General features: G+C 68.5%; 55 protein-coding genes and 1 riboswitch (2 of these 56 only partly in view). Of the genes, 22 read left to right on the top strand and 33 right to left on the bottom strand.

Annotated features, from left to right (window positions below; genetic code table 11):
• On the bottom strand, window positions 1-409 hold the start of the coding sequence (gene glp / locus ACZ1DY_RS38010; RefSeq protein WP_192743570.1) for a molybdotransferase-like divisome protein Glp. 863 nt of this gene lie to the left of the window's left edge; the window shows 409 of its 1,272 coding nt (coding positions 1-409); its start codon is at window positions 407-409; the stop codon falls past the left edge of the window.
• A 218-nt stretch (window positions 410-627) separates the two neighbouring features.
• Between glp and ACZ1DY_RS38005 the strand changes: the two genes are divergently transcribed.
• Window positions 628-1,200, top strand: a complete 573-nt coding sequence (locus tag ACZ1DY_RS38005; RefSeq protein WP_465485765.1) for a 5-formyltetrahydrofolate cyclo-ligase — start codon at window positions 628-630, stop codon at window positions 1,198-1,200.
• Between the two features lie 31 nt (window positions 1,201-1,231).
• Complete coding sequence (locus tag ACZ1DY_RS38000; RefSeq protein ID WP_465482531.1) at window positions 1,232-2,605, top strand: UTP--glucose-1-phosphate uridylyltransferase; 1,374 nt, start codon at window positions 1,232-1,234, stop codon at window positions 2,603-2,605.
• On the opposite strand, the gene ACZ1DY_RS37995 is transcribed toward ACZ1DY_RS38000, so the two are convergent.
• The 6 genes from ACZ1DY_RS37995 to ACZ1DY_RS37970 form a co-directional block, all read right to left on the bottom strand.
• Window positions 2,602-3,324 carry a class I SAM-dependent methyltransferase gene (locus ACZ1DY_RS37995; protein ID WP_465482530.1) on the bottom strand — a complete coding sequence of 241 codons (723 nt, stop codon included), beginning with the start codon at window positions 3,322-3,324 and terminating at the stop codon, window positions 2,602-2,604. The two genes, ACZ1DY_RS38000 and ACZ1DY_RS37995, sit on opposite strands and share 4 nt — an antisense overlap.
• A complete protein-coding gene (locus ACZ1DY_RS37990) occupies window positions 3,317-5,491 on the bottom strand; it encodes an MMPL family transporter (protein WP_465482529.1) in 2,175 nt (724 codons plus the stop codon). Before ACZ1DY_RS37990 ends, ACZ1DY_RS37995 begins: the two co-directional genes overlap by 8 nt.
• A 110-nt stretch (window positions 5,492-5,601) precedes the next feature.
• Entirely contained in the window at window positions 5,602-5,871 is a 270-nt protein-coding gene (locus tag ACZ1DY_RS37985; RefSeq protein ID WP_465482528.1) for a hypothetical protein, read from the bottom strand.
• Window positions 5,868-6,209, bottom strand: a complete 342-nt coding sequence (locus tag ACZ1DY_RS37980; RefSeq protein ID WP_465482527.1) for an ArsR/SmtB family transcription factor — start codon at window positions 6,207-6,209, stop codon at window positions 5,868-5,870. The genes ACZ1DY_RS37985 and ACZ1DY_RS37980 overlap by 4 nt, the downstream gene beginning before the upstream one ends.
• A 28-nt stretch (window positions 6,210-6,237) precedes the next feature.
• Complete coding sequence (locus ACZ1DY_RS37975) at window positions 6,238-6,990, bottom strand: Long-chain-fatty-acid--CoA ligase (RefSeq protein ID WP_465482526.1); 753 nt, start codon at window positions 6,988-6,990, stop codon at window positions 6,238-6,240.
• A gap of 84 nt (window positions 6,991-7,074) precedes the next feature.
• Window positions 7,075-7,809: a DUF2786 domain-containing protein gene (locus ACZ1DY_RS37970; protein ID WP_125782440.1), complete on the bottom strand. Its 735-nt coding sequence runs from the start codon at window positions 7,807-7,809 to the stop codon at window positions 7,075-7,077.
• A 95-nt stretch (window positions 7,810-7,904) separates the two neighbouring features.
• Here ACZ1DY_RS37970 and ACZ1DY_RS37965 point away from each other — a divergent pair, with 95 nt between their 5' ends.
• Window positions 7,905-9,338 carry a phytoene desaturase family protein gene (locus ACZ1DY_RS37965; RefSeq protein ID WP_465482525.1) on the top strand — a complete coding sequence of 478 codons (1,434 nt, stop codon included), beginning with the start codon at window positions 7,905-7,907 and terminating at the stop codon, window positions 9,336-9,338.
• Here ACZ1DY_RS37965 and ACZ1DY_RS37960 read toward each other — a convergent pair.
• The 3 genes from ACZ1DY_RS37960 to ACZ1DY_RS37950 form a co-directional block, all read right to left on the bottom strand.
• Entirely contained in the window at window positions 9,326-9,883 is a 558-nt protein-coding gene (locus ACZ1DY_RS37960) for a TetR/AcrR family transcriptional regulator (protein ID WP_465482524.1), read from the bottom strand. The two genes, ACZ1DY_RS37965 and ACZ1DY_RS37960, sit on opposite strands and share 13 nt — an antisense overlap.
• Window positions 9,862-10,662 (bottom strand): SGNH/GDSL hydrolase family protein, encoded by an 801-nt coding sequence (locus ACZ1DY_RS37955; protein ID WP_465482523.1) that lies wholly within the window; start codon window positions 10,660-10,662, stop codon window positions 9,862-9,864. The genes ACZ1DY_RS37960 and ACZ1DY_RS37955 overlap by 22 nt, the downstream gene beginning before the upstream one ends.
• Before the next feature lie 365 nt (window positions 10,663-11,027).
• Window positions 11,028-11,510, bottom strand: coding sequence for a hypothetical protein (locus ACZ1DY_RS37950; RefSeq protein WP_257484250.1), 483 nt, complete (start codon window positions 11,508-11,510; stop codon window positions 11,028-11,030).
• Window positions 11,511-11,774: 264 nt separating this feature from the next.
• On the opposite strand from ACZ1DY_RS37950, the gene ACZ1DY_RS37945 reads away from it, so the two are divergent.
• Window positions 11,775-12,362, top strand: coding sequence for a DinB family protein (locus ACZ1DY_RS37945; protein WP_465482522.1), 588 nt, complete (start codon window positions 11,775-11,777; stop codon window positions 12,360-12,362).
• On the opposite strand, the gene ACZ1DY_RS37940 is transcribed toward ACZ1DY_RS37945, so the two are convergent.
• Complete coding sequence (locus tag ACZ1DY_RS37940) at window positions 12,325-13,815, bottom strand: GAF domain-containing protein (RefSeq protein ID WP_465482521.1); 1,491 nt, start codon at window positions 13,813-13,815, stop codon at window positions 12,325-12,327. The genes ACZ1DY_RS37945 and ACZ1DY_RS37940 overlap by 38 nt on opposite strands.
• Before the next feature lie 105 nt (window positions 13,816-13,920).
• Here ACZ1DY_RS37940 and exaC point away from each other — a divergent pair, with 105 nt between their 5' ends.
• Window positions 13,921-15,444 carry an acetaldehyde dehydrogenase ExaC gene (exaC, locus tag ACZ1DY_RS37935; protein ID WP_037340578.1) on the top strand — a complete coding sequence of 508 codons (1,524 nt, stop codon included), beginning with the start codon at window positions 13,921-13,923 and terminating at the stop codon, window positions 15,442-15,444.
• Window positions 15,444-15,827 (top strand): DUF779 domain-containing protein, encoded by a 384-nt coding sequence (locus ACZ1DY_RS37930; protein WP_465482520.1) that lies wholly within the window; start codon window positions 15,444-15,446, stop codon window positions 15,825-15,827. The genes exaC and ACZ1DY_RS37930 overlap by 1 nt, the downstream gene beginning before the upstream one ends.
• On the opposite strand, the gene ACZ1DY_RS37925 is transcribed toward ACZ1DY_RS37930, so the two are convergent.
• Entirely contained in the window at window positions 15,781-16,353 is a 573-nt protein-coding gene (locus tag ACZ1DY_RS37925) for a TIGR03086 family metal-binding protein (RefSeq protein ID WP_465482519.1), read from the bottom strand. The genes ACZ1DY_RS37930 and ACZ1DY_RS37925 overlap by 47 nt on opposite strands.
• 40 nt (window positions 16,354-16,393) lie before the next feature.
• On the opposite strand from ACZ1DY_RS37925, the gene ACZ1DY_RS37920 reads away from it, so the two are divergent.
• On the top strand, window positions 16,394-17,089 hold the full coding sequence (locus ACZ1DY_RS37920) for an MOSC domain-containing protein (RefSeq protein ID WP_465482518.1): 696 nt from the start codon (window positions 16,394-16,396) through the stop codon (window positions 17,087-17,089).
• Entirely contained in the window at window positions 17,079-17,690 is a 612-nt protein-coding gene (locus tag ACZ1DY_RS37915; RefSeq protein ID WP_465482517.1) for a TetR/AcrR family transcriptional regulator, read from the top strand. Before ACZ1DY_RS37920 ends, ACZ1DY_RS37915 begins: the two co-directional genes overlap by 11 nt.
• Window positions 17,691-17,739: 49 nt before the next feature.
• Here ACZ1DY_RS37915 and ACZ1DY_RS37910 read toward each other — a convergent pair whose 3' ends face one another.
• On the bottom strand, window positions 17,740-19,320 hold the full coding sequence (locus ACZ1DY_RS37910; RefSeq protein ID WP_126736891.1) for a beta-N-acetylhexosaminidase: 1,581 nt from the start codon (window positions 19,318-19,320) through the stop codon (window positions 17,740-17,742).
• Window positions 19,321-19,429: 109 nt separating this feature from the next.
• Complete coding sequence (locus tag ACZ1DY_RS37905) at window positions 19,430-21,301, bottom strand: propionyl-CoA synthetase (protein ID WP_465482516.1); 1,872 nt, start codon at window positions 21,299-21,301, stop codon at window positions 19,430-19,432.
• Between the two features lie 185 nt (window positions 21,302-21,486).
• Between ACZ1DY_RS37905 and ACZ1DY_RS37900 the strand changes: the two genes are divergently transcribed.
• Window positions 21,487-23,268, top strand: a complete 1,782-nt coding sequence (locus tag ACZ1DY_RS37900) for a serine/threonine-protein kinase (protein ID WP_257484307.1) — start codon at window positions 21,487-21,489, stop codon at window positions 23,266-23,268.
• An 80-nt stretch (window positions 23,269-23,348) separates the two neighbouring features.
• Here ACZ1DY_RS37900 and ACZ1DY_RS37895 read toward each other — a convergent pair whose 3' ends face one another.
• The gene (locus tag ACZ1DY_RS37895; RefSeq protein ID WP_465482515.1) at window positions 23,349-23,717 is read right to left on the bottom strand and encodes a hypothetical protein; all 369 of its coding nucleotides are present in this window, start codon (window positions 23,715-23,717) and stop codon (window positions 23,349-23,351) included.
• On the opposite strand from ACZ1DY_RS37895, the gene ACZ1DY_RS37890 reads away from it, so the two are divergent.
• Window positions 23,701-23,940, top strand: a complete 240-nt coding sequence (locus tag ACZ1DY_RS37890; RefSeq protein ID WP_465482514.1) for a hypothetical protein — start codon at window positions 23,701-23,703, stop codon at window positions 23,938-23,940. The two genes, ACZ1DY_RS37895 and ACZ1DY_RS37890, sit on opposite strands and share 17 nt — an antisense overlap.
• Before the next feature lie 37 nt (window positions 23,941-23,977).
• Here ACZ1DY_RS37890 and ACZ1DY_RS37885 read toward each other — a convergent pair whose 3' ends face one another.
• Together ACZ1DY_RS37885 and ACZ1DY_RS37880 are read right to left on the bottom strand one after the other, a co-directional pair.
• Window positions 23,978-25,021 carry a DUF3558 domain-containing protein gene (locus ACZ1DY_RS37885; protein ID WP_465482513.1) on the bottom strand — a complete coding sequence of 348 codons (1,044 nt, stop codon included), beginning with the start codon at window positions 25,019-25,021 and terminating at the stop codon, window positions 23,978-23,980.
• An 84-nt stretch (window positions 25,022-25,105) separates the two neighbouring features.
• The gene (locus tag ACZ1DY_RS37880) at window positions 25,106-26,677 is read right to left on the bottom strand and encodes a dolichyl-phosphate-mannose--protein mannosyltransferase (protein ID WP_257484311.1); all 1,572 of its coding nucleotides are present in this window, start codon (window positions 26,675-26,677) and stop codon (window positions 25,106-25,108) included.
• Window positions 26,678-26,745: 68 nt separating this feature from the next.
• Between ACZ1DY_RS37880 and rsmI the strand changes: the two genes are divergently transcribed.
• Window positions 26,746-27,582 carry a 16S rRNA (cytidine(1402)-2'-O)-methyltransferase gene (gene rsmI / locus ACZ1DY_RS37875; protein ID WP_257484312.1) on the top strand — a complete coding sequence of 279 codons (837 nt, stop codon included), beginning with the start codon at window positions 26,746-26,748 and terminating at the stop codon, window positions 27,580-27,582.
• On the opposite strand, the gene ACZ1DY_RS37870 is transcribed toward rsmI, so the two are convergent.
• Window positions 27,579-28,055 (bottom strand): QsdR family transcriptional regulator, encoded by a 477-nt coding sequence (locus ACZ1DY_RS37870; RefSeq protein WP_465482512.1) that lies wholly within the window; start codon window positions 28,053-28,055, stop codon window positions 27,579-27,581. The genes rsmI and ACZ1DY_RS37870 overlap by 4 nt on opposite strands.
• Window positions 28,056-28,232: 177 nt before the next feature.
• Between ACZ1DY_RS37870 and ACZ1DY_RS37865 the strand changes: the two genes are divergently transcribed.
• On the top strand, window positions 28,233-29,192 hold the full coding sequence (locus ACZ1DY_RS37865; protein WP_257484314.1) for a quinone oxidoreductase family protein: 960 nt from the start codon (window positions 28,233-28,235) through the stop codon (window positions 29,190-29,192).
• A gap of 10 nt (window positions 29,193-29,202) precedes the next feature.
• On the opposite strand, the gene ACZ1DY_RS37860 is transcribed toward ACZ1DY_RS37865, so the two are convergent.
• The 5 genes from ACZ1DY_RS37860 to ACZ1DY_RS37840 all read right to left on the bottom strand — a co-directional run bounded on the left by ACZ1DY_RS37860 (window position 29,203) and on the right by ACZ1DY_RS37840 (window position 33,742).
• Window positions 29,203-30,480, bottom strand: a complete 1,278-nt coding sequence (locus ACZ1DY_RS37860; protein ID WP_465482511.1) for an aminodeoxychorismate synthase component I — start codon at window positions 30,478-30,480, stop codon at window positions 29,203-29,205.
• Between the two features lie 109 nt (window positions 30,481-30,589).
• Complete coding sequence (locus ACZ1DY_RS37855) at window positions 30,590-31,210, bottom strand: glycoside hydrolase family 25 protein (RefSeq protein ID WP_257484316.1); 621 nt, start codon at window positions 31,208-31,210, stop codon at window positions 30,590-30,592.
• 86 nt (window positions 31,211-31,296) lie between these two features.
• Window positions 31,297-32,061, bottom strand: a complete 765-nt coding sequence (locus ACZ1DY_RS37850; protein ID WP_126736485.1) for an ABC transporter permease — start codon at window positions 32,059-32,061, stop codon at window positions 31,297-31,299.
• Window positions 32,051-33,061: an ATP-binding cassette domain-containing protein gene (locus tag ACZ1DY_RS37845; protein ID WP_465482510.1), complete on the bottom strand. Its 1,011-nt coding sequence runs from the start codon at window positions 33,059-33,061 to the stop codon at window positions 32,051-32,053. Before ACZ1DY_RS37845 ends, ACZ1DY_RS37850 begins: the two co-directional genes overlap by 11 nt.
• An 87-nt stretch (window positions 33,062-33,148) precedes the next feature.
• Complete coding sequence (locus ACZ1DY_RS37840) at window positions 33,149-33,742, bottom strand: PadR family transcriptional regulator (RefSeq protein WP_465482509.1); 594 nt, start codon at window positions 33,740-33,742, stop codon at window positions 33,149-33,151.
• A gap of 62 nt (window positions 33,743-33,804) precedes the next feature.
• On the opposite strand from ACZ1DY_RS37840, the gene metG reads away from it, so the two are divergent.
• The 3 genes from metG (at window position 33,805) to ACZ1DY_RS37825 (ending at window position 38,235) form a co-directional block, all read left to right on the top strand.
• Window positions 33,805-35,598 carry a methionine--tRNA ligase gene (gene metG, locus ACZ1DY_RS37835; RefSeq protein ID WP_257484319.1) on the top strand — a complete coding sequence of 598 codons (1,794 nt, stop codon included), beginning with the start codon at window positions 33,805-33,807 and terminating at the stop codon, window positions 35,596-35,598.
• Window positions 35,599-35,605: 7 nt separating this feature from the next.
• Window positions 35,606-36,442, top strand: coding sequence for a TatD family hydrolase (locus tag ACZ1DY_RS37830; RefSeq protein ID WP_465482508.1), 837 nt, complete (start codon window positions 35,606-35,608; stop codon window positions 36,440-36,442).
• 413 nt (window positions 36,443-36,855) lie between these two features.
• Window positions 36,856-38,235 (top strand): transglycosylase family protein, encoded by a 1,380-nt coding sequence (locus tag ACZ1DY_RS37825; protein ID WP_465485764.1) that lies wholly within the window; start codon window positions 36,856-36,858, stop codon window positions 38,233-38,235.
• Window positions 38,236-38,293: 58 nt separating this feature from the next.
• Here ACZ1DY_RS37825 and ACZ1DY_RS37820 read toward each other — a convergent pair whose 3' ends face one another.
• Both ACZ1DY_RS37820 and ACZ1DY_RS37815 read right to left on the bottom strand, forming a co-directional pair.
• Window positions 38,294-39,301, bottom strand: coding sequence for a DUF222 domain-containing protein (locus tag ACZ1DY_RS37820; protein WP_465482507.1), 1,008 nt, complete (start codon window positions 39,299-39,301; stop codon window positions 38,294-38,296).
• A gap of 146 nt (window positions 39,302-39,447) precedes the next feature.
• Entirely contained in the window at window positions 39,448-40,032 is a 585-nt protein-coding gene (locus ACZ1DY_RS37815) for a GNAT family N-acetyltransferase (protein ID WP_465482506.1), read from the bottom strand.
• A gap of 40 nt (window positions 40,033-40,072) precedes the next feature.
• On the opposite strand from ACZ1DY_RS37815, the gene rsmA reads away from it, so the two are divergent.
• From rsmA to ACZ1DY_RS37790, 5 genes are all read left to right on the top strand, one after another.
• Window positions 40,073-40,909 (top strand): 16S rRNA (adenine(1518)-N(6)/adenine(1519)-N(6))-dimethyltransferase RsmA, encoded by an 837-nt coding sequence (rsmA, locus tag ACZ1DY_RS37810; RefSeq protein ID WP_257484322.1) that lies wholly within the window; start codon window positions 40,073-40,075, stop codon window positions 40,907-40,909.
• 222 nt (window positions 40,910-41,131) lie between these two features.
• A riboswitch (SAM riboswitch) is annotated at window positions 41,132-41,222 on the top strand.
• A 212-nt stretch (window positions 41,223-41,434) separates the two neighbouring features.
• Entirely contained in the window at window positions 41,435-42,445 is a 1,011-nt protein-coding gene (locus ACZ1DY_RS37805) for a methionine ABC transporter ATP-binding protein (RefSeq protein WP_192743540.1), read from the top strand.
• Between the two features lie 120 nt (window positions 42,446-42,565).
• Complete coding sequence (locus ACZ1DY_RS37800) at window positions 42,566-43,531, top strand: 4-(cytidine 5'-diphospho)-2-C-methyl-D-erythritol kinase (RefSeq protein ID WP_007028772.1); 966 nt, start codon at window positions 42,566-42,568, stop codon at window positions 43,529-43,531.
• A gap of 67 nt (window positions 43,532-43,598) precedes the next feature.
• The gene (locus ACZ1DY_RS37795; protein WP_465482505.1) at window positions 43,599-45,371 is read left to right on the top strand and encodes an ABC-F family ATP-binding cassette domain-containing protein; all 1,773 of its coding nucleotides are present in this window, start codon (window positions 43,599-43,601) and stop codon (window positions 45,369-45,371) included.
• A 51-nt stretch (window positions 45,372-45,422) separates the two neighbouring features.
• On the top strand, window positions 45,423-47,114 hold the full coding sequence (locus ACZ1DY_RS37790; RefSeq protein ID WP_465482504.1) for a fatty acyl-AMP ligase: 1,692 nt from the start codon (window positions 45,423-45,425) through the stop codon (window positions 47,112-47,114).
• Between the two features lie 61 nt (window positions 47,115-47,175).
• Here ACZ1DY_RS37790 and ACZ1DY_RS37785 read toward each other — a convergent pair whose 3' ends face one another.
• The 4 genes from ACZ1DY_RS37785 to ACZ1DY_RS37770 form a co-directional block, all read right to left on the bottom strand.
• Window positions 47,176-47,505, bottom strand: a complete 330-nt coding sequence (locus tag ACZ1DY_RS37785; RefSeq protein ID WP_126736475.1) for a DivIVA domain-containing protein — start codon at window positions 47,503-47,505, stop codon at window positions 47,176-47,178.
• Complete coding sequence (locus tag ACZ1DY_RS37780) at window positions 47,505-47,864, bottom strand: DivIVA domain-containing protein (RefSeq protein ID WP_465482503.1); 360 nt, start codon at window positions 47,862-47,864, stop codon at window positions 47,505-47,507. The genes ACZ1DY_RS37785 and ACZ1DY_RS37780 overlap by 1 nt, the downstream gene beginning before the upstream one ends.
• Window positions 47,865-48,023: 159 nt before the next feature.
• A complete protein-coding gene (gene pth / locus ACZ1DY_RS37775) occupies window positions 48,024-48,620 on the bottom strand; it encodes an aminoacyl-tRNA hydrolase (RefSeq protein WP_465482502.1) in 597 nt (198 codons plus the stop codon).
• A 10-nt stretch (window positions 48,621-48,630) separates the two neighbouring features.
• Complete coding sequence (locus tag ACZ1DY_RS37770) at window positions 48,631-49,236, bottom strand: 50S ribosomal protein L25/general stress protein Ctc (protein WP_192743535.1); 606 nt, start codon at window positions 49,234-49,236, stop codon at window positions 48,631-48,633.
• A 340-nt stretch (window positions 49,237-49,576) separates the two neighbouring features.
• Here ACZ1DY_RS37770 and ACZ1DY_RS37765 point away from each other — a divergent pair, with 340 nt between their 5' ends.
• Entirely contained in the window at window positions 49,577-50,698 is a 1,122-nt protein-coding gene (locus ACZ1DY_RS37765) for a hypothetical protein (RefSeq protein ID WP_465482501.1), read from the top strand.
• A gap of 95 nt (window positions 50,699-50,793) precedes the next feature.
• Entirely contained in the window at window positions 50,794-51,411 is a 618-nt protein-coding gene (locus ACZ1DY_RS37760) for an NAD(P)-dependent oxidoreductase (RefSeq protein ID WP_126736470.1), read from the top strand.
• Here ACZ1DY_RS37760 and ACZ1DY_RS37755 read toward each other — a convergent pair.
• From ACZ1DY_RS37755 to ACZ1DY_RS37740, 4 genes are all read right to left on the bottom strand, one after another.
• Window positions 51,405-52,280, bottom strand: a complete 876-nt coding sequence (locus ACZ1DY_RS37755; protein WP_257484330.1) for a TIGR03621 family F420-dependent LLM class oxidoreductase — start codon at window positions 52,278-52,280, stop codon at window positions 51,405-51,407. The genes ACZ1DY_RS37760 and ACZ1DY_RS37755 overlap by 7 nt on opposite strands.
• A 129-nt stretch (window positions 52,281-52,409) precedes the next feature.
• A complete protein-coding gene (locus ACZ1DY_RS37750; RefSeq protein ID WP_007028782.1) occupies window positions 52,410-53,390 on the bottom strand; it encodes a ribose-phosphate diphosphokinase in 981 nt (326 codons plus the stop codon).
• Entirely contained in the window at window positions 53,387-54,874 is a 1,488-nt protein-coding gene (gene glmU, locus ACZ1DY_RS37745; RefSeq protein WP_465482500.1) for a bifunctional UDP-N-acetylglucosamine diphosphorylase/glucosamine-1-phosphate N-acetyltransferase GlmU, read from the bottom strand. The genes ACZ1DY_RS37750 and glmU overlap by 4 nt, the downstream gene beginning before the upstream one ends.
• Before the next feature lie 44 nt (window positions 54,875-54,918).
• A protein-coding gene (locus ACZ1DY_RS37740; RefSeq protein ID WP_126736467.1) for a GGDEF domain-containing protein crosses the window boundary here: on the bottom strand, window positions 54,919-55,466 show its 3' portion. Its footprint extends 1,201 nt past the window's final position; 548 of the gene's 1,749 nt are visible here — the last part of the coding sequence; the start codon falls outside the window, past its right edge; it ends in the stop codon at window positions 54,919-54,921.

The raw sequence follows: 55,466 nt of genomic DNA, 5'->3' as shown, positions 1-55,466 counted from the left end.
CCTTGGCCTGGTGGCCGTCGGTGTAGGCGGTCGGGACGACGGCGTCGGCGAGCGTGGGCAGCGGCGCGCCGGTGTCGACCCGCACGGCCTGGCCGGGCTGCAACCGCCGCGGCTGGCGGGAACCGGCGGCGATCTCGCCGACCACCGGCAGCTGCACGGGCTCCTGGCCCGCGGCGCGGACGTCGACGCTTCGTACCGCGTAGCCGTCGACGGCGGCCTGGTCGAAACCGGGCAGCGCGTGTTCGGCGACGACCTCTTCGGCGCACAGGAGGCCTTGGGCCTCGGAGATGGCGACCCGGACCGGGCGCGGGCGCACCGCGGCGTCCAGGGTCAGCGCGATCTGGTCCTCGACGGAACGGAACTGTCCCGCGTCTTCGGTCTCGGCCGCTTCGGCGATGGGCTCCGTCATGACTGGGGGATCTCGATCCGTTCGTTCGACCAGGCACGCGATGAAGGCCCGTCGGTGAACTGAAGTTCACCACCGTTACCAGGAGTGATGCGGTCCGAAGCCGCGGAAATCGCCCGATCGGGCAAGCTCCTCGTGGTCCGTGCCGCCGGGGTGGTCGCTGCGCCTGTCATAGGCGTGAAGCCTAACCTGACCATGTGGGCGAGCCCGGCAATGAACACCTGAGCAAAGCGGAGTGGCGTTCCCGGATAACCGCCGAACGACGTTCGCAGGTGTCGGAAGTGCGCGCGCGGGAGGCGGTGGCGCTCGCCGCCGCGGCCGCCCGGCTGCCGGGCGAGGTCGTGTGCGCCTACGTCCCCTTCGGCACCGAACCGGGGTCGACGGCGCTGCTTGATCAACTTCTCGACCAGGGGAAACGTGTGCTGCTGCCGATCGTCCCCGGCACGCCGGGGCCGCTGGAGTGGGCCGCGTTCGAGGGCCCGTCGAGTCTCGCGCCCGGCAGGTTGCGGGGGCTGCTCGAACCGACCGGGCGCCGCCTCGGTCCCGACACGCTGGGGACGGCCGATCTGGTGCTGATCCCCGCGCTCGCCGTCGACGACGAAGGGGTCCGGCTCGGCAGGGGTGCCGGGTACTACGACCGGTCGCTCGCCTTCGCCGCGCCGGACGCCGCGCTGATCGCCGTCGTCCGGGACGCCGAACTCGTGCGCGCGTTGCCCGCGGAACCGCATGACGTCCGCATGACCGGGGTACTGACCCCGGAGCAGGGCCTGGCTCCGCGCCCGGTAATAGACTGATAACCCGACGCAGTGGTTCAGAAAGGGCACAATGAGCTCTGACGCGCACCTGTCCGATCAGTTCGCCGAAACGCTGTCGAAAATGCGTTCCGCGGGGGCCCACGCCATGGAGCTGGCGGCCCTGCGGCGGCGCCTCGAGCAGTTGTCCGAACCCGGCGCCGGCCAATTGCCGGGCGACGAACTCGAACCACTCGAGGACATCAGCAAGCTCGTCGACCTGCCTGAGCCGGACGCCGAAGAAGGGCGCCGCGTCCTGGACCGCACCGCGGTTCTGAAGCTCAACGGCGGGCTCGGCACGAGCATGGGGCTCACCGGGCCGAAGTCGCTGCTGGAGATCAAGCCGGGCAAGACGTTCCTCGACGTCATCGCCATGCAGGTGCTCTCCATCCGCGAGAAGTACAACGCGCGGCTTCCGCTGATCCTGATGAATTCGGCGGGCACCCGCGGACCTTCGCTGGAGTTGCTGAAGAAGTACCCCGACCTCGCCGACGACGTCGTCCCGGCCGACTTCCTGCAGGGCCGCGAGCCGAAGATCACCGCCGACGGCAGGCCCGCCGAATGGCCGTCGAACCCGGAACTCGAGTGGTGCCCGCCGGGGCACGGCGACATCTACATCGCGCTCGCGGTGAGCGGGATGCTCGAAACGCTGCTGGCGGAGGGCGTCCGCTGGTGTTTCGTGTCCAACGCCGACAACCTCGGCGCGCTGCCGGACGCGCGGATCGCCGCGTGGATGGCGAAGGAGAGCATCCCGTTCGCGATGGAGACGGTGCTCGGCACCGCGGCCGACCGCAAGGGCGGGCACCTCGCGCGGCGCGCGGGCCGCATCGTCCTGCGTGAATCCGCGCAGGTCCCCGACGGCGACGACTCGTTCGGCGATGTCGGCAAATGGCGCTTCTACAACACCAACAACATCTGGATCGACCTCGAACGCCTGAAAGCCCTGCAGGACGCCGACCCGGCCGCGCCGCAACTGCCGCTGATCGTGAACCGGAAGACCGTCGATCCGGCCGACGCGGCCAGCACGCCGGTGATCCAGCTCGAAACGGCGATGGGCGCGGCGATCGGCTCCGTCGAGGGCGCGCGGGCCATCGAAATCCCGCGGACCCGGTTCGCGCCGGTCAAGACCACCGACGACCTGCTCGTCGTCCGGTCCGACGCGTACGTTCTCGACGAGAGCGGGGAGATGATCCCGGAGTTCACCACCACCCCGCCGGTCGTTTCGCTGAGCAAGGAGTTCTACAAGCTCCTGCCGGACTTCGACGCGCGTATCCCTTCGGCGCCTTCGCTCAAGGAGTGCACGAGCCTCGCCGTGGACGGTGACGTCACCTTCGGGAAGAACGTCGTCGTCCGCGGCGACGTGAAGATCACCGGGCCGAAGACCGTTCCGGACGGTGAAGTCCTCTAGTCCCGCTGGGCGATGAACACGTACTCGCGTCCTGGACGATCCGGGGCGTCCCGGACGTCCAGGACGCGAAAACCGTGCTCCGCCAGCAAGGCTTCCAGTTCGTCGCGTTCGCGGAACCACAGCGTCGAGTCCGAGGTGACGACCTCGCCGTCGGAGAACCGGTAGCTGTACCGGAACGACACGAACGGGAGGTTCACCTCGGTGACCTCACGCCACTGCTCGACCTCGCCGACACCGGGGACGTCGATGACCTCGTGCGCGGTGTCGGCGGCCCAGTCCTCCCAGGCGCGGCGACCGGGGCGCCGGATCTCGAAGACCAGGTGACCGCCCGGCGCCAGCGCGGTGCGGATACCTTCGAGCGTCCGGCGCCATTCGTCGTCGGTCAGGAAGACCTGGGCCACGTTGCCGGTCATCACCGCGAGATCGGCCCCGACGGCACCCGCCGCTTTCGCGTCGCCGTGGATCCAGGTGATCTTCCCTTCCGGGTCTTTGGCCTTCGCGACCTCCAACGACGCCTTCGCGGGATCGACACCGACGACCTCGATCCCTCGCGCGGCGAGGAGAACGGCCAGGCAGCCGGTGCCGCAGCCGACGTCGAGCACCCTCTTCGCCCCGAGTTCGCCGATGATGCCGAGGTAGTGCTCCAGATCGTCGCGAGCGCCGTCGAAGGCGTCGTAGACCGGTGCGAGCCGGGCGTGGGCGAAGAGCGCGTCAGGCATTCGGCGACGATAGTTCCGGGACGCGTTCGCGGGCCACGGATTTACGGTCGCGCCGCCAGGCCCGTTCGCCCAGCGCCGCCAGGAAGGCGGGCAGCAGCACACCGCGGATCAGAGTGGCGTCGATCAGGACGGCGACGGCCATCCCGACGCCCATCATCTTGTACTCGATCGCGCTCAACGTGATGAAGACGCTGAACACGCCGACCATGATCACCGCCGCCCCGCTGACCACCCCAGCGCTCGTGCCGGTGCCGCGGACGATCGCGGTGACGGCGCCTTCGGCCCGCCGTTCGCGGACCCGGCTGAGGATGAAGATGTGGTAGTCCATGCTCAGCCCGAGCAGCAGGACGAACATGAACATCGGCAGCCAGCCCACCACCCCGCCGTACGGGGTGAAGCCCAGCAGGGAAGCGAAATGGCCGTCCTGGAAGATCCAGGTGAGCACGCCGTAGGCCGCGCCGATCGACAGCAGGTTCAGCACGATCGACACCAGCGCCACCGGCACGGACCGGAAAGCCCGCAGCAGCAACAAGAACGCCGCGAGCAGGACGAAACCGAAGACCAGCGGCATCCGCTCGATCACCCGGTCGGCGAAGTCGCGGGCGTTCGCCGTGCGGCCCGACACCGCGAACTCGACGCCGTCCACCTTGCCGATCGTTTCGGGAAGTACTTCGGTGCGCAGTTTCGCGAGCGCGGCGTCGGCTTCCGCGTCGCGGCCCGCGCCGGACAACGGGACACGGACGACCACGGCCTGGTCGACGTTCGCCACGGCGATGGGCTTGTTCAGCACACCGGAGGATTCGCCGATCCGTCGTTCGAGATCCGTGATCGCCACCCGGAGCGCCGGGCTGTCGACCGGGCCGCCGCGTTCGGCCGTCAGCACCACCGTGGCGGGGTAGGCCACGCCCGGAAAGGCTTCCTGGGTGCGGACGGCGGCGTCGATCGTCACCATCGAGCGCGGCAGGCTCTCCGCCGGGGTCGGATCCTGCAGGCGCATGCCGAGCGCGGGCAGCGTGAGCAGGATGAGCAGCGCGGTCGCGAGGCCGCCCCACAACGCCGGCCGCCGGGTGACCACGCGAGCGGTCGCGGACCAGAACCGCGAGTTCTCCGCGGCGGTGCGCCGCTTGCCCAGCCAGGGAATCCGCCCGCGATCGACCTTGTCACCCAGCAGGGAGAGCAGCGCCGGCAGCACGGTGACCCCGCCGAGCACGGCCAGCCCGACCACGAACGCCGTGCTGATCGCGAGCCCGGTGAAGTTGTCGAGTCCGGTGAACACCAGCCCGCCCACGCACAGGACGACCGTGACGCCGGAAACGACCACGACATGCCCGGAGGTGCGCGCCGCGACGCGGATCGCGTCGTCGACGGAGTGGCCGCGCGCGCGTTCTTCCCGTTGCCGCCTGAGGAAGAACAGCGAATAGTCGACGCCCACCGCCATCCCGATGAGCAGGGTGATCACCGTCGTCGCGCTGTTGATCGGGGTGAAGTCGTCGACGACGGAGAGGAAGCCTAACGTCGCCGCGACGCTCGTTCCCGCCAGCAGCAACGGGACCGACGCGGCGACCAGCGCCCCGAAGACGATCAGCAGGATCACCAGGGTTAGCGGCAGGGAAAGCAGCTCCGAACGTTTGACGTCCTCCCGGATGCCCTTGTCGACCACGGTCGACAGGCTGAGGTCCCCGGACTGGCTCAACCGGACCGAAGGATGCCGGGCGGCGACCTCGGCCACTCGCGCCGTCGCGGTCTCGAAGTTCGGGCGGACGTCCTTCTCTCCGCCGGCGATCGCGAAGCCGACGAGCCCGGACGTGCCGTCGGCCGAGATCCGCTCGCCGTCGGCCGGCGGTGAGCGGACGTCGGTGACGGCGCCGGAACCGGTGAGCGTGGTGACCAGGTCTTCGGTCGCCCGCCGGAGTTCTTCGTTCGCGGCGAACGGAGGCGAGCCGGGCTCCTTCGGCGCTACGAGGACGTTCTCGCGTAAGGGGTCGAAGGTGTCTTGCGCGTTCAGCGCGGTCTGCGCGCGGCCGGACTCGCCGGGATCGGTGCTCCGGCGGCTTTCACCGTCCAGCAGCATTCCCGACAGCAGGGCGACGACCACGAGGGCGACCCAGCCGACGAGGGTGAGCGCGCGATGCCGCAGGGACCACGCGGCGATCTTTTCGGGCAGCATGAACTACAGTCCTTTACGTGAAGGAGTGAGATGCCTCGGGCGAGGTTTTGCTTCTTCTTTCCTGGGCCGTCGAGTTGCCGCTCGGCGGCCCAGGGTCTTTCACCGGCCGGTCAGTCGACCTCCTTGAGGATCCGCTCGACCGTGCCCACGCTCTTCCGCAGATCCGCGAGGCGTCCGTCGAGTTCGGTGAGTTTGCGTTCGGTCTCTTCCTGCGCCTGGACGGCCTTCTCGGCGAGCCTGCGGTATTCCTGCTCGCGCGCGAGCGCGCCCCTGGCCCGGATGGTCGCGCCGAACTGCCACACGACCACCGTGATGACCACGGTGAGGAACACGAAGATGCCGATCAGCCCGGCGACCTCCTGCCATTGATGCCACTTCACGCTCGTTCCCCCTCGTCGTCCGGTGCCGGTGTGCTCAATGTCGGCGCCGCGGCGGCGATGGTGTCCGGGCTCAGCTCGACCAGGAACGGTTCCACCTCGTAGAACTTCATCGCCTTCCCGTCCTCCGACAGCTCCAAGGTGGCCGAAACGAGCCCGGCCGCCTCCAGTTTGCGCAGGTGGAGCTGCAACAGTGCCCGGCTGATGCCGAGCTCTCGCGCCAGCTGGCTGACATACGCGCGTTCCGCGCGCAGTGCCGCGACGATCCGCAACCGGTGCGGATTCGCCAGCGCCCCCAGCAGCCGCAGCAGCTCGTCGCCGGACGGTCCGGTGGCGGTCATGCCGCGCTCCTGCACATGCCATAGAAATCTAGCAGGTGCTGGCTTCGGCTACCAGGTGCTCGAGCCGGACGTTCGGTTCGGTGTAGACGCCGACGTCCAGCGCCGAGGAGGCGAGCACCGGCGCGATCCCGCCCGGCACGGCCGTGAGACCGTCCCGGAGTTCGACGCCGGTCCATGCCTTCCACTGGGCGAAGGTGCCGGTGACCGTCATCGCGAACGGTGCCACCTTGACGAACCGCGCGCCGAGCCGTTCATGCGTGCGCAGCCACGGATCCTCCGGCAGCCCGTCCGCGCGACGGCGGGCGATGTAGTCCTTAAAGGACAGTCCTGGTTCGTTCTCCTTCCCGGCCGGGCGGACCGGCACGACGAGCTTGCGCATACCCGTTTCCGAGGCACGCTTCTTCAACGCTTCCAATGCTTTCGTGGCCAGGCCGCCACGGTGGCCTGGCGCGACCATCACTTCGAGTGCGATCAGGGTGTTCGTCTCACGGGCGCTCATCAGGTCTTCCGCGGCCCAGATCAGGGCGGCGTCCCAGCCGTGGTCCGGCAGCTCCGGGCGTTCGGCCGTCGGGAAGCCGACGGGGACGGCGGCGGTTCTCGCCACGGGCGCGCCGTCTTCCAGCAGCACGAGGAAGTATTCCGGCCAGCGGGCGGCCAGGTGGGACGACTTCGCCAGCAGGCCCGCCAGGCCGTGCTGGAGGAATTCGCCGCCGACACCGCCGAGGGCGAGCGCGGGTTCGCGCAAATCGGGCCGGGTGGCCAGGTCTTCGATCACGATCATGTCCTCAGTAGACCCGAGGACACGCGATTCTCACGAGGTGGTTTTCGCCGCACGGATTCCGCCGTGCGCGGTGGTGCGACCGGGCTAGCGCACGGGCAGCGCGCGGCGCCGTCCGGTGATGCCGGTGGTGTTGAGGTTGGCGCGCTCGCCGGCGGAGTGCCCGTCGAGGTAGCCGCTGCCGGACAGCCGCCTCGGCGGTGCCGAGCGCAGATCTCCGTATTGCTCGTCGTACGCCTGCTTGACCATCGCCGTCCGGTCCTGGATCACGAGCTCGGCCGAGCGGTGACCGGCCGCGGTCGTATGGGTCCGGGCGGCGGTGTCCTCACTGTTGCGGAGCCGTTCGTAGACCGCGCCGGAGAACCCGTGCAGCCAGGTTCGCCGGTAGGCCGCCAGCGACTCGCCCGCGAACACCCGGTTCTCCGGGCGGACCCGGGTCAGCTGGGTGGTCGCCTGCAGCAGCAGGCTCGTGTACAGCAGTTCCGTGCGTTCCAGATCGGAGCGGAAACCGAACACCGTCACCGCGGTGACCGACTGGCCGAGCCGGTGCAGCAGGGCCCGGCAGCGCAGCGGATGCGCGATGTTCGTGAGCAGCCCCGCCTTGTCCCGGCTGTACGGGTTGTCGAGCGGGATCATGATCTGGGTGATCTCGTCCGCGGTCGCCCCGGAGGCGGCCAGGAGTGCCTGATCGATGCCGTACCGGGCGATCAGTTCGGCGGCCTTGGTGTTGTACGACTCGGCTTCGGCCTCGGTGACCGCCGGGTCCTCCGCCTTCGCGAGGAGTTTCCGGACGCGCGCGAGCAGCGTGTCATGGTCGGGCATGGCCCTCCTTCCTGATTGGGGTGGAGCGGATCAATCTAGGAGAGAGGTCCGACAATATTCGGGTGAGCTGTCGCCGATCCCGGCAAGGGGGCACTATGGCGGTCGACGTGTCGGTGGTCGGTTCCGGTCCGAACGGGCTCGCGGCGGCGGTCCTGCTGGTCAGAGCGGGGCGGACGGTCGAAGTGCACGAGGCGGCGGACGAGATCGGCGGCGGGACGCGCACGGCTTCGCTGTTCGAAGACGAGGTCCGTCACGATATCTGCGCCACTGGCCATCCGCTGGCCGCGGCGTCCCCGTTCTTCCGCTGGTTCGATCTCGCCGCGCACGGCGTCGATCTCCTCCGGCCGGAGGTCGCGTACGCCCATCCTCTGGACGGTGGCCGGGCCGGTCTCGCCTACGAAGACCTCGACCGGACCTGTGACGCGCTCGGTGCGGACGGACCCCGGTGGCGCCGTCTGCTGGGCCCGTTGGCCGAGCACAGCCGCGAACTGGCCGGACTCCTGCTCGGGGATCTTCGTCATCCTCCCCGTGATCCCCGCGTCGCCGCCCTTCTCCCGGCCAGGATCGCGATGCTCGCCGCCGGTCTGGAACGCCGCCTGTTCACCGGCCCGGAGGCACCCGCCCTGCTCGCCGGAGTGTCCGCGCACGTGATGGGCCGTCAGCCGTCGCTCGCCGCGGCGGGCGCGACACTTCTGCTCGGCCACCTGGCTCACTCGACCGGCTGGCCGATCGCCCGCGGCGGCAGCCAGACCATCACCGAGGCGCTCGCCGCCGACGTCCGGGCGCATGGCGGGCGGATCCACATCGGCAGCCGGATCACCGATCTGCGGCAACTCGCGAAGTCGCGCACGGTGATCCTCGACGTCGCCCCGCGCGGTTTCCTCGAAATCGCCGGTGATCTGCTGCCGCCGCGATACCGGAGGGCGCTGGAGTCCTATCGCTACGGACCCGGCGTGGCGAAGGTCGATTTCCTGGTTTCCGAACCGGTGCCGTGGGCGGTGCCGGAGGTCGGCAAGGCGGGCACCGTCCATCTCGGAGCCACGCGGGACGAGGTGTTCGCCGCCGAAAACGCCGTGGCGCGCGGGGAGGATCCGGACGACCGGTTCGTGCTCGTTTCGGATCCGATGGCGCTCGACCCGTCCCGCGGGCTGCCGGGGAAACGGCCGGTGTGGGCGTATTGCCATGTGCCACAAGGGGATCCGCGTGACGTCACGGAGCTGATCCGGCGGCGGATCGAACGCTTCGCGCCCGGATTCTCCGACACGGTACTGGCGAGCCGCTGTCTCACCGCGCCGGAACTCGAGGCGTACAACGCGAACTATCCCGGCGGTGACGTCGCCGCCGGGGCGGTGGATCTGCGGCAGGTGCTCGGACGGCCGGTCGCCCGGTGGAACACCCATCGGACCCCGCTCGGCGGCGTCTTCCTGTGTTCGGCGTCGACCGCGCCGGGGCCGGGCGTCCATGGGATGGGCGGTTGGTACGCGGCGAAAGCCGTACTGGGCAAGGACTTCCCGGTTCAGCCGAGATAGGCGTCGAGGGTGACGGCCAACGCCCTTTCCGGTGACGGCGCGAAGCTCGCACCGGCCAGCCCGCCCCACAGCCACAGCTGGGCGAGACCGTGCAGCGACGCCCACAGCGAGGACGCGAGCAGCCGCGGATCGGTCGCGGGATGCCAGCCGCCTTCCTGCAGTTGGGCGACCATTCCGGCGAAGAAGTCGAACACCGCGCTGCTCACCCGCGTGAGTTCGGGATCGTCCGCGTCGATGAGGTCGCGGCGGAACATCAGCTCGAACATCGCCGGATTGGCCAGCGCGAAATCGAGGTAGCCGTGGCAGGCCGCGATGAGCCGTTCGCGCGGTGTCCCGGCCGGCAGGGCGGTGCCGCGATCGAGCAGTTCGGTGTAGCCGCGAGTGGCGACCGCCGAGAGCAGGGCCGCGCGGCCGGGGAAATGCCGCAGCGGCGCACCGTGCGAAACGCCGGCGGCCTTGGCGATACCGCGCAGCGTCACGGCGCCGACGCCTTCCTCGGCCAGCAGGTTCGCAGCGGTGTCGATCAGGCGGGTTCGGGCGCCCACGACCGGGTCTCCTCGTGGACGGGAAGGAGTTCGGGACGCTTCGGCAGGAAACCGTCGCCCGGCTGGCGGCCGATGAGCCGGTTGCGGAAGCGGGTGCCCGCGACCGGGAGGACCTCCCGCGTCAGCCAGCGCAGATCCGCGCGCAGACCGGGGCGTCCCGCCGAGCCGGGCAGCGGGGCGAGCCAGGCCGGGTCGTGGGAGACGCCGAGCTTGCCGAGGACGTGCCCGGCCAGGCGCCGATGGCCCTGCTCGGACAGGTGCAGCCGATCCGGGCCGAAGTAGCGGGAATCGTGCGCGGCCTCGTCCGGCCAGAGGTCGACGAGGGTCGCGCCGTAGCTGACGGACGCCTCGCGGACGGCGTCGTTCAGCGCGGTGAGGCGCGGGCGCATGCGGCGGCCCAGCGGCATGCGGTGGGAGATGTCGCTGAGGGTGAAGGTGACGACCCGAGGCGCGATCTCGGTGCAGGCGCGGACGGCCGTGTCGACGCGGCGGGCGACCGTGCGCGCGTCCCAGCCGCGGCTCATCACGTCGTTGCCGCCGCCGAACAAGGCGATCAGGTCCGGCTGGAGCCTGCTCGCGGCCGGGGTCTGCTCGGCGTGGATCTGGTCGAGCCTGCGGCCGCGGACCGCGAGATTGGCGTAACGGAAACCGGGCTCGTCCTCGGCGAGACGTGCCGCGACGAAGTCGGCCCAGCCCCGGTAGAAGCCACCCGACGGATGCGGATCGGCCAGCCCTTCGGCGCAGCTGTCGCCGAGCGCGACGAAACGTTGGTAGCCCATCCAGATCTCCGTAACCGCTAGTTCACCTTGTAGACACTGTCTATCAAACTGATGTAGACGCTGTCTACTCGGCCCGGGCCTGGCAGTGTCCTGTCCGGCTGAAGATGTCGGTGTCCGGACCTGGTCGGCGGTGGTGGTGATGGCGTCCGGAGGTACTTGTCGGGGGTCGTGAGGCTGTGCGAGCTCCGCCTCAGGAAATGCCGCGTGCCGACGCTTGATCTTGTGTCCGGTGGGGCGTCGCCGTACGCCGACCAGCTGATTCCTCTCACGAGGCATGGTCAGTGCCGATCGAGACGTGCACGCCGGTGCGCGGGTTTCCGCAGCCACCAGGCCCTTGAGTTCAAGTTGCTGTCAGTTATCGGAGATCAGCGGACAAACGGATCAGCCAGCAACACCACTCGGTCAAGCGCCGGATCGAATCCGAGGACCGGGTGGGCCTGGCTTCCACCCTCCGGCGTCATGAGCACCGGCTTGCCCAGTTTCCGCCCGATCTCGCCGAAGAACCTGCAGAGGGTGTCGACGCCGTCTTGCCCCTGCAACTCCCGCAGATCGATGTCGAAGTCGATCTTCTCGGCCGACATGAGACGGAAGATGGCGAGCATCCCCGGAACCGGCCAGACCTTCAGGTCCACCAATTCAGCATCGGGCGGGCGAGCGAGCGCGTCAGTGGACAAGGGCAGCGACGTGTCGCCCTGGACGAATTCCCACTGCCAACCACGCGCCTCGACCAGGTCGAACACAGCCTGCCAGTCCTCCGCCGAGGCGTCCGGGACGAACACGTCAGGAAGCGCCCCCATCAGGTCAGGATCGAAGAAGCACCTGACCTGATCCCAGTGAAGATCCGACACGCGGCCATGGTGCCTGGCCGGCGACGAGTTCGCAGTCCAATTTGCGTCGGCCCACGTCGGCGAGTCACATGCCGCCGGGCACGACGCTGCCGTTGGCATCAGCGAACTTCCGGCGATCCATTCGCCGGCCGGTCGAGGCGGCGTCCAGTCGCGGCCGCAGAACGCGTCCTGTTCGGTGAAAACGGATACTGGAGGAGCCCAGGCCGGGGCCTCGGACCATCGGTTCCGCCAACGTCTCCCGGACGAACCTGGCAGGCTCGGGTCATGATCGATGACGTCGCGAAGGAGCACCTGCACGGCGATCTGCGAGAGCTCCGCGAGGTGCTGCTCCAGAAGATCGAAGGACTGGGTGAGTACGAGATCCGCCGTCCCCTGACCCGGACCGGCACGAACCTGCTCGGTTTGGTCAAGCACCTGGCGCTCTGGGAATCCCGGTACTTCGGCGAGGTCTTCGACCGGCCTTTCCCCGAACCCCTGCCCAGATGGGACGACCTCGGGCAGCGCGGCACCGACCTGTGGGTCACCGAGCACGAGACCCGCGAGGAGGTCGTCGCTCGCTACCGGCGCGCGTGGGCGCACTCCGACGCGACGATCGCGGCTCTGGCCCTCGATTCGCCCGGTCACGTGCCCTGGTGGCCGCGGCCGCGGGTGACCCTGTTCGCCGTCCTGGTCCATATGCTCACCGAGACCGCCCGCCACGCCGGGCACGCCGACATCCTGCGCGAGCAGCTGGACGGCTCGACCGAGGCGGCCAGAGAGGAGCGCGACGAGGCCTTCTGGGAGGCCAGGCGAGACCGGATCGAACGAGCAGCCGTCAAGGCCGCCCGGACAGGACGCGGGCCCGATGCGTGAAGGCGACGGCGCGTCGCGGATCGCCCTCGGGGAGCACCCGGCACAGCGCGTCGACGATCTCCAGGTCGTCGGCCCCGGTCGGGGTCTCCCAGTACGACCACAGCGCCGCGGCGTCCCCGCTGCCGAGGACGACCCGCCGGACCGACGCGGTGACCGATTCGCGTTCTTCGCGCACGGCGGGCGACTCCGATTCGGGCAGTAACGGACCGCGGAACGCGTTCGCGGCCCCGGCGACGTCGCCTCGTTTGAGCGCCGCTCGGACGCGCAGGAAGTCGGCGTCGACCTCGGCGGAAAGCCGGTAAGGCCGCGTCTGCACGATGTCGGACCCGAGCTGCGTCCGCAGCCGGTGGATCTCCGCGCGGACGGTCACCGGGTTGCCGCTCTCGCCGTAGAGCAGCAGGGCCAGCCGCTCCGCCGAGAGGCCGCCCGGATGCAGCGCGAGCAGTGTGAGGATCTCCGCGTGCCGCAACGTGAATGGCACGTCGCGACCGTCCACTGTGGTCGTCGGCGGTCCGTCGGTGAGGAACTCCAGCGCGAGCCGCGGACGCCTCGACGGGGCCCGGTTCCGCAGGCGCAGCAGATAGCCCTCGCTCAACGGCTCCACCGTGCCGAGCCGCCCGTCGGGCAGGGTGACCGCGCCGCCGCCGGGCCGGATGTCCACAGTGGAGGGAAGATCGCCGCACGCTTCGGCCGCCAGCACGCGGCCCTTCGCGGAAAGCAGGGCGCCCGGCGCGCCGCGCAACGCTTCCAGGTGAGTCATGTTCGCGGCCCGCAACAGCTCGTCGCGCATCGCGAGCCGGGCCCGCAACTGGCCTTCGGCGAGCTGCGCGGCCGCCGTCACCAGCGCGAGCATCGCGGGATGGACCGTGCGCAGCGGGCCGCTGACGTCGATCGACCCGAGCAGCGCACCGGACTCGGGGTCGCGCACGGGCGCGGCCGCGCAGGTCCAGCCGTGATAGGTGCGCACCAGGTGCTCGGCCGAGTAGATCTGCACCGGTTCCCCGGTGGCGAGCGTGGTGCCCATCGCGTTCGTCCCGATGACGTCTTCACTCCATCGGGTGCCTTCGGCGAGCATCACGCCGTCCGCGCGCCGCAGCACGCCCGCCGCGCCCTCGCGCCACAGGATGTGCCCGGCCGCGTCGGTCACGATCATCATGTGCTCGGCGTCGTCGGCGATGCTCACCAGCGTCTGCCGCAGGATCGGCAGCACCGGCGCCAGCGGATGCTCCTCCCGCAGGCCGCTCACTTCACCGGAGTCGTAGACCAGCGGCGCGACGCCCTTGTCCGGATCGACGCGCGCGGCGAGCGAGCGATTCCACGAAGCCGACACGATCGACCTGGGGGAACGCGGCGCGGGAACACCGGAGAGGACGGCGTCATGGACATCCTTCAGCAGCCGCGCGTACGCCTGAGGGTCACGCGGCGACGCTTCACCTCCGGGCAGCTCCGCCACGTTTCCGAGGATAGGTGACCGCGCTCACTTCGTTGCAACGTGCGTGCAACCTCCCCCGCCCTAGCTTCGCCGTCATCCGTCACCCCTAGCGATGAGGCAGGAAAGATGGCCAAGTACGCGGCACCGAACACCGAAGGCAGCGTCGTCAGCTACGAGTCGCGCTACGACCACTACATCGGAGGCGAGTACGTACCGCCCGCGAGCGGTCAGTACTTCGAGAACCCGACCCCGGTGACCGGACAGGTGTTCACCGAGGTCGCCCGCGGCACCGCCGCCGACATCGACCGCGCGCTCGACGCGGCCGAAGGCGCGGCCGCGGCCTGGGGCCGGACGTCGGTGGACGAGCGGGCGAACGTGCTGCTCCGGATCGCCGACCGGATGGAACAGAACCTCGAGGCGATCGCCGTCGCCGAATCGTGGGAGAACGGCAAACCGGTCCGCGAGACCCTCGCCGCCGACATCCCCCTAGCGATCGACCACTTCCGCTACTTCGCCGGCGCCCTGCGCGCCCAGGAGGGCGGAATCTCCCAGATCGACGACAACACCGTCGCCTACCACTTCCACGAGCCGCTCGGCGTCGTCGGCCAGATCATCCCGTGGAACTTCCCGCTGCTGATGGCGGTCTGGAAGCTCGCGCCCGCGCTCGCGGCGGGCAACGCGATCGTGCTCAAACCCGCCGAGCAGACCCCGGCGTCGATCCATCTGCTCATGTCGCTCATCGGCGATCTGATCCCGCCGGGCGTGCTGAACATCGTCAACGGTTTCGGCGTCGAGGCCGGCAAGCCGCTCGCGTCGAGCAACCGCGTGCGGAAGGTCGCCTTCACCGGCGAGACCACCACCGGACGGCTGATCCTGCAGTACGCCAGCGAGAACATCATCCCGGTGACCGTCGAACTCGGCGGCAAGAGCCCGAACATCTTCTTCGACGACGTCGCCGCGGCCAACGACGCGTTCTACGACAAGGCTCAGGAAGGCTTCGCGCTCTTCGCGCTGAACCAGGGCGAGGTCTGCACCTGCCCGTCGCGGGCGCTGATCCAGTCCGGGATCTACGACCGGTTCCTCGGCGACGCCGTCGAGCGCGTCAAGAAGATCAAGCAGGGGCACCCGCTCGACACCGAGACGCAGATCGGCGCGCAGGCCTCCAACGACCAGCTGGAGAAGATCCTTTCCTACATCGACATCGGGCAGAAGGAAGGCGCGAAGATCCTCACCGGTGGCGAGCGCAGCGACCTCGGCGGCGAACTGTCCGGCGGCTACTACGTGCAGCCGACGGTCTTCGAGGGCGACAACAAGATGCGGATCTTCCAGGAGGAGATCTTCGGCCCGGTCGTCTCGGTGGCGAGGTTCGACGACTACGCCGACGCGCTGAAGATCGCCAACGACACGCTGTACGGCCTCGGCGCCGGTGTCTGGTCGCGCGACGGCAACACCGCCTATCGCGCCGGCCGCGACATCCAGGCGGGCCGGGTGTGGGTCAACAACTACCACGCGTACCCGGCGCACGCGGCCTTCGGCGGTTACAAGGCGTCCGGGATCGGGCGCGAGAACCACAAGATGATGCTGGACCACTACCAGCAGACCAAGAACATGCTCGTGTCCTATTCGGACAGTGCGCTCGGGTTCTTCTGATGGCCGAGCGGGTCGGCTTGACACCGGCCGCCGCGGAGCTGCTGCGGCGGCTGGTGTCGCGCAGGGGACCGGTGATGTTCCACCAGTCCGGCGGATGCTGCGACGGGAGCGCCCCGATGTGCTACCCGGCGGGCGAATTCCGCACCGGGGCGTCCGACGTCCACCTTGGTGACCTGAGCGTCGAGGGCATCGACGACGTTCCGGTGTGGATGTCGGGTCCCCAGTTCGAGTACTGGAAGCACACGCATCTGACCATCGACGTCGTTCCGGGCCGGGGGAGCGGATTCTCCTTGGAGGCGCCCGAAGGGGTCCGCTTCCTGGTCCGCTCCCGGCTGTTCAGCGATGCCGAGTCGGCCGAGCTGAACGGCCCAGCAACGCGATGAGCCGGTCGCCCGGTCCGGCGCCCGGCGGTGCCTCGACAGCGTGGTCGAAGGCGCCGCCGGGCCCGCGTACCGGCATCACGTCGGGGTAGCGGCTCGCCACTTTCAACGCGGCCTCGGCGAGCTCGTCGTCCCAGTGGTGCTCGCGGCCCAGGGCGGTGTCGAGGTCCCAGTGGTGGGTGAGCGTGTCGACGAACAGTACGGCCAGCGCGTTCTTCCCGGGGAGCTTGCCGAAGCTCCCGAAGTCGAAGGTCTTCTCCGGCGCTTCGCCGTCGAAGGCCGCGAGGAACTCGGCGGAACTCTCTTCGTAGGACCTGGCGAGGTCGTCGTCGGCCGACGGCCGGGGTTTCATCGGGCGGCCGGTCGCCTGCGCGGTGCGGGAATCGTGCCCCTCGATCAGGTGTTTCACGATGTCGCGGACGGTCCACTCGGCGCAGGGGGTCGAGCGGTCCCAGTCGTCCGCGCCGATTCCGGCGATCGTGGTCCCGGCGGCGCGATGGGCTCTTGTCGTGAGTGAGATGAGATCCATGGCGGCAATGTATACGAACGATCGTGCTATCTTCTAGGGTGTGAGCACTCTCGAAGTGAACGAGGTCTTCGTCGGGCGGCCGTCGGTGCTGGGGATCAAGCGCGACGTCCCGGTGTACAGCGCCATCGCGAAGTCGCGGGTGGAAGCGGCGTCTTTGCGCTTGGACGAGATCAATCTGGCCGGTGACGACCAAGCGGACCGAAGTGTCCACGGCGGTGTCGACAAAGCGGTTTACGTCTATCCGGCGACGCACTACCCGGCCTGGGCCGAGCAGGGCTTCCCGGTGGTCGCGGGCGATTTCGGGGAGAACGCGTCGGTGACGGGCGCCGACGAATACGACGTGCGCGTCGGCGACGTCTGGGCGTGGGGAAACGCGCTGGTCCAGGTCTCCCAGCCGCGCACGCCGTGCTTCAAGCTCGCGATGAAGACCGGGCGCAAGGACGTCATCCCGGCGATGATCGATTCCGGACGCAGTGGCTGGTACCTGCGGGTGCTCCGGACGGGCGAGGTCCCCACGTCGGGACGTATGACGCTCGAAGAACGCGATCTCGCGAGCCCGACGATCGCCGAGGTCTACGTCGCGTCGTTCACGAATGTCGCCCAGCTGGACGACGAGCGCCGTGACGCGTACTGGTCGCTGCTGGACCGGGTGCTCGCGGCGCCGGCGCTCACCCGGCAGTACCGTGACGGCCTGGAATCGGCGAAGAAGCGGCGAGAGGAGCGGAATGCCGGTTGACGGCCGGGTGGCCCGCGGTGACGCGACGAGGCGGATCGTGCTCCGGCGCGCCGTCGACATCGCGTCCGTCGAAGGGCTCGACGGGTTGTCCCTCGGCAGGCTCGCCGCCGAACTGGAATTGAGCAAATCCGGGGTTTTCGCGTTGTTCGGTTCCAAGGAGGAACTGCAGCTCGCGGCGGTCGAGACGGCGAGCGCGATCTTCGCGGAGAACGTCGTCGAGCCGACGCTGAAGGTCGAGCAAGGGATCGAGCGGTTGCGGGCGCTGTGCGCGAATTGGCTCGACTACTCGGAGCGTCGGGTGTTCCCAGGCGGCTGTTTCTTCTTCAACACCGGCGCCGAATTCGACGCGCGGACCGGCCGGGTCCACGACGCCGTCGCGAACGCGAGCCGCGCTTTCGCCCAGTTCATCCGGTCCACCGCCGTCGAGGCGCGTAAGGCCGGGCATCTGCGTGAGTCCGTCGACGTGAACCGGCTGGCCTTCGAGCTGAACGCGCTCGGGCGGGCCGCGAACGCCGATTCGGTGATGTTCGGCGGCACGGAACCCTATGCGCTGGCCCGGGCCGCCATCACCGCCCGTCTCGACGCCGCGGCCGTGCGATGAACGGTCCGTTCCTTGCAAATTTCGCAAGGAACGGACCGTTCATGGCGCGCTACTTCCAGTCGACCTGCGTGGACCGATAGAAGTCGATGCCCTGCTGAACCCACCGCGGGCTCTGCTTCGCCAGCCGAAGCCGGTAGGCGTCCCAGGTGCGGGAGTCCTTCGGCGACCAGCCGATCTCGGCGTATCCGGGAAGCCTCGGGAACGCCATGAACTCGATGTGGTCACTGGTGATCAGCGTTTCCGACCACAGCGGAGCCTCGACGCCGATGACGTTCTTCTCCGTCACGCCCTGCAGATAAGTCGCCGGGTCCCAGTCGTAACCGGTCTTGACCTCGATCAGCCCGGCCCAGCTCAGCCCGAGCGGCGTCTGCGGGTGGTACTTCATGTCCAGGTACGCCTTGTTCGCGGGCGACATCAGGATCTTGTTGCCCCGCGCCGCCGCTTCGGCCACGTGGGCGTCCGTCCCTGTCGTGCCCCAGAACTGGGGGACGGCCGAAACCGGCGGTTTCGTCTTGGCGATGTCGTGCCAGCCGGTGATCGTCTTGCCGTACTTCGCGACGATCGGATGCACCTTCGTGGCGAAGGTCTGGTAGTCCTCCGGCGTGGTCGAGTGGGCCTCGTCGCCGCCGATGTTGATGTACTTCCCGGGGGTGATCGCCGACAGTTCGCGGATGACGTCGTCGACGAACTTGTAGGTGATGTCCTTGCCGATGCACAGCGAGCTGTAGCCGACCTCGATGTCCGTGCGCGGCGGTATCGGCTTGCCGTCGCAGTTCAGTTCGGCGTAGGAATACTGGGCCGCGTTGGTGTGCCCCGGCATGTCGATCTCGGGAACGATCGTGATGTGCCGCGAAGCCGCGTAGCGCACCAGGTCCTTGTACTGCTCCTGCGTGTAGTAGCCGCCGGGAGCGCCGCCGACGGCCGTCTGGCCGCCCACGGTCGCCAGTTTCGGCCAGCTCTTGATCTCGATCCGCCAGCCCTGGTCGTCGCTCAGGTGCAGGTGGAGGTTGTTGATCTTGTACTGGGCGATCTGGTCGATGTAGAGCTTGACCTGGTCCGGCGTGAAGAAGTGCCGGGCGACGTCGAGCATCGCGCTGCGGTACCCGAAGCGCGGGTAGTCGAGCACGGTGCCGCCCGAGACCACCCACGAGCGCTTCTGGACGGTCTTCGCCTCGATCGCGGACGGGAGCAACTGGCGCAGCGTCTGCACGCCGAGGAACAGGCCGTCGTCGGTGTTCGCCTTCAAGGACACGCCGGAACGCGACACCTTGAGCTGGTAGCCCTCGGCGCCGACACGGCCGCTCGCGTGGCCGGTCTCGAGCGAGATGGCGGGGCCGCCGCCGCGGTGACCGCTGACGACGGGCAGCCGGTAGCCGGTGGCGGGCCGGAGCAGGCCTGCCAGGTACTCGGCGACCTGCCTGCCTTCGCGGTCGGTGCGGATGACGGTCGCGGGACCGAGCCGGAAGTCGGAGCGGGGATCGGGTTTCGCGTCCACCGGCGCCGGGACGACGTCGGCGACGGTCCGTTCGGCCTTGACGTGCTGCCCCGCGCTCGCCGTCGCGGGCAGGCCGAGCGTCACGAGGCTCAGGACCGCCACGCCGAGCACGGTTCTGGACAGGCGTTTACTCATGGAGCACCTCCGGTCGGATACCTGGAGACTCTCTTCCCTGAGAAGGTATAGACCAATAGGGCAAACGCGACAACACCCGATCGGACCAGTACGCCGTACCGATCACCGGTCACTCGCCGCGCAGAACCGCTTTCAGGGCATCGAGAACGCTCGCGTCCTCGATCGTCGACGGCACCTGTTCGTCACGGCCGTCGGCGATCCCGCGCATGGTCTTGCGCAGGATCTTCCCCGACCGCGTCTTCGGTAGCGCGTCCACAATGGACACGTCACGGAACGCCGCGACCGGGCCGATGTCCCGCCGCACCAGCGCGACCAGCTCGGCCTTGAGCGTTTCCGCGTCGACGTCGGTGCCCGACTTCAGCACCACGAAACCGCGCGGAAGCTGCCCCTTCAGCTGGTCACGGACGCCGATCACCGCGCATTCGGCGACGGCGGGGTGCGACGCCAGCACGGCCTCCATCGAACCGGTCGAAAGCCGGTGACCCGCGACGTTGATGACGTCGTCGGTGCGGCCCATGACGAACAGGTAGCCGTCTTCGTCGACGTATCCGGAGTCACCCGTCAGGTAGTGGCCTTCGTACCGCGAAAGGTACGCCTCGCGATACCGCTCGTCGTCCTGCCACAGCGTCGGCAGCGAACCCGGCGGGAGCGGCAGCTTGATGGCGATGGCGCCCTCCTGGCCGGCGGGGAGCGGGTCGCCCGCCTGGTCCAGGATCCGCACGTCCCAGCCCGGTACCGGTTTCGTCGCGGAACCGGGTTTGACCGGCATCGGTTCCAGTCCGCGCGGATTCGCCGCGATCGGCCAGCCGGTCTCGGTCTGCCACCAGTGGTCGATCACCGGCACCCCGAGCTTCCCGTGCGCCCAATGATAGGTCTCCGGGTCGAGCCGTTCCCCGGCCATGAACAACGTCTTGAATCCGCTGAGCTGGTATTTTTCGATTTCGGCCGCGTCCGGATCGACCTTCTTGATCGCCCGCAACGCCGTCGGCGCGGTGAACAACGCCTTTACCCCGTGGTCGGCGATGACGCGCCAGAACGCTCCCGCGTCCGGGGTATTTACAGGTTTGCCTTCGTACATGACCGTCGTCGCCCCGATCAGGAGCGGCGCGTACACGATGTAGGAATGGCCGACGACCCAGCCGACGTCGGACGCCGTCCACCAGACGTCGTCGGGCTGGATGTCGTAGATCGCGCCCATCGACCAGGCCAGCGCGACCGCGTGCCCGCCGGTGTCGCGCACGACGCCCTTCGGCTTCCCCGTGGTGCCGGAGGTGTACAGGATGTACAGCGGGTTGGTGGCCGCGACCGGCACCGGATCGGCGGGGGAGGCCTTCGCGACGAGTTCGGCCCAGTCGGCGTCGCGTTCGCCAAGTTCGGCGCGGGCACGCTCCCGCTGCAGCATCACGACCTTGTCCGGTTGATGGACCGTGCCCGCGAGCGCCTCGTCGATGATCGGTTTGTACTCGACGACCCGCGTCGGCTCGATCCCGCAGGAAGCGGCCACGATGACCTTGGGTTTCGCGTCTTCGATCCGGGCCGCGAGCTCCTTGGGCGCGAAGCCGCCGAAGACCACCGAGTGCACCGCGCCGAGCCGGGCGCAGGCCAGCATCGAGACCGCGGCCTCGGGGACCATCGGCATGTACACGATGACGCGGTCGCCCTTCCCGACGCCGAGAGAAGCGAGCGCGCCCGCGAAACGCGCGACTTCGTCCAGCAGCTCCGCGTAGGTGAACCGGCGGACCGAATCGGTGACGGGAGAATCCCAGATCAGCGCCGTCCGCTCGCCGCGGCCGTCCCGCACGTGCCGGTCGAGCGCGTTGAACGCGGTGTTCAGTTCGCCGTCCGGGAACCAGCGGTAGAAAGGCGCCTTCGACGCGTCGAGCGCCCGCGTCGGCGGACGGGTCCAGTCGATCGCCTGCGCGGCTTCGAGCCAGAAACCCTCCGGGTCTTCGAGGCTCCGCTGGTACGACTCGGCGTGCATCGAATGCTCCTTCGCGTTCGGGTACCGGACCCCATCATGGACTTCCGGCCGGGCCGATGCCCGGTGGTAACGGCGGAGAGACGGCCGCGACAACCCGGCAACCCTGTGCGGGCATGGAGCGTCCTAAGCTGGACTAGGGGAAAAACCGCCGGAAACGGCCTAACCGAGCGAGGGGAGCAGGGTCCATGGGACTAGCGAGCGCGCTGCTTTCGTTCGCGCACAGCCTGTTCGGACCAGGGATCTGGCCTGGGGACTGGGTGTGGGCGACGAGCACCGCGGGAGCGCTGGTCGCGCTGCTGCCCGCACTGGGAGCGATGGTCGTCGCGATCATCCGCAAAGGCACCGGCAACCGCTACGACGTGGTGACCCTGTCCATCTTCGGCGGGATCGGCGTCGTCGCCGTCTTCCTGCTGCCGTGGCTGCTGGCCACCGGGGTTTCGCAGACGTATCAGGAGGCCGCGTCCAAATCGGGCGGTAAGTCCGGCTTCTCCAGCAGTGATCTGGCGACCTTCAACGCCGATTACAGCCCGCTGATCGGGAAGCAGAGCGAGTACCTCGGCCGCGGCCAGAACGTGTACGAGGTGCTGTTCTACCCGAACGGGATGCAGCTCAGTTACATCTTCTACCTGATCCTGCTGGTCGGGTTGCCGGCGCTGTCGCTGCTGTTCGTGATGCTGCAGGCGCGCACCGCGTTCCGTCGCGGCCCGAAGTGGCCTTCGCGGTTCTTCTGGATCCCGTTCGTGCTGATGGTGCTGGCGAGCGTCGGCATGGGCGCGAACACGGCCGTGCACTTCTGGCTCGGTTTCCTGCCGTTCAGCGTGCTGGGCCTGATCCCGGTCGCGCTCGTGGGCCCGCCGCCGTGGTCGGTGATCAACCGGCCCGACCCGCAGCCCCGGCAGAAGATCGAGCCGTACCGCCCGGAGCCTCCCGCCCCGAAGCCGCAGCCGCAGCTGCCGCCCCCTCCCGCCAAGCAGTACCCGGCGACCGCGCTGGCGCAGGCGCCCGAACCTCCCGCGCTCGCCGCGGTCCCGGGGCCGGTCCCGGCGCCGCCGGGTTCCCGCAACTCCGGCGGCAGCCGCTACAAGCGGGTCCGCCGGCTCGGCCACGGTGGCTTCGGCACCGTGTGGGAAGCGGTCGACACCCAGCTCAACCGCACGGTCGCGCTGAAGATCGCGCACGCGCCGGACCGGGACACCGAAGAGCGCATGCAGCGCGAGGCCAGGGCGCTGGCCGTGGTGAACCACCCCAACTGCGTGAAGGTGTACGACCTCGTCGAGGAACCCGACGGGCTCGCGCTGGTCATGGAGTACCTCGAAGGGCGCTCGCTGGCCGAGATCGTCGACTCGCAGGGCCCGCTCGACGACATCGCCGCCGGACGGCTCTGGTCGACCATGGCCGGCGCGCTCGCCGCGGCGCACGAGAAGGGTGTGCTGCACCGGGACCTCAAGCCGTCGAACATCATCCTCGACCGCAACGGGCTCGCCCACCTCATCGACTTCGGCATCGCCCGCAGCCAGGGCGACTCGAAGATGACCGCGACCGGGATGATGATCGGCACGCCGGACTTCGTCGCTCCCGAGCAGGCGATGGGCTCACCGGCCAGCCCGGCGTCGGACGCCTGGCAACTCGCCGCGACGGTCAGCTACGCGCTCTCGGGCCAGCCTCCGCGCGGCACCCGGGAGACCCCGATGGCCGCGCTGATGGCCGCCGCCCGCGCCGAACCGGTGTCGAAGCTGCCGAACCGCAGCGCGCACGCCCGGATCCTCATCGCGTCGCTCGACCAGGAGCCCCGCCGTCGTCCGACGCTCACCGCCGTGCGGCGTGACGTCGAGGGCTGGCTCGCTCGCGCGGGCAAGTCGCCGGACGGCCCGGTGACGCAGATCGTGCCGCGCCGCCCTCCGCAGTCGCAACCGCAGCCCCACCAGCAGCCGCACAAGCAGGCCCAGCCTCAGCGTCACCCGCGCTGACCTGCGAAAAGAGAGCAAGGGACCTTTGCTACCGTTAGTTAGTGTGCTAACGAACGCTAGCAAAGGTCCCTTGCTCTCCCTCAGTCGATGACCACCCAGGTGCCGCCGCGCCAGGCCATGGTGAACGTCTTGGGCTGCGCGGCCATCATCGCGATCTGCGGGCTGATCGCGCCCGGCGGCACGAGGACCTTGTCCGGCCCCTTGCTCTGCAGTTTCGACCGGTCGACGCGGGTCGACTTCAGCTTTTTGACGTCGTCGGCCGAGAGCATCCCGAACTGCACGGGGGTGAGGCTCCGGCATTCCTTCATCCCGCCGTCGAACGCCGGCGCGGTGATCCGGCAAACGGTGTCGAGGTCCTTCTCGCCCAGAGCGTGGTGATACTCCTCCATCACGCTCGCAGCCCCGTCCGGGGTCTGCGCCACCGAGCCGCCGGTGGCGGGTTTGGTCACGTCGGACGCGACCGCCGAAGGCTTCGAAGTGCTGGGCGGTGCGCTGCTGCTGGCCGGCGCCTCCGAGGTGCTCGGAACGGCCGAAGTCTGCGGCGACGCGGCGCCCGGCGTCTGCTCCTCACATCCCGCGATCAAGAACAACGCCGCGGCCGCACAGGCCGCTCCGAGCGGTCGGATCGTCATGATGCCCCCTGTCGAGCTGCTGTTGACCAGCGAAGAGTAACAACTCGAAGGCAAGTGTCACACTTGAATCGGAGAAATCAGGAGTCGCCCGTGATCAAGGCCAGCATCGACACCGACAAGATGAGCTGAGCGGAGACGCAGGTCCGCGGCATCGCTTCCTTCTTCTTGCCGATGAAGTCGACCTGCACGACCTGTCCGTTGCTCAGCTGGACGCTCAGGGCGCAGGACTCCGCGGTCTGCTCGAACCTGGCCTTCAAGGTGCCGAACTGCCCGTTCCGCACCTCCGCGCCCGCTTTCGGCGGCACGGTTTCCAGGCCGCCCGTGCCGTTCGTGTACATCCCGACGGCCTTCGCGTAGGCGACTTCGTGGGTGCATGTCGGTCCAAGTGGCCCTTCGCCCTTCTGAGCGCCTTCGCGGCCCGCGTTGACTCCGGCGTAATTCGCATGAGTGAACTTGACGACTTCGCAGATGTCGGCGTTCTTCAGCGCTTCGGCGGGAGGCTCCTGAACGGTGCTCGGCGCCGGTTTGCCACCGGCGAGCGGGACGAACTTCTTCAGCACTACTTCGGCGACCTTCTTCGCCAGCTCGCAGTGCTCCGCGCGAGTGCCCCCTTCGTCGTTGTCGACGTCGTAGGCATCGACAGCGATCGAGGCGTAGGCGCGGACGTCCATGTTGACCGAACAGAACGTCGCCGGTTCCGGGTCGAAGGCGTAGGTCCGGCCTTTGATCCCGGCGATCTCCACCGGCTCCATCACCGGGGAGTCCTGCGTGATCCAGCTGTACGGGCTGTAGGCGTGCACCTGCGCGCCCTTGTTGTTCGGGAACACGAACTGGCAACCGCTGAGCACGCCCTTCGTGCTCACGAGACCGAGCGGCTGGAGATCCGGTTTGATCGACTCCAGCCAGTCACAGCCTTCCTCGCCCTGTTTCACGGGCAGGGCCAGCGGCTGGTCGAGCACCTGATCGCTGAACCCCGACCCGTCGGCGGGCGGTGTGTAGCGCGGAAACTTCGTATCGCTCGCGCCCGGTGCCGAGCCTTCGCGGAAAGCTTTTCCGTCGATGGCGCTTGAACACCCGGTGAGCAGCAGGGCAACGGCCACGAGAACCGGCCAACGAGACATGACGACCCCCAGAAATCCTCAATTCGGACGGGAGTCTAAGTCGCTTTCAGGCGCCTCGCTGGGCCTTCGCGCAACCGGTCGTGGTCACCGCCAGGACGGCAGCCACAATTCGGCGTTCCAGTGGTCGTTGGTGATCGCGTTGCCGTTGAGGATCGGCCACAACCAGGCGAAGTTGGCCACGACCAGGCCCACGTAGAGGGCGACGACGAGCATGCCGGTGCCCCGGCGCTCGAACCCGCGTTTCGCGCTGCCGAGGATCTGCCCGAGAACCAGCGTCAACCCCAGTACCAGGAACGGCGCCAGCGGCGTCGCGTAGAAGTAGTACATCTGGCGGTCGAGGTTGGTGAACCACGGCAGGAACCCGGCCAGGTAACCGACGAGCACGGCGGCGTAGCGCCAGTCCGCGCGGAAGACCGACCGCCACACGCTCCAGCCGAGCATCGGCAGGGCCAGCCACCACATGGCGGGCGTGCCGATCAGCATCGTCGCCCGCACACAGGTCGACTCGCCGCAGCCGGTCGCGTCGGTGCCGCCCGCGTACGCGTAGAGCATCGGCCGCAGGCCCATCGGCCAGGTCCACGGCTTCGACTCCCAGGGATGCGGTTTGTCCTTGGGCGTCACCAGGTTCGCGTGGAAGTCGAGGACGTTCATCGTGTAGTCGCCGAGCGACCGCAACGCCGGCGGCATCCAGGCCCAGAACCCGGGATCGATGTCCTTGATCGCCACGTAGTTGCGGTCGGTCGCGGTCTCGCTCGCGAACCAGGCCCAGTAGCAGGCGAGGTACACCAGGACCGGGATGACGACGATCGCCCACAGCGCGGGCAGCACGTCGCGGCGCAGGGTGCCGACCCACGGCCGCCGCACCCCGGCCGCCCGGCGCGCGGCGACGTCGAAGAAAACGGTGAGCAGGCCGAACGCGGCGATGTAGTAGAGCGCCGACCACTTGACGCCGAAGGTCAGCCCGATCATCAGGCCGCCGGCGAACCGCCACCACCGGAAACCCAGCTTCGGGCCGAAGCGGGACTCGTCGATCCAGCCTTCACGGACGGCCACGGCGAGCCGCTGCCGCACCTGGTCGCGGTCGCACAGCACGCAGGCGAACGCGGCGAGGACGAACAACGCGATGAAGATGTCGAGCATCCCCATGCGGGACTGCAGGTGCAGGACGCCGTCGCTGATCACCAGGATTCCCGCGACCGCGCCGAGCAGGGTCGAGCGGGTGAGGCGCCGGGCGATCCGGATGATGAGGAAGACGATCAGCGTGCCCGCCAGCGCGGGCATGATCCGCCAGCCCCAGGCGTTGTAACCGAACAGCCATTCGCCGATCGCGATGAGATGCTTCGCCAGCGGCGGGTGGACGATCAGTTCGTAACCGTAGTTGTCCTCGTAACCGCCGTTGCGCAGCATCTGCCACGCCTGGGGGACGTAGTGCTTCTCGTCGAAGACGGGCGTGCCCTTGTCCGTGGGCGTTCCCAGGTTCTGGATCCGGACGATGCCGCCGATGAGCGTCAGCACCAGCGTGACGATCCAGCCGCGCAGGCGATCGGTCGGCATGCCGCGGCCGAGGAGGGTGGCCTCCCGGTCACTCGGTGGCCTGAGCGCGTCGACCGGATCCGGCCGCACGCTCTCGTTGTCCCGGGTCAGCAGTGCGGTCACGGGGCATGATCCTACGGGCGGAAGAGTGAACTCGGTGTCCGGATCTGCGAACCGGTTAACCTTCGGGAATGACCGAAGGACGCCTCGTGCTGGCAGCCACCCCGCTCGGAGACGTCCGTGACGCTTCGCCGCGCCTGTCCGAAGCCCTCGCGACGGCCGACGTGATCGCCGCCGAAGACACCCGTCGTCTGCGCTCCCTCACCGCGGCTCTCGACGTCTCTCCGGTCGGGCGCGTCGTCAGCTTCTACGAAGACGTCGAGACGGCTCGCCTGCCGAAACTGCTCGAATCGCTCCAAGCGGGCGAAACGGTGGTCTTGGTGACCGACGCCGGCATGCCGAGTGTCTCGGATCCCGGGTTCCGCCTGGTGGCGGCCTGCGTCGAGGCGGACGTGCCGGTGACCTGCCTGCCCGGCCCGTCGGCGGTGACCACGGCACTGGCGCTCTCCGGCCTGCCTTGTGACCGTTTCTGTTTCGAAGGTTTCGCCCCGCGCAAGCCCGGCGAACGCGCGAAATGGCTCGGTTCGCTGAAGGACGAGCCCCGCACGGCCGTGTTCTTCGAATCTCCGCACCGTCTCGCGAGCACTCTCGCCGACGCCGCCGAGGTCCTGGGGCCCGACCGGCGCGCCGCCGTCTGCCGTGAACTGACCAAAACCTACGAAGAGGTCAAACGCGGCAATCTGCCGGATCTGGCGGCCTGGGCCGCCGACGGGGTCAAAGGCGAGATCACCGTCGTCCTCGCCGGCGCGCCGCCGCGTTCGGTGAGCGTCGGGGACCTGGTCTCGGAGGTCGCGTCGCGTGTCTCGGCGGGTGAGCGCCTGAAGTCAGCTGCCGCCGAGGTCGCCGAAGCCGCGGGAGTGTCGAAAAAGGAGCTTTACGACGCTGTTCTCGCGTCCCGGAAGAGCTAGGAGAGCAGGGCCGTCACGGCCGCGTGTGCCTTCACGGCATCGGGCTCCGCGCCGGTGATGACGTCCGTGTAGATGAAGGACTCGCCGATCCGCACCAGCAGGTAGGCCAGGTCCTCGACCGGCAGTGGTGGCGTGAGCCGCCCGGCCGTGACCTCCTCGTCGAGGAATTCGCGCATTTTGGCGATCGCGCGGCTCTGCACCACGCTGGCCTTCGTCGTGAGGATCCGCAGCGCCCGCTCGGGCTCGTTGCGCAGGAACTCCCGGAACGGTTTCGAGCCGTTCACGGTCCGGACGAAGGTGCCGACGAGTTCCGCGATCCCTTCCGCGCCGCGGCCGAGCTTGCCCGAAGCGCGCGCTTCGAAGACCTCGACGGTCATCGACCACAGGATCTCGCCGAGCAGTTGATCCCGGCCGCCGACCCACCGGTGCAGGGTCGCCCGGCTGATCCCCAGTTCACCGGCGAGCTCGCCCATGTCCACCCGGCGCCCGTCCAGGAACCGGGCGCGCGCGATCGTGAACGCGCGCAGGGCGTCCGGGCGCGGTGAGGTCAGCTGGCGTTCGAGTGCGGTTTCGATGAGTGAAACATATCACGGCATGTCTCAAGCATGAGACATATGCAAGAATGTCTCATCTCGACGAGGAGGATGCGGATGCGCGCAGTACAGGTGACCGAATTCGGCGGACCCGAGGTGCTCAACCTCGTCGACCTCCCCGAGCCCGTCCCGGGCCCAGGTCAGCAACTGGTCGAGGTCGACCGGATCGGCGTCAACTACGCCGACACCCACCAGGCCGAGAACTCGTATCTCGCCCCGAGCAAGCTCCCGCTCGTCCCCGGCGGAGAGATCGTCGGCCGCACCGCGGACGGCAAGCGTGTCGTCGCGCTCCTCAACGGTGGCGGCGGCTACGCCGAGCGAGCGGTCGCCGACGAGGTCACCAGCTTCGGCGTGCCGGACGGCGTCGACGACCTGACCGCGCTCTCCTTCATCGTCCAGGGCACCACCGCGTCGCTCCTGCTGCGCAAGAGCGCCCACCTCGAACCCGGCGAATCCGTCGTCGTGCACGCGGCCGCGGGCGGGGTCGGCTCCATCGCCGTGCAGCTGGCGAAGGCCTGGGGAGCGGGCCGGGTCATCGCGACTGCCAGCAGCGACGAGAAGCGCGCGCTCGCCCTCGAACTCGGCGCCGACGTCGCCATCGATTCGCGCGCCGAGAACATGACGGACGCGCTTCGTGAGGCGAACGGCGGCAAACGCGTCGACATCGTGCTCGACATGACCGGCGGCGCGGTCACGGACCAGAGCATCGCGGCCCTCGCGCCGTTCGGCCGCCTCGCGTTCTACGGCATGGCCAGCCGCGAGAACCCGAAGCCGATCGAAGCCCGCAACCTTCTCGGGCACAGCACCACCGTTGCCGGGATGTGGCTGCCGCACGCCTTCAAGCTCCCCGGGAACGTCTTCGGGCGCACGCTCGACGAGCTTTTCGAGCTGGCTCTCGCCGGCCGGGTCCGCGCCATCGCCGGCGGTGAGTACGCGCTGTCCGACGCACGCGCCGCCCATGAGGCTCTGCGCTCGCGCGGCACGATGGGCAAGCTCCTGCTGGATCCTGCCAAGTAGTACCGAGTAGTCAGTCGAGCAGGCGCTCCAGCGGAGCGGACTTGTGCAGGCATTCCTGCCATTCCGCTTCGCTGTCGGAGTCGGCGGTGATCCCGCCGCCGACTCCCAGCGCGATCGTGCCTTCGTGGATTTCGAAGGTTCTGATCGCGACGTTGAGTTCCATTCCGGCGATCGGCGAAACGAGCCCGATCGCGCCGGTGTAGACGCCACGCGCGGCCGGCTCCAGTTCGGCGATCAGATCCAGCGCGCGGATCTTCGGCGCGCCCGTGACCGAGCCCGGCGGGAAGGTGGCCGCCAGCAGTGCCGCGTCGTCGACGCCGTCGGCGAGTGATCCCTCCACAGTGGACTCCAGATGCCAGACCCCCGGCGCGGGCCGGACCGCGAGCAGCTCGGGAACCCGCACGGTGCCGGTGGCGCACACCCGCCCGAGATCGTTGCGGACGAGATCGGTGATCATCACGTTCTCCGCGACGTCCTTGGTGGATTCCCGCAGCCGCTGCGCGAGATGCGCGTCGGAGGCGTTCCGCCGCGGCAGGGTGCCCTTGATCGGCGTCGATCGGACGTGCCGCCCATGCCTGGCAAGGAAAAGCTCGGGGGAGAACGACACGATCGAACCCCAGTCGCCGCTGAGGAACGCCGCCCGGCGTGCTCCCAGGCGACGCGCGCCCTCGGCGAACAACGCGATCGGGTCGCCGGTGAACCGTCCGCTGAAACGAGCGCAGATGTTCGCCTGGAACAGCTCGCCGGCTTCGATCGCGTGCACACAGGCTTTGACCGCGTCGTAGTGCTCCGACGGAAGCGGGCGCGACAACGGGCCGGAACTCCAAGTCGTCGCTTCGGGAACCTCGGCGAGCGCGGATTCCACCGCGGCCACTTCCCCGACCGGATCCGGATCGCCGTCGTGAACCAGGGCTTCGAACCACCACGAGCCGTCGGCGTCCAGCCGGAGAATCCGATCGACCCAGGCCCATGCGGCCGGAGGAAGCGCCCCGGACCGGCCGGAGGGATCGGTCAGGTCATAACCCAGGTAACCGAACCAGCCGCCGCCGACCGCGCCGGGTATCGCGTCGCGAACTTCGGGCAGCCGGGCCGGGATCGCGAACGCTTCCGCAACGTTCCGCACAGGAGTCAGGGAAGCGTTGAGCGCGATGACCGCGCGCGAGGAGAACCACTCTCCGCACAGTGCGGCGGGCGGCGCGAGCCCGAGCTTCTCGGCGCGTGCACCGAGGACCGCCAGTGCCCGTTCGGGCCCGACGTCCGTCCGCAGCCTCCGGCACATCAACCGCACGCGACATTGTCACCGTTCGGACCGCCGGAAACGCAACCCGCGCCGGGCGGAAAGTGAGATCCGCGACCACGCGGTGACGTCGTGCACACTCGTCGTCACGCAATGGGCACTACAGAAGCACATCCGTGAGCTTGAACGGGTAGACCACGGTGTCCTGCGCGATCGGTCCGTCCACACCGGGCAGCCCGGTGCCGAAACCGTGCTGATGCAAGCCCAGCCGCGAGTGGAACCATCCCGGCCTTCCGGGGATCTCGTTGTGCCTGACCAGCCACAACACCACTTCGCTGTCCGCCCACTTGTCCGGGTGCAAGCGGTTCGTCCAGCAGTCGAGCCCTGCGTACACCAGGACGCGCTCGACACGCGCCGCGTTCCTGACGTGCTTGATCCACGCCTTGATGAACCGGTCGTCGACGCTGGGCGCCTCCACCTCGAGCGCGGGCGCGAGCGACCCGGGGGAGAAGGCGCCGAGCACGCTCGCCGTCCGCACGAAATGGTCGGCCTGGTCGTGGACGGCGCCTGGACGCGCGTAGTGCCGTGCGCCGGTGTGGATACCGGCGTGCTGCGCGCCGGTGAGATTGCGTTCCGCCGCGGCGTCCCGCCAGTTGGTGTTTTCGGTGATGGTGACCGAAGCGAACCGGATGTCGGCGCCACGCACCGCCGCCCAGTCCGTCACCGTCTCGCGGTGGGACAGGGTGACGCCGTGCTCACCTTCCGGGTCGATCGAACTCACCTGCCTCGAATTTCGCCCCAGTACGACCGAAAGGTCACCCTACGTCCGCGGAGCGGCCGCAAGGTGACCTTTCGGTACAGCGTGTCTCAGGCGTTTTCGCGTTGGAACGTCCGCGAGCCCCACCAGATGGCCAGAACGGCCATGACCAGCACCACGACACTCCCGGTGAACAGGGCGTCCATCGAGAAGTCACCGCGGAAACTGTTCCGCTCGACGTCCACCACGTGCCGGAACGGATTGATGCGGGAAATCGTGTACAGCCACTCCGGCGCCGAGCCCGCGGTGATCGGGATCAGGATTCCGGAAAGCAGCAGCAAGGGCATGAGAACCGCGTTGAGCAGAGCCGGGAAGGAATCTTCGCTCTTGAGCGTCAACGCCAGCGCGTACGAGCACGACGCCAACGTGATCGCCAAAAGGAAGACGATCGCCAGGCAGAGCACCACACCACCGAACGGCGCGTTCAGGTCGAAGACCAGATACGCCAGCGCGATGATGAGCAGGGCCTGGACGATGGTCTGCAGCGCGTTGGCGAGCACCTTGCCCAGCAACAGCGCAACCCGGCTCACCGGCGTGACCCGCATCCGCTCGACCACGCCCATCCGGTACTCCGCGAGGAGCCCGAACCCGACGAAAGAGCTACCGAACAGCGCGAGCTGCGCGATGATCGCCGGGGTGAAGATCATCCAGCCGTCCACATCGGACAGGCCTTGCGCGTTCAGCGACTTCACCAGAAGCGGCCCGAAGAAGAACAAATAGAGCAGCGGCTGCATCACGCCGATGGCCAGCCACGTCGGGTTGCGCAACGCCGCGAGCATGTCGCGACGGAAGATCAACCAGGTGTCATGCAACATGCGTGGCCTCCTTCTCCGCCGCGGCCTCGGCCGATGCGCCTTCTTCGGCGTCGCGCAGGCTCCTGCCCGTCAGGGTCAGGAAGACGTCGTCGAGCGTCGGCCGGTGCACCTGCATGGACGCCATCGCGATGCCACGCGCGTCCAGCGCCCGAAGCAGTTCGGGCATCGCTGTGTCGCCGCGCGGGACGCGGAACCGCACGGTGCCGTCGGTGACGGTCAGCTCGTGCGCCCCTTCGAGCCGGCCCGCGACCTCCGCGGTCTCGGCCGCCGACTCCGGTGAGACCCCGATGACGACGCTGTCGCCGGAAACCCGCGCCTTCAACGAGTCCGGAGTGCCTTCGGCGACGATCTTCCCGTCGTCGATGACGATCAGCCGGTCCGAGAGCGCGTCGGCCTCGTCGAGGTAGTGCGTGGTCAGGAAGACCGTGACGCCCTGCTCGTCGCGCAGCCGCCGGATGTGGTCCCAAAGGTTCGCCCGGCTCTGCGGGTCGAGCCCCGTCGAGGGTTCGTCGAGGAAGACGAGGCCGGGTGAGTGGATCAGCCCGAGCGCGATGTCGAGACGGCGGCGCTGCCCGCCCGACAGGGTCGAAGTCATCCGCTGGTCGAGCCCGGCCAGGTCCAGTTGCTCGGCGAGGACGGCCCCGCGTGCGAGCGCGTCGGCCTTGCTCATCCGGTACAGCCTGCCCTGGAATTCGATCTCCTCGATGACCTTGCTCGCCGGTGCGGTGCCGCCGCCCTGGGCGACGTAGCCGATTCGCCGACGCACCCCCAGCGGGTCGGCGAGCAGGTCGCAGCCGCCGACCGTCGCCTCACCGGCGGTGGGCTTGAGCAGCGTCGTCAGCATGCGCAGGGTCGTGGTCTTCCCCGCGCCGTTCGGTCCGAGGAAGCCGACCAGTTCCCCGGCCGACACGTCGAGATCGACGCCTTTGACGGCGTGGACCTCGCCCCCATTGCGGCCCTTGCGGCGGAAACGCCGCTCAAGGCCGCGTGCCTTGATCATGTCTACTCCTTTCGGCGCCCATCTAGTCAAGTTTGACTAGTGGCAGGACGCACTGTGCCCTAGGAGTCGTTCCATAGTCAAATTTGATTACTCGGGTGGTGCGCCGAACACGGCTTCGTCGTCGCCTTCGCCCGCCATCACGTACTCGCCGGCTTCGAGACGGCCGATCAAATCCCGCATCCAGGTCACGTTCGCTTCCGCGTGCGCGCTCCACAGGCGGTACAGCTCGCTCACGTGCGGCGGTTTCCCCAGGTCGACGGCGTGTTCACGGGCGTAATGAGTCGATTGGGCGTGCGCCTCCATGTTCGCCAACTGCTGCTTCAGCAGGGCCAGCACCTGCGCGCGGGGGAGAGTCGGCATGAAAGTGACCGCCGCCGACAGCGAGTACCCGGTCGCGTCGTCGCTCGACAACGCCCTGCCGAGTTGCACGAGGAACTCGGTCTCGCCGTCTTCAGTCAGTCTGTAAGCGACACGATCGGGCCCGCCGCCCGGCTCGGCGTCCTCGACCTGTTCCAGAAGGCCTTCGGCGGTCATCTTCTTCAGCGCGTGATAGATCGAACCCGGCTGGACGTTGCCCCACTTGTCCGCCGCCCACGAAAGAAGCTCGCGCCGGACCTGGTAGCCGTGTGCCTTCCCGTACATGCGCACGACACCCAGCACCAGCAGACGCGTGGCGGACACCGAGGCCTCCGATCCTCTCCCGGACAACAATGCCTTGGACGACGTCCGTAGGCTAAACAAGCATGAGCACCCCAGTGTTGACTGCGGTGGCCTGGCCCTACGCCAACGGCCCCCGCCACATCGGCCACGTGTCCGGATTCGGCGTCCCGTCCGACGTCTTCTCCCGCTACCAGCGAATGGCCGGCAACCGGGTGCTCATGGTGTCCGGTACCGACGAACACGGCACCCCGATCACCGTCCAGGCCGACAAAGAAGGCATGACCTCCCAGCAGACGGCGGACAAGTACACCCGTCAGATCGGGCAGGACCTGCAAGGGCTCGGCCTCACCTACGACCTGTTCACCCGCACCACCACGGGCAACCACGCCGAGGTCACGCAGCAGATCTTCCTCGCGCTGCACCGCAACGGCTACGTCGTCCCCAAGACGACCCGGGGCGCGATCAGCCCCTCGACCGGCCGCACGCTGCCCGACCGGTACATCGAGGGCACGTGCCCGATCTGCGGCTACGACGGCGCCCGCGGCGACCAGTGCGACAACTGCGGCAACCAGCTCGACGCCGCCGAACTGATCAACCCGAAGTCCCGGATCAACGGTGAAACGCCGAAGTTCGTCGAGACCGAGCACTACTTCCTCGATTTGACGGCGTTCGTCGACACGCTGGGCAAGTGGCTGTCGAGCAAGACCGACTGGCGGCCGAACGTCCTCAACTTCACGAAGAACCTGATCGACGACATGCGCCCGCGGCCGATCACCCGCGATCTCGACTGGGGCGTGAAGATCCCGCTCGACGGCTGGCGCGACCAGCCGCTCAAGCGCTTCTACGTCTGGTTCGACGCGGTCATCGGGTACTTCTCGGCGAGCGTCGAGTGGGCGCGCCGCACCGGCAACCCGGACGCCTGGCAGGAGTGGTGGAACAACCCGGACGCCCGCTCCTACTACTTCATGGGCAAGGACAACATCACCTTCCACGCCCAGATCTGGCCCGCTCTGCTCTTCGGCCACAACGGCGAGGGCGATCGAGGCGGCGTCGCGGGCAAGTACGGCAAGCTGCACCTGCCCGACGAGATCGTTTCCAGCGAGTTCCTCACGATGAGCGGCTCGAAGTTCTCGACCTCGCGCGGCACGGTCATCTACGTCCACGACTTCCTGCGCGATTTCGGCCCGGACACACTGCGGTACTTCATCTCGGTCGCGGGGCCCGAGACCCAGGACACGGACTTCACCTGGGACGAATTCGTTCGCCGGACCAACTTCGAGTTGGCCAACGAGTGGGGCAACCTCGTCAACCGGTCCATCTCGATGGCCCACAAGAACGTCGGGGCCATTCCTCGTCCCGACGCCCCCACGGCCGCCGACGAGGAGCTCAAGGAGCTCTCCCGTAAGGCGTTCGACACCGCCGGCGCCCACTTGCAGCGGTCACGGTTCAAGGCCGCCGCGAGCGAGGCCATGCGCGTGGTCACCGCCGCGAACCGGTACCTGTCGGACCAGGAGCCCTGGAAGCTCAAGGACGACCCCGCCCGGCGCGACAGCGTTCTCCACACGGCTCTGCAGGTCGTCTCGGACGCCAACACGCTGCTGACCCCCTTCCTGCCCCACTCGGCGCAGAAGGTGCACGAGGCGCTCGGTGGCACCGGCGTCTGGGCGGCCCAGCCCGAGCTTCAGGAAGTCGAGGACCTCGACATCCCTGGCCGGATCAACCCCATCCTCACCGGGGATTACAAGGCCGAGCAGGCGCGCTGGAAGTCTGTGCCGATCGAGGTCGGCAAGCCGCTGGAGAAGCCGACCCCGCTGTTCGCCAAGCTGGACCCGGAACTCGGCGAGACCGGTCCCGAATGGGCCCCGATCTCGAAGTGATCAGCTGATGGGTGCGGAGAAGAAGGAACTGCCGCCGATCCCGGACAGGTTGCCGGTTTCGGTGGTGGACGCGCATACCCACCTCGACGCGTGCGGCGCGGTCACCGCGGCTGATGTGACAGCCATGGTCGACCGCGCCGAACGCGCCGGTGTCTCCCGGGTCATCACCGTCGCGGACGATCTCGCGGCCGCTCGCTGGGCCGCGCAAGCGTCCACTTGGGACCCGCGGGTCTGGGCCGCCGTCGCGATCCATCCCACGCGTACCAAGGATTTCGGCGAGCCCGAGAAATCCGAAGTGGAGCGTCTCGCCAACGAGTCCAGAGTGGTCGCGGTCGGCGAGACCGGCCTCGACTACTACTGGGACTACTCGTCCCACGACGCGCAGCAGGACGCCTTCCGGTGGCATATCGATCTCGCCAAGCGGATCGGCAAACCGCTGATGATCCACGATCGAGACGCCCACGACGACGTCCTCCGGATCCTGGAGGAAGAAGGCGCGCCCGAGCAGGTCGTCTTCCACTGTTTCTCCGGAGACGAGCACATCGCGCGCCGGTGCGTCGACGCGGGATACGTGCTTTCGTTCGCCGGCACGGTCAGCTTCCGTAACGCTCGCGGGCTCCACGAGGCGGCACGGATCGTCCCTGCGGACCAGTACCTCGTCGAAACGGACGCTCCGTTCCTGACCCCGCATCCGTTCCGCGGACGTTCGAACGAGCCCTACTGCGCCGCCTACACGGTTCGGCACCTCGCCTCGCTCAGGGGCGAGGCCGTACACGAGGTGGCCGAATCGGTGCGAACGACCGCAGAGCGGGTCTTCGGATTGCCGTCAGTCACAACCGGTTGAACGGATTGCGACATTAGTGATCAGCAATGGTCCACTCTGATGAGTGACCAACGTCACGACACTCCGGGCGGTGTTTGCGCAACCCGGCGAGGTTCGTTACTGTCCCGTGATCGTGCCGGTCGGGACCCGCTCAAGCGGTTTCCGGCTGTTACGCCCACAGTCACGTCAGTGCACGTCGGGGAAGCGGAACCAGGAGAGGTACGGCCTGGAACCGTGACGATGGCGCTGGCTGCGGGTGTCGGACTTCTAGAGGTGTGCCGAAGCGCGCATCGAGACGAAGGACGTAGTGGAGTGGTTGTCGAGCTCCTCGACGTCTTGGGAAAGGGAACGACCCAGTGACTGGTAGCAGTAGGCAGGATGGCTCGCGCCTCGGCGCAGAGACGAACACCTTCGCTTCCGCCGGTTCGGTTGCCGTGCTCGACCGCGACACGCAGTACGGCGAGCTGGACTACTCCGACGATCCGCGCATCACCCACCAGGACGTCCTGGCCGCGCTCGGCCCCGACGCCGACATGCTGATGGCCGAGATCGACGTCGACGTCGACGAGCTGATCCGCCTCATCAGCGCCGAGACCACCATGCTCCCGCCGATCGTCATCCCGGACGAGCTGGCCGAGGACCGCACCGCGGGCGCGCCGATGAAGGCCGCGACCAAGGACGAGGTCATCGCGAACTCGACCCGGGTCTGGAAGAAGCGTTTCCTCAAGGGAACCGTCATGGCGGTGCTGCTCACCCTCGGTGGTGGCGGCGCGGCCGCGATGGCGATGAACAAGAGCGTCACGCTCGACGTCGACGGCAAGCAGCAGACCGTTCACAGCTTCGGCGACACCGTCGGTGAGGTCCTCGAAGACGCCGGCCTCTCCGTCGGCGCGCACGACTCGCTCTCGCCCTCGCCTCAGGCCGAGGTGGGCGACGGCGGCGTCATCAAGCTGGAGCGCGGTCGCAAGCTGAACCTGATCGTCGACGGCGCGCCTCAGCAGGAATCCTGGGTCCGCGCGACCAACCTCGGCGAAGCGCTGAACCAGCTCGGTCGCGCCGACCTCGCCAAGGCCGGCACCTGGACTTCGCTCCCGCAGAACGGCGAGCTGCCCCTCGAAGGCGCCACCGTCGAGGTCAAGACCCTCAAGAACGTCACGGTCTACGACGGCGCGAACGAACCGCGCAAGGTCCAGACCAACTCCGTCACCACCAAGGAATTCCTCGGTGAGCTCCGGATGACCCTCGGCCCGGACGACGAGGCCGTCGGCGGTCTCGACGTCAAGCTGGTCGACGGCGCCGAGGTCCACATCAGCCGGACCGGCGTCACCATGGTCAAGCAGAACGAGGAAATCGCGCCGCCCGAGCAGAAGGTCGACGACCCGGACCTCGAAAAGGGCAAGACCAAGGTCGAGGACCCGGGCACCCCGGGCCAGAAGACCGTGACCTACAAGGTCACCAAGCGCAACGGCAAAGAGGTCGGCCGCGAGAAGGTCTCGGAAGAGGTCATCACCGAGGCCAAGCCCAAGATCGTCAAGGTCGGTACCAAGAAGCCCGCCGACCCGGTCATCGGGGACGCCGGCGCCTGGGACCGCATCGCGCAGTGCGAGTCGACCGGGAACTGGTCCGCCAACACCGGGAACGGCTACTACGGTGGCCTGCAGTTCAACAAGAGCACCTGGGACGCCTACGGCGGCGACCAGTACGCCGCGTACCCGCACCAGGCCAGCAAGGCCCAGCAGATCGCTGTCGCCGAGAAGGTCCGCGAGGACCGTGGCGGCTACGGCGCTTGGCCGCACTGTGGCAAGAAGGCCTGACGCGAGATCATTCCCCTTTCCTGAAGGTCACCGTGTGGGTTCGCCCGCAATGTGGCCTTCAGGCCGTTAGGGGCTTGGGTGGCTGAGCCGGGTTCCCGGCCCTCGGTCTGGAGAATCTCGCCCACCAGCGCGCGGTCCGTATGTGGGCCACGTTCCTGGCCGGTTGCCGAAGCCCTCCTCCGCCGCGGGGCGGGCTTTGGGGGCCCTGAGGCGGCGTCTGGACGGGCAGGGGACGGCTGGCGGGCTCCGTGGCCGGCTCGGCAGCCTGAGACTGCTCGCTGACCCGTTCCGAGCTCTGCCGGGGCACGGGGATGTCCGGGTCGCTTTCCGCGAGCTCGACGATCTCCGCGAACGCGTCGCCGCGACGCTCTGCCGGCGAACGGTCGTCGGCTTCCTTGTCAGGGGTCGGATAGGCCCGAGGCACCAGGAGCGCGTTCAGGCGGGCGCCCGTCTCGGCATCGAGGTCGCCGCGCATGTCCCAGCGGCCGGTTCGTTTCTGGCGCAACCAGAACTCGCTCCGCCGCCTTTGCGGAGCGGGGTCGTCTTTGGGTTTTCCATCCGGGTCGTGTTCTGCGAGCAGCTCCGTGCCCGCGACCGTGACGTCGCGCGGTCTCGCGACGCCGGCGAGTTCGACCAAGCTCTTCTCGGCCTCGAGCCGTGCGCTCGCCGTGACGTGCTCGGGCAGCTTCTTCATGACCGTGACGATCCGGTCGATACTGGCCTCGGCCAACGCGCCGGTGGTGGCCGCGGTGCCGGTCAGGGGCGCGACGGGGTCGATCGACGTGCCGTCGCGCGCCCGTCTCGAATTGAGCGCCAGCGCTCTGCCGGTCACTCTTTGAGCCTCTGCCCGAGGCACCCGGGCCACATGTTCGTAGAAGACGGCGATCGAGTTGTATCCGTAGAGGTCCCGGACACCACGTGACTCGATCTCGGCCAGGATCTGGCCGACCTCGGCGACAAGACGTCGCCCTTCGCGTAGCCGAGTCCGCAACTCGTCGAGAAGCAGTTCGGCGTCGCCTTCCGGCAGGTTGAGCGGGAAGGCCTTGGGAATGTTTGTGCTGGTCATCCCTCGATTGTCGAGGCAGATTCGAACGAATGCACGGTATCGATCGGGTGGATGATCATCACGCTCCGGCTGTGCCGACCTGCGCCGATCACCCTTGAGTGGGATACGTGTCGCTTGGGAAAAGCCATCCGGATGGTGGGGTCGGATCAGGCCGGCCCCATGCCTGAGCGATGCCTCCGGTCCCACTCCTCGCGGAGCACCCCGTAGACGACGGCGTCATGGACGCCGCCGGACCAGCGCCGGGCGCGCCGGAACCGGCCTTCTTCGACGAACCCGAGCCGCCGCCCGACGGCGATCATCCCCGGGTTCCCCGAGAACGTGGCGAAGTCCAGGCGGAGCGTGTCGGTGCGGGCGAACAAGTAGGTCGTCCACATGCGCAAGGCCTCGGTGCCGAACCCGCCGCCCCAAAACCGTTCGTCGTAGATGACCAGCCCCATCCGCCGCCAGTCGGTCTCCCTGCTTTCCCAATACCAGCTGACCCGGCCGATCAATCTTCCGTCGCTCAGGTCGCATACGGCGAGGCTGGTGCGGGGATCGGGCGGCTCGGCCTTGATCGTGGTGAGTTCGCGCGCCGTGGATTCGACGGCGGCCGTGGTCGGGGTGCCGAAATAGGGTCCGTTCGTTTCGTGCCAGGGCCGCGCGGGATCGAGTAGGTCGAGGAGCGGCCCGAGGTCGGAAGGGCGCCAGTCGCGCAGCCGGACTTTTTCACCATCGAGTACGACGTCGTCCACCGGCCAATCGTGGCTTACCGGGCCTGGTTACGATCGTCGGGTGACTGAACTGCTCGGTCCTGCGGAAATCAGGGCGCTGGCGGCCGAGCTGGACGTACGTCCGACCAAGAAGCTCGGCCAGAACTTCGTGCACGATCCCAACACGGTGCGCCGCATCGTCGACCTCTCGGGGATCGGCGAAGGGGACGTCGTCCTGGAGGTCGGGCCGGGCCTCGGCTCGCTGACACTCGGACTGCTCGCGACCGGCGCCGAGGTCGTCGCGGTCGAAATCGATCCCGTGCTGGCGGGACGGCTGCCGAGCACCGTGGCCGAGCGAGGCGGGGCCGAAAGGCTGACGGTCGTCGGCGCGGACGCGTTGCGGATCACCGCGGACGATCTGCCCGCACGGCCGACGGCGCTCGTCGCGAACCTGCCGTACAACGTCGCCGTTCCCGTCGTGCTCCACCTGCTCGCCGAACTGCCGTCGCTGACCAGTGGTCTCGTAATGGTCCAGACCGAGGTCGCGGACAGGATGGCGGCGGGTCCGGGAAGCCGGACTTACGGCGTGCCCAGCGTCAAGCTCGCCTGGTACGGGAAGACGCGCAAGGTCGCCGCGGTGCCCCGGGCGGTGTTCTGGCCTGTTCCGAACGTCGACTCCGCCTTGGTCGCCTTCGAACGGGGCGACGTGGTGTCGTCCGTGGAACGGGAGCGGCTGTTCGCGGTCGTCGACGCCGCCTTCTCGCAACGGCGGAAGACCTTGCGGGCCGCGTTGGCGTCTTGGGCCGGTTCCGCCGAACGCGCGGGGGAACTGCTCGAAAAGGCGGGTATCGACCCGAAAACCCGCGGGGAGCAGCTGGACGTCCATCAGTTCGCCCGGATCGCCGCGGCTGCCGGCTGACCACCTGGCGCAGGTGTGACCGGGGCCGCGCGACCGCGTGGTTCCTCCTCTCGATCCGGCGCGGGCGAACCTTGTCTTAGCAGGCAGCGCGCCTGCCGCAGGCCGGATACGCCTGTCGGCATCCCATAATATGGGCGGCCAATCCTGTATGATGGACGCGACCAGACGTGTGATCTGCGCCTACGCGCTTGCTTTCATCCAGTGGGATCGGTTTTACTCAGTGAGCCATCCCGAGCGACTGAGAGACCTGGCTCGCCGAAGTCGCAGCAACCACCCTCCACAGGGCAGGTGCTACAGCCAGGACCGATGGAGGCTGTGCCTAATGAACAGGGTCACCCACCCGCTCCTGCTGACCAGGCGACGTGTCGTCGATGAAGGTCGCCGCACGGTAAGTGCGTGTCGACGCTCCACCGTTACTGCCTGAGTTCTTTCCCTTACCTCTGAATCCGTCCGTTTCCCGGACGGTCACTCGGTGACGGTTGGCGCGCTCGAAAGAAGTAGCGCCCCATTTGCATGGAGCCTTTCGTGATCACTGTCGAAAACCTGTCCAAGTCCTTTCCCCTCAACGGAAATCCCGTCGTCGCACTGCGCGATGTGAGCGTGGACATCCAAGCTGGCTCGCTGTTCGGAGTCGTCGGTCCGGCGGGCTCCGGCAAATCGACCCTCGCTCGTTGCATCGGTCTCCAGGAGCGTCCCGACCGCGGCGTCGTCCGTCTCGACGGCCTCAACACCGGGACCCTCGACGGACGCCGTCTCCGCGAAATCCGGCGCCAGGTCGGAGTCGTGAGCACCAAGCCGGAGCTGCTCGCCGAGCGCACCATCGCCGGCAACATCGCTTCGCCGCTCGAACAGCTCGGCCTCGACGGCCCGCAGCGCCGTAACCGGGTCGGCAACCTGCTCGATCTGGTCGGGCTCACCCCCCGTGCTGGGCAGCGACCGGGCGACCTGTCCGAGGGCCAGCTGCGCCGGGTGGCCATCGCCAAGGCGCTGGCCGCCGGACCGTCCGTGCTCCTGGCCGACGACCCGACGGCGGGCGTGCAGCCCGAGGAGTCCGGCGCGGTCCTGACCGTGCTCGACCGTGCGCGCGCCGAGCTCGGCGTCACGGTGCTGCTCACCACGCCCGACGCGGGTGTGGTCCGCCGTGTCTGCGACGACGTCGCGGTGCTGGAGGCCGGCGCGGTCATCGAACGCGGAACCGTGCTCGACCTGATCTCCGACCCGAACAGCCGGACCGCGCAGGCGCTGCTTCCCGCGATCGAAACCGGGCGGGCGCAGGCCTCGAAGTACGACCGCGCGGTGGACGTCGTGCTCGTCGGCTTCGCCTCGGTCGGTGCGCTGCTGCCGGAGGCCGCCGGTCGCTTCGACGTCGAGCTCGCCACCATCGGGGGCGGCCTGACCCGGATCGGAGACACTCCGGTCGGCCGGTTCCGCCTCGGGGTGCGCGGTGAGCGCGCGGACGCCGCGCTCGCCTGGATCGCCGAACGTGGCGGCCACGTGACCCACCCGGTCCGCGGACCGCAGGGTGTCGCCGCCTGATTTCTCTCCGAACGGGCCGCTCAGGACGAACTGCGTCCGGGGCGGCCCGTTCGCGTCTGCCCCCTCCGTTCTCTTTCTCCTGGTGGCAGCGCAAGTGGAGCGGCCACGTAGGCTTGAGGCGTGCTCGCCGTCGTACCGCCCCCAGTAACCGTCAGGGTTCCCGCCAAGGTCAACCTGCACCTGTCGGTCGGTGACGTACGCCCGGACGGTTACCACGAGCTGGTGACCGTGTTCCAGGCGCTTTCCCTGACCGACGAGGTGACCGTCGCGGTCACCGAAGACCCCGGCGTCGAGGTCTACGGCGAAGGTGAAGGTTCCGTGCCGACAGGAGCCAACAACCTCGCCTGGAAAGCGGCGCAGGCGCTGGCGGCCCATGTCGGCAAGGCGGATGGCGAGTCCAAGGTCAGAGTGGTGCTGCGCAAGGGCATCCCGGTCGCGGGCGGGATGGCCGGTGGCAGCGCCGACGCGGCCGCGACCTTGGTCGGGCTCGCGTCGCTTTGGAAGCTCGACATTTCCCGGGACGAGCTGGCGGGTATCGCCGCGAAGCTCGGCAGCGATGTTCCTTTCGCGCTTTACGGCGGGACAGCGCTGGGCACCGGCCGGGGCGAGCAGCTGGTGCCCGTCTTGTCGAGGCACACCTTCCACTGGGTCTTGGCGTTCGACCAGCGTGGGCTTTCGACTCCGAGGGTGTTCGGCGAGCTGGACAAGTTGCGTGAAGAGGGCAGCCCGCCGCGGATCGGCTCACACACCCCGGTGGTGGAGGCGCTGGCCTCCGGCGACCCGCGGCAGTTGGCGCTGCTTCTCGGCAATGACCTGCAGGCGGCCGCTGTCTCACTGCGTCCGGGGCTGCGCCGCACATTGCGGGCGGGAGTCAACGCGGGTGCGCTCGCCGGCACCGTGTCCGGGTCCGGGCCGACCTGCGCTTTTCTGTGCGCGGACGCCCAGTCGGCCGTCGAGGTCGCCGCGGAACTGTCCGGCGCCGGTGTCTGTCGCACGGTGCGTGTCGCGCACGGGCCGGTCCCCGGAGCCCGGCTGGTCGGCGGGGACGACGCGCCGCGGCCGTCGCCGCCTCGGGTGCACGCATAAGGGTGTCCGAAATGGACATCGACCAATTCGTTGTGGTGCGAGCTTTTTGGAAAGGATCGGCTGAGGCATGGCCAACTTGGTCAACCTGGAGTCGGTGAGCAAGTCCTTCGGGGTGCGCCCGCTGCTCGACGGTGTTTCGCTCGGTGTGGCGGAGGGGCAGCGTATCGGTGTCGTCGGTCTCAACGGGGGCGGGAAGACGACGCTGCTGGAGGTCCTCGCGGGGATCAGCGAGCCGGACACGGGACGTGTCAGTCAGGTCCGGGGTCTGCGGATGGCCGTGGTCACTCAGCGGACCGAACTTCCCGACGGCAGCACGGTCGGAGATGTCGTGCTGGAACGCTACGGCGCGGAGCACGAGTGGGCCGCTGACGCGCGTGTCCGGTCCATTATGGATGGTCTGGGTATCACCGCTCTCGGCGTCGACAAGGAGACGGCGAACCTGTCGGGGGGCGAACGCCGCCGGGTGGCGCTGGCCGCCGCCCTCACCGGTGAACTGGACCTCGTGGTCCTCGACGAGCCGACCAACCATCTCGACGTCGAAGGTGTGCGCTGGCTCGCGGATCACCTGCTCAACCGCAAGATCGCGGTCGTGGTCGTCACGCACGACCGGTGGTTCCTCGACACGGTCGCGAGTCTGACCTGGGAGGTCACGAACGGTCGTGTCGAGCAGTACGAAGGTGGTTACGCGGACTGGATCTTCGCGCGCGCCGAGCGGGCGAGGCTGGCGGCGACGGCAGAAGAGAAGCGGCAGAACCTCGCTCGTAAAGAGCTCGCGTGGCTGCGCCGCGGTCCGCAGGCCAGGACCTCGAAGCCGCGCTACCGCGTCGAGGCGGCGGAGGCGCTGATCTCCGACGTGCCGGAGCCGCGTGATTCGGTCGAGCTGCAGGCGTTCGCTCGCCGTCGGCTGGGTAAGACCGTGCTGGAGATCGAGGACGCCACGTTGACCGTCGGCGACCGCACCCTGCTCGATCACGTCACCTGGCGGATCGGGCCCGGGGATCGGATCGGCCTGGTCGGCGTGAACGGGTCGGGCAAGACGACGCTCCTCAAACTGCTCGGCGGTGACAGGGAGCCTGAGACGGGACGGCGCATCCAGGGCAAGACGGTCAGCCTCGCGCACCTCCGGCAGGAGCTCGACGACCTGCCGGGCGATCTGCGCGTGCTGCAGGCGATCGAAGAGGTCTCCGGACGGGTCGTGTTCGGCAAACAGGAGCTCACCGCTTCCCAACTGGCCGAAAAGCTGGGTTTCCCCGCCGCGAGGCAGTGGACGCCGGTCGAGGACCTTTCCGGTGGCGAACGCCGCCGCCTCCAGCTGTGCCGGCTCCTCATGGCCGAGCCCAACGTGCTGCTGCTCGACGAACCGACCAACGATCTCGACATCGACACCTTGCAGCAGCTCGAAGATCTGCTGGATTCCTGGCCGGGCAGCCTCGTCGTCGTTTCGCACGACCGATACCTGGTGGAACGCGTCTGCGACACGATCGTGGCCTTGTTCGGGGACGGGCAGGTGACCCACCTGCCGGGCGGGATCGAGGAGTACCTGAACCGGCGCGCCAAGAGCCTCGAGAAAGCCGGCGGTGACCGGAAGGCGGGCAACGCGCAGGCCTCCGCGCCCAAGAAGAGCGCCGCGGAACAGCGGGCGGCGCAGAAGGAGCTGTCCCGTCTGGAGCGCAAGCTCGACCAGCTGCACACGAAGGAAGAGAAACTGCACGCGGCGCTGCTCGCCGCGGCGACCGATCCGACGAAGCTCATCGAGCTGAACACCGAACTGAAAGCCGTCGAAACGGAGAAGGAGGAGGTCGAGGCCCAGTGGCTCGAGACCTCCGAAGCGATCGAATGAGTTCACGCGACGGCGAGCGGGCCTTTCAGCGCGGACAGTAGTGTGACGCGCATGAGTCGGTTCGTGGACACGCTCGTCGCCACCGCGGCGGGGCGAGGTCAGCAGCGGGGAATGGTCACCGGGGAGCCCAAGGAGCCGGTTCGGCGTACGTGGGCCGAGATTCACGAGCAGGCCAAACGGGTCGCCGGGGGTCTGGTGGCGGCTGGGCTGGAGCCCGGCAAAGCGGTCGCGGTACTGGCGGCGGCGCCGTCGCTGATCGCGCCGACGGTTCAGGCGGTTTGGCTCGCCGGCGGCAGCGTGACGATGCTGCACCAGCCGACGCAGCGCACCGACCTCGCCGAATGGGCCGAGGACACCGTTCGAGTGCTGCGGATGATCGGGTCCGACTTGGTTCTGCTCGGTGAGCCGTTCGATCAGCTGGCGCCGGTGCTCACGGAGCACGGCATCGCGTTCCAGGTCATCACCGAGCTGCTCGAGGCCGAACCGCTGGCGGAGCCCGTGCCCACGGCCGAATCGGACACGGCGCTTCTCCAGCTGACCAGCGGATCGACGGCCGACCCGAAGGCCGTTCAGATCACCTACGGAAACCTGTACTCGAACGTCAAGGCGATGGTCGACCGGGCCGAGTTCGATTTCGACGTCGACGTGATGGTCTCGTGGCTGCCCACCTTCCACGACATGGGGATGGTCGGCTTCCTGACGGTGCCGATGACGTTCGGCGTCGAACTCGTCAAGATCACGCCGCTCGAGTTCCTGTCGGGACCGTTGATCTGGCCGCAGCTGATCAGCAAGTACAACGGCACGACCACGGCCGCGCCGAACTTCGCGTACGCGATCGTGGGCAGGCGGATGGCCCGTGTCGAGGACGACGACGCGTACGACCTCTCGAAGCTCCGGATCGCGCTCAACGGCGCCGAACCGATCGACGAAACGGCCGTGCGGACGTTCGTCGAGGCTGGAGCACGCTTCAAGATGCCCGCCGAATGCGTCTTCCCGGCGTACGGCATGGCGGAGGCGACTCTCGCGGTTTCATTCGCGCCGTTGTTCACCGGCTTGACGCTGGACGTGGTCGAGGCCGACGCACTCGAGGCGGACAACCGCGCGGTGCCGGTCCCCGAGGGCGACCCGCGGCGCGGGACCGACGAGGTCCGTTCCTTCGCGGTGCTCGGTCCGCCGCTCGACGGGCTCGAAGCCGAGATCGTCGACGACAAGGGCACCGTGCTCGGGGAGCGCGAGGTCGGGGAGATCCGCCTGCGCGGCGAGGCCGTGACCCCGGGGTACCTGACCATGGAGGGGCCGCTCGCGACGCAGGACGAGGACGGCTGGCTGCTCACCGGTGACCTCGGCTACCTGGTCGACGGCATGATCGTGATCTGCGGCCGCCGCAAGGACGTCATCATCATGGGCGGCCGGAACCTGTACCCGACCGACATCGAACGCGCGGCGACTTCGGTCGAGGGGGTCCGGGCGGGGAACGCCGTCGCCGTGCGGCTCGACGCCGGCAGCCGGCGGGAACGGTTCGCCGTCGTGGTCGAATCCAAACTCGCCGGGGACCCCGAAACGGAGAAGGCGCTTGCGAAGGAGGTCGCGGCCAAGGTGCGCGGCGCCGTCGACATGCGGCCCTTCGCGGTCGTGGTGCTCCCGGCGGGAAGCCTCCCCAAGACGCCCTCGGGCAAGGTGAAGCGGGCCGCGACCGCCGTCCAGTTCGCGGACAAGATCGCCAAGAACGCGGCGGCGAGCTGACACGAAAGGGCCGGGTCCGCGAACCTCGCGGACCCGGCCCTTTCGCTGCACCTCCCGGTGGTCAGCGGCGTCGCCAGGGTGGCTTACGGGTATGGGTGTGCTCCAAGGCGGGCGCTATGTAGTAGCCGGCGGATTGCGACAGCCCGGCCAGCGTTCCTTCGACGTCTCGCAGGAACGCGTCGACCGCTGCCTGGTCATAGCCTCGTTTCGACAGCGGCGCCTTGGCGAACGCGACGTTGTGGACGTCCGAAACCGTCAGGTCGTCATCGCCGTCGAGGGTCGCCGCGACCCGTTCCAGGAAGGCGTCGACCGCGGGTTCGTGATAGCCGCGGGCGCCGATCGGCGCCCGGTCGAACTGCCGGGTTCTGGCCTCGAAGGCGGTGACGGGCACTAGCGCTCCCGCAGGAACTCGACGGGACCGCGGTCCGGGACGGCGCGTTCGGCGGTCGCTTCGTCCTCTTCGCGGGCGCCGGGCACGCCGAGCGCGTGCTGGCCGGTCCGGTGGGCGAGCTGCACTTCGACCTTGTCGAGGAAATCGTCGACTTCGCGTTCGTCGTAGCCGCGCTTACCGATCAACGGCCGCGAGAACATGACGTGGTGGACCTCCGCGGCCGTCAGGTCGTCCCGGTCCGAGATCGTGTCGGCGATCCGTTCCAGGAACGCGTCGACCTGGTGTTTGGCGTATCCGCGTCGCCCGATCGGGGCGTTCGGGAAAGTGGCGCCGGTGATGTCTTCGGCCGTAAACGACATGAAACTCTCTCCGGTTTCGGTGGGGAATGCGATCTCCGCATTCCGTCCTAACGGGTTTGAGAGTTCCCCGGAAGAGCCAGCGCTATTCCACGACTCGATCAGGGGCGTGGTGAAACGCCTTCGAGTGACGAGGTGTAACGCACCGCCATGTGAGCGGGTTCACCCAGCGTGGAAGGTGTTCTGGGCCGCGGCGAGCCCGGTGCTGATAAGCGCTTCAACGGCGTCGGCGCAACGATCGATCTCGAAAGCGAGCTCTTTCCGTTCGACCGTCGAGAAGTCTTTCAGCACGAAATCCGCCGGATCCTGCCGTCCCGGAGGGCGGCCGACGCCGAAGCGGACACGGTAGTAGTCCTTCGTGCCCAGCGATTTGGTGATCGAGCGAAGGCCGTTGTGGCCGTTGTCGCCGCCGCCCAGTTTCATCTTGAGCGCGCCGAAGTCGACGTCCAGCTCGTCGTGGATGACCACGACGCCGGCCGGGGGGATCTTGTAGAACCGGGCCGCGCCCACCACGGGGCCGCCCGAGAGGTTCATGTACGAACGCGGCTTGGCCAGGACCACCCGCCTGCCCGCCAGCCTGCCTTCGAGGATTTCGGCGCCGCTCTTGTGGGCCTTGAACTTGCCGCCGACGCGGCCGGCGAGTTCGTCGAGCACCATGAAGCCGACGTTGTGCCTGTTGCCCGCGTACTGGGGGCCGGGATTGCCGAGGCCGGCGAGCAGGATCTGCTCGCCGGCCCCGGGAAGTACTGCTTCGGTCACATCGGTGACTTTATTCGGCGTCCTCGGCGGGGGCCTCCGCAGCCTCGGCCTCTTCGCCCTCGAGCGCGGACTCGGACGGCGCCTCGTTGACGGCGACGACCAGGGCCTCGGGGTCGGTGACCAGGGTGGCGCCCTTCGGCAGGGTGACCTGCGAGGCGAGGATCTGGGTGCCGGCTTCGACGCCTTCGACCGAGAGCTCGACCTGCTCGGGGATGTGCAGCGCCTCGACCTCGATCTGGAGGGTGTCGAGGTCGGTGGTGACCAGGGTGCCCGGGCCCGCGGTGCCGGTGACGACGACGGGGATGTCGACGGTGACCTTCTCGCCGCGGCGGACGACCAGCAGGTCGACGTGCTCGATGTAGTTCTTCAGCGGGTGGACGACGATGGTCTTCGTCAGCGCCAGCTCGCTCTTGCCTTCGAGCTCGAGGGTGATGACGGCGTTGCTGCCGTTCTCACGCACGACGCGGGCGAACTCGAGGGCGGGGAGGGCGTAGTGGCGCGGGTCCGAGCCGTGCCCGTACAGCACCGCGGGGATCTTGCCGGCACGACGCGTGCGACGCGCGGCACCCTTGCCGAATTCGGTGCGGGGCTCGACGGACAGGGTTACCTCGGACACGGTGTAGCACTCCTTCAATTCACCAACATGTTCAGCGAAAGCATGCTGAGGTGGGGATGGTTCGGGGCGGTTCTGGTGTTCGGCGGCGAATTCCACAGGCGTGCTCGACCGCGTGTGGCCACTCAAGCCGCCGCGTCGATCACGTCGGGCACCAGGTGCTCACGGAACCCGCCTCGCCGAGACCGGGAAAGTGTAGACCAAGCGGCCGGGCGGGGGTGCCGCCGGGTGGCTCGTACAGGTGACAAGTCGGTGACAGCTGCTTCGCGAACCCGCGGATGCGGTGGTGCGGGACCCCTTTTCTAAGGTGTGATCTGCTCGCACGCGAGACTAAGGGGACGGAATGCCGGCACGACGGTCGAAGATCGGCGCGATCGCCGCCCTGTGCTGTCTCGTGGCCGGTTGTGACGTCGCGATCGACGGGGCGGCCGGGATCCCGGCCGCCGAGCAGCAGCGGGTGGACCGGCGCGCGGAGCAACGCGGCGCTGTCGAGAGCGCGCTGAAGGCGCTGGAGCAGGCGCCGGCCGTCGTCTACAAGTCGACGATCAAGGACGCGGCCGGTCAGCCCGCGGAACTGCAATTCCGGATCACCCGGAACGGGAGCGCGTACGGCGCGCTGCCGGTCGACGGCCAGACCATCCAGGTCATCGCCGCCGACAAGCAGCTGTACCTCTCGGCGACGCCGGAGTACTGGAAGGCGCACGGGCTCGGCGACAGCGCCCAGTACGGCACCAGCTGGGTCCGTACGGACAGCTCGGATCTGCCGGTGAACGCCGTCGAGGTGCTCAGCCCGCGTAAGGCCGCGTCGACGCTGAGGACCGCGGTGTCCGGGATGGACCCGTTGACCGATCCGGTCCGTTCGAAGTTGCCCGACGGGACCGAGGTCTACGACGTCGGGAGTGGGCTCGGAACACTGCGGGTGACCACCGCGGCGCCGCATCGTGTCGTCAGTTTCGCGCCTTCCCTCGTCGCCGCGGCGGGCGGCAAGACGCTCGGCGCCGAGATGCGGGTCGAGCCGCTCGCCGGCGAAGCGCTCAAGAAGCTCCAGACCGATCTGGACGGCGCGATCGGCGGGCTCGGCCAGCCGTTCGACGCGCTCACCCAGGTCAGGGTCAGTGTCGTCAACGACAAGCTGGACTGCACGGACTTCGTCGGGACCTGCCGGGCGACCATCGATGTCGCCAATTCCGTCATCGGCGGCGTGAGCGGGACGCCCGTGCGCCTGACGCTCACCGTCGACTTCACCGCGCAGTCCCTCGGGGCGCAGAGTTGCACGGCCAACGCCGACGCGGCCCCGGACACCACGACGAGCATGACGTGTGAGGTCAAGTTCAAACTGCCGAATCGGAACGCCAGCTATCAGGTGCAGGCGAAGCCGTCGGCCAAAGGCGAGGTCCGGGCTCCGGTCGACATCGCCGGTGTTCGTGAAAAGCTCAAGTCCGAGTTCGCCACGCTGGGCGGCTGACCTGCACGCTCACCTCGGGGTGCGTTGCATACGTTGAAGTAGCCGATCTCGCGTTCTTAGCATCGGCGTCGTCGCCGATGAAAGGGAGAAACGCGATGGCGAAGTTGGTTGTTTTCGGAGGAACCGGATACGCGGGCGGGAAGATCGCCGCCGAGGCGCGCGGCCGCGGTCACGACGTCTTGGTGGTGTCCAGGACCGCCGAAGGTGAGGGCACCAGGGCGGGCTCGCTCTACGACGAGGCATTCTTGGCCGAGGTCGCCAAGGGTGCCGATGTCCTGGTCATCGCGGTCCACGGGCAGAGTGGCCTGCTCGACGCGGTGCCTTCGATCGCGCAGGTCGCGAAGGACAACGGCGCCCGGATCGGCGTTGTCGGCGGGGCGGGCAGCCTGAACGTGGCCGAGGGTGGGCCGCGGCTGATCGACACCCCCGAGTTCCCGGACGAGTACAAGGGTGAAGCGGGTGCGCACGCCGAGGTGCTCGAAGCGTTCCGGAAGCTTCCCGAGGACGTCGACTGGTTCTACCTCAGCCCGGCCGCCGAGTTCGGTGCGTGGGCCGAGGGCGAGCGGACCGGCGAGTTCCGGCTCGGCGGCGACGTGCTCCTGACCGACGAGAACGGCGGCTCGAAGATCAGCGGCGCCGATTACGCGATCGCGTTCGTCGACGAGATCGACAAGCCGCAGCGCCGCCGTCAGCGTTTCTGCGTGGCCTACTGACCGGACAGTTCCCGCACGACCGGCGCGAACGATTCCAGCATCGGTTCGAACACCGTGATGTAGGAGAAGCCGTATCGTTCGCGACGCTCCTGGAGCTGCCGGACCATCTCTTCGGTGGTTCCGAACAGTAATTGGGGCGTTTCGAGCAGGGCGTCGACGTCGAGGCTGTCCTGGTCCTTGAGCTCCTCACGCCAGGACGCGGCGGCCGCGCGCCGGTCGTCCGTGACGACGACCCGCTGGACGAGCATGTTCAGTTCGGGATCGCGGCCATTCGCGTGCGAGCGGAAGAAGGCGACGCGTTCGTCCATGCGCTCGGCGTCGTCGAGCCGGAACGTGCCCGGCGGTTTCCCCGGTGCTTGACGAAGGCCCGCGAAGCCGGCGATGTCGGCTTCGCGGGCGGCGAGTGAGAGCACACCGTCGCTGTTGCCCGCGAGGAGTAGCGGCGGGGGAGTGATTCCTTCGCCGGCGAAGTGTTCGCGCAGGTGGTCAAGGCTCTTGGCGAGGTACTCGATACGTTCCTTGGCCGGGGTCCACGGCAGGCCGGCCTCGTCGAATTCCGATTTCATGTGGCCGGAGCCGAGCCCGAGGTCGAGCCGGTCGCCCGTCATCTTCACCGTCGTGACGACTTCGCGGGCGAAGAGCGCGGCGTTGTAGAAAGCCATGTTGGAAACGAGAGTGCCGACGCGGGGCCGCTCGGTGACCGCGGCGGCCATGGTCAGCGCCGGGAAAGGCGCGTTCCGTCCCGGGCCGAGATGGTCGGGCACGGAGATGACGTCGTATCCGAGGGCCTCGACGCGGCGGCACTTCGCGACCCAGTCTTCACGGTTCTCGGCGCCCCACAGGTTCACGCCGAATTTGAATTTCCCCATGAACGGCAACCTAGCCATCCGGTGTGGCCGGGCGCGCGCGGTTTCGCGAGGAGCCGAAAACGAAGCAAGGGACCTTTGCTCTCACTCTCCGGAAGAGAGCGGGAGCAAAGGTCCCTTGCTTCGCTGGGATCAGGCGTTGCCGTCGAAGAGGGACGTGACCGACCCGTCCTCGAAGACCTGCTGGATCGCCTGCGCCAGCAGCGGCGCGATGGACAGCACGGTCAGCCCCGGGAACCGCTTCTCCTCCGGGATCGGCAGCGTGTTGGTGACGATGACCTCGCGCGCCTTGCAGTTCGACAGCCGCTCGGTGGCGGGGTCGGACAGGATGCCGTGGGTCGAGGCGATGACGACGTCGGACGCGCCTTCGTCGAGCAGGGCCTCGGTGGCCTTCACGATCGTGCCGCCGGTGTCGATCATGTCGTCGATCAGCACGCACAGCTGACCGCGGACCTTGCCGACGACGCGGTTGGCGACGGCCTGGTTCGGCTTGTCGGGGTCGCGGGTCTTGTGGATGAAGGCGATCGGCCGGTCACCCAGCTGCGCCGCCCACTTCTCGGCCAGCCGCACGCGGCCGGAGTCCGGCGAGACGACGGTGATGTTCTCGTCCCGGTAGGTCTTGTTGATGTGCGCGGCCAGCACGTTCTGCGCGAGCAGGTGGTCGACGGGGCCGTCGAAGAAGCCCTGGATCTGCGCGGTGTGCAGGTCGACCGTCATGATCCGGTCGGCGCCCGCGGTCTTGAACAGGTCCGCGATCAGGCGCGCGGAGATCGGCTCGCGGCCCTTGTGCTTCTTGTCCTGCCGCGCGTACGGGTAGAACGGCATGATCACGGTGATCCGCTTGGCGCTCGCCCGCTTGAGGGCGTCCACCATGATCAGCTGCTCCATCACCCACTCGTTGATGGGCGCGGGGTGGCTCTGGATCACGAACGCGTCGGTCCCGCGCACCGATTCGTTGAACCGGACGAAGATCTCCCCGTTGGCGAAATTGTGCGCGGTCTGCGGTACGACCGACACGTTGAGGTGCTTGGCCACCTCTTCCGCGAGTTCCGGGTGGGCGCGCCCGGAGAAGAGCATCAGGTTCTTCTTCGGTGTTCCGGACTTCGAGCTCATGCTGGCGACTCCCCGTCGTTTCCCTTGTTCGAATCGGACACGGCGGTGGTGTCCTGCTTCGCGGCGGAAGCTGCTTCCGCCGCGGGTGTGCCCGGCCTGCGCCGGGCCACCCAGTCTTCGATGTTGCGCTGCGGCCCGGTGGACACGGCGAGCGCGCCCGGGGGCACGTCTTGCCTGATCACGGTGCCTGCCCCACTGTAGGCGCCGTCGCCGATGGTCACCGGGGCGACGAACGTGTTGTCCGCGCCGAGCCGCACATGGGAGCCGATCGTGGTGTGGTGCTTGTTCACGCCGTCGTAGTTCACGAAGACGCTGGAGCAGCCGATGTTGCTGTTCTCGCCGATGGTCGCGTCGCCGACGTAGGTCAGGTGCGGGACCTTCGTGCCGGCGCCGATGTCGGCGTTCTTCGTCTCGACGAAAGCGCCGAGTTTGCCCTTGGTCCCCAGCTTCGAGCCGGGACGCAGGTAGGTGAACGGGCCGACCTTCACGCCGTCGCCCAGTTCCGAATCGGAACCGTGGGTCCGCACCACCGACGCGCCCGCGCCGACGGAGACGTTCTCCAAGGTGCTGTCCGGGCCGATCTGCGCGCCCTCGCCGACCGACGTCGAACCCTTCAGCTGCACGCCGGGCTCGATGACGACGTCGCGCGACAGGGTCACGCCCGCGTCGATCCAGGTGCTCGCGGGGTCGACGACGGTGACGCCGGCCCGCTGCCAGCTGCGGACGATCCGGCGGTTCAGCTCGGCGCCGAGGACCGACAGCTGAACGCGGTCGTTGACGCCTTCGGTCACCCACGGGTCGTCGATGACCAGCGCGCCGACGCCCTTGCCGTCGCCGCGGGCGATGCCGAGGACGTCGGTGAGGTAGAGCTCGCCCTGCGCGTTGTCGGTCGAAAGCTTCGAAAGCCCGTCGACCAGGACCGACGCGTCGAAGGCGTAGACGCCGGAATTGATTTCGGCGATTTCGTGCTGTTCGGGAGTGGCGTCCTTCTGCTCGACGATCGAGGTGACGACGCCGTTTTCGTCGCGGATGATCCGGCCGTATCCGGTCGGGTTCTCGACGACGGCGGTCAGCACGGTGACCGCGTTACCGGTGGAGGTGTGCTCGGCGACCAGGGAAGCGAGCGTTTCGGTGTCGAGCAGCGGGACGTCGCCGTAGCTGACGACGACGGTGCCGGTCAGCCCGCCGGGCAGCGCGGAGAGCGCGCACGAGACGGCGTGCCCGGTGCCCTTCTGTTCTTCCTGGACGGCCGTGACGACCTGGCGGCCGAGTGCCTCGCCGACCTTTTCCAGCCGGGTGCCGACCGAGTCGCGACCGTGGCCGACGACCACGACCAGATGCTCCGGGTTCAGTCCCGCGGCGGCCCGCACCGCGTGCTCGACCAACGGGCGGCCGGCGATCGGGTGCAGCACCTTCGGGGTGGACGAACGCATGCGGGTGCCCTCACCCGCGGCGAGGATCAACGTGCTCAGCGGGCCGGTCACGGCTCTCCCAACATTTCACCAACGGTGGTTGTCGGGCATTGATCCTACGTGGGCTGCTCGGCGTCCCACGCGGGGTCGGTCGGAGCATCCTCGCCGGGCCATCCGGTCGCCGGGTCGATGGCCATCGAGTTCACCGACGAAACCTGGTTCCCGCCGCCGCGTTTCGCCTGGTACATGGCCGCGTCGGCGCGGGCGAGGACCTGCTCGGCCCGCTCCTGCGGGCGGAGCGAGACGAGGCCGACGGAGAGGGTGACGCCGTGCGAAAGATGGTGCGGCAGAGATGCGACGGCATTCACAGAACGACCAAGCGCCTGCTTCGCCGCGGACGCCGGAGCCCCAGGTAGAAGCACGATGAACTCGTCTCCGCCGTATCGGGCGACCACGTCGTCGCCGCGCAGGGCGTCGCGCAGCGTGCTCGCGATGACACGGAGAACGTTGTCGCCCTCGGCGTGCGACTGCTTGTCGTTGACGTCCTTGAAACCGTCGAGGTCGACCAGCGCCACCGCGAGGGGCTGGGCGTCGGCGGAGGACGCCAGCGAACGCAGCTTTTCGTCGAGCGCGCGCCGGTTCGGCAGCCCGGTCAGCGGGTCCT

The organism is Amycolatopsis sp. PSD-21 (genome assembly GCF_055561455.1).
This window is presented reverse-complemented; position numbering and strand designations above follow the sequence as displayed.

Bases quoted from the DNA above. Each gene is read 5' to 3' on its own strand.
- ACZ1DY_RS38000 (WP_465482531.1), top strand. From the start codon at position 1,232: ATGAGCTCTGACGCGCACCTGTCCGATCAGTTCGCCGAAACGCTGTCG.
- ACZ1DY_RS37995 (WP_465482530.1), bottom strand. From the start codon at position 3,324: ATGCCTGACGCGCTCTTCGCCCACGCCCGGCTCGCACCGGTCTACGAC.
- ACZ1DY_RS37990 (WP_465482529.1), bottom strand. From the start codon at position 5,491: ATGCTGCCCGAAAAGATCGCCGCGTGGTCCCTGCGGCATCGCGCGCTC.
- ACZ1DY_RS37980 (WP_465482527.1), bottom strand. From the start codon at position 6,209: ATGACCGCCACCGGACCGTCCGGCGACGAGCTGCTGCGGCTGCTGGGG.
- ACZ1DY_RS37975 (WP_465482526.1), bottom strand. From the start codon at position 6,990: ATGATCGTGATCGAAGACCTGGCCACCCGGCCCGATTTGCGCGAACCC.
- ACZ1DY_RS37970 (WP_125782440.1), bottom strand. From the start codon at position 7,809: ATGCCCGACCATGACACGCTGCTCGCGCGCGTCCGGAAACTCCTCGCG.
- ACZ1DY_RS37965 (WP_465482525.1), top strand. From the start codon at position 7,905: ATGGCGGTCGACGTGTCGGTGGTCGGTTCCGGTCCGAACGGGCTCGCG.
- ACZ1DY_RS37955 (WP_465482523.1), bottom strand. From the start codon at position 10,662: ATGGGCTACCAACGTTTCGTCGCGCTCGGCGACAGCTGCGCCGAAGGG.
- ACZ1DY_RS37945 (WP_465482522.1), top strand. From the start codon at position 11,775: ATGATCGATGACGTCGCGAAGGAGCACCTGCACGGCGATCTGCGAGAG.
- exaC (WP_037340578.1), top strand. From the start codon at position 13,921: ATGGCCAAGTACGCGGCACCGAACACCGAAGGCAGCGTCGTCAGCTAC.
- ACZ1DY_RS37930 (WP_465482520.1), top strand. From the start codon at position 15,444: ATGGCCGAGCGGGTCGGCTTGACACCGGCCGCCGCGGAGCTGCTGCGG.
- ACZ1DY_RS37925 (WP_465482519.1), bottom strand. From the start codon at position 16,353: ATGGATCTCATCTCACTCACGACAAGAGCCCATCGCGCCGCCGGGACC.
- ACZ1DY_RS37915 (WP_465482517.1), top strand. From the start codon at position 17,079: ATGCCGGTTGACGGCCGGGTGGCCCGCGGTGACGCGACGAGGCGGATC.
- ACZ1DY_RS37910 (WP_126736891.1), bottom strand. From the start codon at position 19,320: ATGAGTAAACGCCTGTCCAGAACCGTGCTCGGCGTGGCGGTCCTGAGC.
- ACZ1DY_RS37905 (WP_465482516.1), bottom strand. From the start codon at position 21,301: ATGCACGCCGAGTCGTACCAGCGGAGCCTCGAAGACCCGGAGGGTTTC.
- ACZ1DY_RS37900 (WP_257484307.1), top strand. From the start codon at position 21,487: ATGGGACTAGCGAGCGCGCTGCTTTCGTTCGCGCACAGCCTGTTCGGA.
- ACZ1DY_RS37885 (WP_465482513.1), bottom strand. From the start codon at position 25,021: ATGTCTCGTTGGCCGGTTCTCGTGGCCGTTGCCCTGCTGCTCACCGGG.
- rsmI (WP_257484312.1), top strand. From the start codon at position 26,746: ATGACCGAAGGACGCCTCGTGCTGGCAGCCACCCCGCTCGGAGACGTC.
- ACZ1DY_RS37870 (WP_465482512.1), bottom strand. From the start codon at position 28,055: ATGGGCGAGCTCGCCGGTGAACTGGGGATCAGCCGGGCGACCCTGCAC.
- ACZ1DY_RS37865 (WP_257484314.1), top strand. From the start codon at position 28,233: ATGCGCGCAGTACAGGTGACCGAATTCGGCGGACCCGAGGTGCTCAAC.
- ACZ1DY_RS37850 (WP_126736485.1), bottom strand. From the start codon at position 32,061: ATGTTGCATGACACCTGGTTGATCTTCCGTCGCGACATGCTCGCGGCG.
- ACZ1DY_RS37845 (WP_465482510.1), bottom strand. From the start codon at position 33,061: ATGATCAAGGCACGCGGCCTTGAGCGGCGTTTCCGCCGCAAGGGCCGC.
- metG (WP_257484319.1), top strand. From the start codon at position 33,805: ATGAGCACCCCAGTGTTGACTGCGGTGGCCTGGCCCTACGCCAACGGC.
- ACZ1DY_RS37830 (WP_465482508.1), top strand. From the start codon at position 35,606: ATGGGTGCGGAGAAGAAGGAACTGCCGCCGATCCCGGACAGGTTGCCG.
- ACZ1DY_RS37820 (WP_465482507.1), bottom strand. From the start codon at position 39,301: ATGACCAGCACAAACATTCCCAAGGCCTTCCCGCTCAACCTGCCGGAA.
- ACZ1DY_RS37795 (WP_465482505.1), top strand. From the start codon at position 43,599: ATGGCCAACTTGGTCAACCTGGAGTCGGTGAGCAAGTCCTTCGGGGTG.
- ACZ1DY_RS37790 (WP_465482504.1), top strand. From the start codon at position 45,423: ATGAGTCGGTTCGTGGACACGCTCGTCGCCACCGCGGCGGGGCGAGGT.
- ACZ1DY_RS37780 (WP_465482503.1), bottom strand. From the start codon at position 47,864: ATGTCGTTTACGGCCGAAGACATCACCGGCGCCACTTTCCCGAACGCC.
- ACZ1DY_RS37765 (WP_465482501.1), top strand. From the start codon at position 49,577: ATGCCGGCACGACGGTCGAAGATCGGCGCGATCGCCGCCCTGTGCTGT.
- ACZ1DY_RS37760 (WP_126736470.1), top strand. From the start codon at position 50,794: ATGGCGAAGTTGGTTGTTTTCGGAGGAACCGGATACGCGGGCGGGAAG.
- ACZ1DY_RS37755 (WP_257484330.1), bottom strand. From the start codon at position 52,280: ATGGGGAAATTCAAATTCGGCGTGAACCTGTGGGGCGCCGAGAACCGT.
- ACZ1DY_RS37750 (WP_007028782.1), bottom strand. From the start codon at position 53,390: ATGAGCTCGAAGTCCGGAACACCGAAGAAGAACCTGATGCTCTTCTCC.